53 protein-coding genes (1 of these 53 running past the window's edge) are annotated in these 57,671 nt (G+C 50.4%); 14 read left to right on the top strand and 39 right to left on the bottom strand.

Annotation, left to right across the window (positions count from 1 at the left end; all coding sequences use genetic code 11):
* The 28 genes from J3L11_RS03155 to J3L11_RS03020 all read right to left on the bottom strand — a co-directional run.
* Positions 1-871, bottom strand: the 5' portion of a protein-coding gene (locus tag J3L11_RS03155; RefSeq protein WP_207569975.1) for a TolC family protein. The gene continues 530 nt to the left of window position 1, outside the view; the window shows 871 of its 1,401 coding nt (coding positions 1-871); the start codon lies at positions 869-871; its stop codon lies beyond the left edge, outside the window.
* 85 nt (positions 872-956) lie between these two features.
* Positions 957-2,405 (bottom strand): metalloprotease TldD, encoded by a 1,449-nt coding sequence (gene tldD, locus J3L11_RS03150; protein WP_133038469.1) that lies wholly within the window; start codon positions 2,403-2,405, stop codon positions 957-959.
* Positions 2,406-2,442: 37 nt separating this feature from the next.
* Entirely contained in the window at positions 2,443-3,288 is an 846-nt protein-coding gene (locus J3L11_RS03145) for a carbon-nitrogen hydrolase family protein (protein WP_207569974.1), read from the bottom strand.
* Positions 3,212-7,495 carry a YhdP family protein gene (locus tag J3L11_RS03140; protein ID WP_347566492.1) on the bottom strand — a complete coding sequence of 1,428 codons (4,284 nt, stop codon included), beginning with the start codon at positions 7,493-7,495 and terminating at the stop codon, positions 3,212-3,214. The genes J3L11_RS03145 and J3L11_RS03140 overlap by 77 nt, the downstream gene beginning before the upstream one ends.
* Complete coding sequence (rng, locus tag J3L11_RS03135) at positions 7,447-8,913, bottom strand: ribonuclease G (protein ID WP_133038514.1); 1,467 nt, start codon at positions 8,911-8,913, stop codon at positions 7,447-7,449. Before rng ends, J3L11_RS03140 begins: the two co-directional genes overlap by 49 nt.
* Positions 8,914-9,046: 133 nt before the next feature.
* Positions 9,047-9,631, bottom strand: a complete 585-nt coding sequence (locus J3L11_RS03130) for a Maf family protein (RefSeq protein ID WP_207569973.1) — start codon at positions 9,629-9,631, stop codon at positions 9,047-9,049.
* Positions 9,631-10,119: a rod shape-determining protein MreD gene (mreD, locus tag J3L11_RS03125; RefSeq protein ID WP_133038465.1), complete on the bottom strand. Its 489-nt coding sequence runs from the start codon at positions 10,117-10,119 to the stop codon at positions 9,631-9,633. The genes J3L11_RS03130 and mreD overlap by 1 nt, the downstream gene beginning before the upstream one ends.
* The gene (mreC, locus tag J3L11_RS03120) at positions 10,116-10,997 is read right to left on the bottom strand and encodes a rod shape-determining protein MreC (RefSeq protein ID WP_207569972.1); all 882 of its coding nucleotides are present in this window, start codon (positions 10,995-10,997) and stop codon (positions 10,116-10,118) included. Before mreC ends, mreD begins: the two co-directional genes overlap by 4 nt.
* 44 nt (positions 10,998-11,041) lie before the next feature.
* Entirely contained in the window at positions 11,042-12,091 is a 1,050-nt protein-coding gene (locus J3L11_RS03115; protein ID WP_133038463.1) for a rod shape-determining protein, read from the bottom strand.
* Between the two features lie 225 nt (positions 12,092-12,316).
* Positions 12,317-15,955, bottom strand: a complete 3,639-nt coding sequence (locus J3L11_RS03110) for a DUF6701 domain-containing protein (protein ID WP_207569971.1) — start codon at positions 15,953-15,955, stop codon at positions 12,317-12,319.
* On the bottom strand, positions 15,948-16,397 hold the full coding sequence (locus J3L11_RS03105) for an MSHA biogenesis protein MshP (RefSeq protein ID WP_207569970.1): 450 nt from the start codon (positions 16,395-16,397) through the stop codon (positions 15,948-15,950). The genes J3L11_RS03110 and J3L11_RS03105 overlap by 8 nt, the downstream gene beginning before the upstream one ends.
* Positions 16,387-17,175: a prepilin-type N-terminal cleavage/methylation domain-containing protein gene (locus J3L11_RS03100; protein WP_207569969.1), complete on the bottom strand. Its 789-nt coding sequence runs from the start codon at positions 17,173-17,175 to the stop codon at positions 16,387-16,389. The genes J3L11_RS03105 and J3L11_RS03100 overlap by 11 nt, the downstream gene beginning before the upstream one ends.
* Complete coding sequence (locus J3L11_RS03095; RefSeq protein WP_207569968.1) at positions 17,175-17,711, bottom strand: type II secretion system protein; 537 nt, start codon at positions 17,709-17,711, stop codon at positions 17,175-17,177. Before J3L11_RS03095 ends, J3L11_RS03100 begins: the two co-directional genes overlap by 1 nt.
* Positions 17,659-18,192, bottom strand: coding sequence for a prepilin-type N-terminal cleavage/methylation domain-containing protein (locus J3L11_RS03090; RefSeq protein WP_207569967.1), 534 nt, complete (start codon positions 18,190-18,192; stop codon positions 17,659-17,661). Before J3L11_RS03090 ends, J3L11_RS03095 begins: the two co-directional genes overlap by 53 nt.
* 30 nt (positions 18,193-18,222) lie before the next feature.
* Entirely contained in the window at positions 18,223-18,720 is a 498-nt protein-coding gene (locus tag J3L11_RS03085; protein ID WP_133038457.1) for a prepilin-type N-terminal cleavage/methylation domain-containing protein, read from the bottom strand.
* 33 nt (positions 18,721-18,753) lie between these two features.
* Complete coding sequence (locus tag J3L11_RS03080; protein ID WP_207569966.1) at positions 18,754-19,356, bottom strand: prepilin-type N-terminal cleavage/methylation domain-containing protein; 603 nt, start codon at positions 19,354-19,356, stop codon at positions 18,754-18,756.
* Positions 19,357-19,410: 54 nt separating this feature from the next.
* Positions 19,411-19,902: an MSHA biogenesis protein MshF gene (locus J3L11_RS03075; protein WP_207569965.1), complete on the bottom strand. Its 492-nt coding sequence runs from the start codon at positions 19,900-19,902 to the stop codon at positions 19,411-19,413.
* Positions 19,902-21,122 carry a type II secretion system F family protein gene (locus tag J3L11_RS03070; RefSeq protein WP_207569964.1) on the bottom strand — a complete coding sequence of 407 codons (1,221 nt, stop codon included), beginning with the start codon at positions 21,120-21,122 and terminating at the stop codon, positions 19,902-19,904. Before J3L11_RS03070 ends, J3L11_RS03075 begins: the two co-directional genes overlap by 1 nt.
* Positions 21,122-22,879: an ATPase, T2SS/T4P/T4SS family gene (locus tag J3L11_RS03065; protein WP_347566491.1), complete on the bottom strand. Its 1,758-nt coding sequence runs from the start codon at positions 22,877-22,879 to the stop codon at positions 21,122-21,124. Before J3L11_RS03065 ends, J3L11_RS03070 begins: the two co-directional genes overlap by 1 nt.
* Positions 22,876-24,078 carry a tetratricopeptide repeat protein gene (locus J3L11_RS19635; RefSeq protein WP_207569963.1) on the bottom strand — a complete coding sequence of 401 codons (1,203 nt, stop codon included), beginning with the start codon at positions 24,076-24,078 and terminating at the stop codon, positions 22,876-22,878. Before J3L11_RS19635 ends, J3L11_RS03065 begins: the two co-directional genes overlap by 4 nt.
* Entirely contained in the window at positions 24,075-24,974 is a 900-nt protein-coding gene (locus tag J3L11_RS03055; RefSeq protein ID WP_207569962.1) for an AAA family ATPase, read from the bottom strand. The genes J3L11_RS19635 and J3L11_RS03055 overlap by 4 nt, the downstream gene beginning before the upstream one ends.
* A gap of 15 nt (positions 24,975-24,989) precedes the next feature.
* Positions 24,990-26,681: a pilus (MSHA type) biogenesis protein MshL gene (gene mshL, locus J3L11_RS03050; protein WP_207569961.1), complete on the bottom strand. Its 1,692-nt coding sequence runs from the start codon at positions 26,679-26,681 to the stop codon at positions 24,990-24,992.
* A 3-nt stretch (positions 26,682-26,684) separates the two neighbouring features.
* Complete coding sequence (locus J3L11_RS03045) at positions 26,685-27,014, bottom strand: MSHA biogenesis protein MshK (RefSeq protein WP_133038449.1); 330 nt, start codon at positions 27,012-27,014, stop codon at positions 26,685-26,687.
* Positions 26,998-27,660, bottom strand: coding sequence for an MSHA biogenesis protein MshJ (locus J3L11_RS03040; protein ID WP_133038448.1), 663 nt, complete (start codon positions 27,658-27,660; stop codon positions 26,998-27,000). Before J3L11_RS03040 ends, J3L11_RS03045 begins: the two co-directional genes overlap by 17 nt.
* A complete protein-coding gene (locus tag J3L11_RS03035; RefSeq protein WP_165900090.1) occupies positions 27,657-28,259 on the bottom strand; it encodes a PilN domain-containing protein in 603 nt (200 codons plus the stop codon). Before J3L11_RS03035 ends, J3L11_RS03040 begins: the two co-directional genes overlap by 4 nt.
* Positions 28,256-29,131 carry an MSHA biogenesis protein MshI gene (locus tag J3L11_RS03030; RefSeq protein WP_133038446.1) on the bottom strand — a complete coding sequence of 292 codons (876 nt, stop codon included), beginning with the start codon at positions 29,129-29,131 and terminating at the stop codon, positions 28,256-28,258. Before J3L11_RS03030 ends, J3L11_RS03035 begins: the two co-directional genes overlap by 4 nt.
* A 176-nt stretch (positions 29,132-29,307) precedes the next feature.
* A complete protein-coding gene (gene csrD, locus J3L11_RS03025; protein WP_207569960.1) occupies positions 29,308-31,215 on the bottom strand; it encodes an RNase E specificity factor CsrD in 1,908 nt (635 codons plus the stop codon).
* A 169-nt stretch (positions 31,216-31,384) separates the two neighbouring features.
* The gene (locus tag J3L11_RS03020) at positions 31,385-32,632 is read right to left on the bottom strand and encodes a malic enzyme-like NAD(P)-binding protein (RefSeq protein ID WP_207569959.1); all 1,248 of its coding nucleotides are present in this window, start codon (positions 32,630-32,632) and stop codon (positions 31,385-31,387) included.
* Positions 32,633-33,661: 1,029 nt separating this feature from the next.
* On the opposite strand from J3L11_RS03020, the gene J3L11_RS03015 reads away from it, so the two are divergent.
* Complete coding sequence (locus J3L11_RS03015) at positions 33,662-34,105, top strand: hypothetical protein (RefSeq protein WP_207569958.1); 444 nt, start codon at positions 33,662-33,664, stop codon at positions 34,103-34,105.
* 188 nt (positions 34,106-34,293) lie between these two features.
* Here the strand turns inward: J3L11_RS03015 and rpmE are convergent, their stop codons facing one another.
* Positions 34,294-34,506 carry a 50S ribosomal protein L31 gene (rpmE, locus tag J3L11_RS03010; protein WP_133038442.1) on the bottom strand — a complete coding sequence of 71 codons (213 nt, stop codon included), beginning with the start codon at positions 34,504-34,506 and terminating at the stop codon, positions 34,294-34,296.
* Between the two features lie 120 nt (positions 34,507-34,626).
* Positions 34,627-35,496: a hypothetical protein gene (locus J3L11_RS03005; protein WP_207569957.1), complete on the bottom strand. Its 870-nt coding sequence runs from the start codon at positions 35,494-35,496 to the stop codon at positions 34,627-34,629.
* 125 nt (positions 35,497-35,621) lie between these two features.
* Between J3L11_RS03005 and priA the strand changes: the two genes are divergently transcribed.
* The 9 genes from priA (at position 35,622) to J3L11_RS02960 (ending at position 44,859) form a co-directional block, all read left to right on the top strand.
* On the top strand, positions 35,622-37,817 hold the full coding sequence (priA, locus tag J3L11_RS03000) for a primosomal protein N' (RefSeq protein WP_207569956.1): 2,196 nt from the start codon (positions 35,622-35,624) through the stop codon (positions 37,815-37,817).
* Positions 37,818-37,959: 142 nt separating this feature from the next.
* Positions 37,960-39,705, top strand: coding sequence for an arginine--tRNA ligase (gene argS, locus J3L11_RS02995; protein ID WP_133038439.1), 1,746 nt, complete (start codon positions 37,960-37,962; stop codon positions 39,703-39,705).
* 3 nt (positions 39,706-39,708) lie between these two features.
* Positions 39,709-40,275 (top strand): SPOR domain-containing protein, encoded by a 567-nt coding sequence (locus J3L11_RS02990; RefSeq protein ID WP_133038438.1) that lies wholly within the window; start codon positions 39,709-39,711, stop codon positions 40,273-40,275.
* 178 nt (positions 40,276-40,453) lie between these two features.
* Entirely contained in the window at positions 40,454-40,978 is a 525-nt protein-coding gene (gene hslV / locus J3L11_RS02985; RefSeq protein WP_133038437.1) for an ATP-dependent protease subunit HslV, read from the top strand.
* A gap of 20 nt (positions 40,979-40,998) precedes the next feature.
* Entirely contained in the window at positions 40,999-42,324 is a 1,326-nt protein-coding gene (hslU, locus tag J3L11_RS02980) for an HslU--HslV peptidase ATPase subunit (protein WP_133038436.1), read from the top strand.
* Positions 42,325-42,560: 236 nt separating this feature from the next.
* Positions 42,561-43,508, top strand: a complete 948-nt coding sequence (locus J3L11_RS02975; RefSeq protein ID WP_133038435.1) for a CsgG/HfaB family protein — start codon at positions 42,561-42,563, stop codon at positions 43,506-43,508.
* A gap of 3 nt (positions 43,509-43,511) precedes the next feature.
* Positions 43,512-43,829 carry a hypothetical protein gene (locus tag J3L11_RS02970; protein ID WP_133038434.1) on the top strand — a complete coding sequence of 106 codons (318 nt, stop codon included), beginning with the start codon at positions 43,512-43,514 and terminating at the stop codon, positions 43,827-43,829.
* A complete protein-coding gene (locus J3L11_RS02965; RefSeq protein ID WP_133038433.1) occupies positions 43,829-44,194 on the top strand; it encodes a DUF4810 domain-containing protein in 366 nt (121 codons plus the stop codon). The genes J3L11_RS02970 and J3L11_RS02965 overlap by 1 nt, the downstream gene beginning before the upstream one ends.
* Positions 44,191-44,859 (top strand): GNA1162 family protein, encoded by a 669-nt coding sequence (locus J3L11_RS02960; RefSeq protein WP_133038432.1) that lies wholly within the window; start codon positions 44,191-44,193, stop codon positions 44,857-44,859. The genes J3L11_RS02965 and J3L11_RS02960 overlap by 4 nt, the downstream gene beginning before the upstream one ends.
* A 232-nt stretch (positions 44,860-45,091) precedes the next feature.
* On the opposite strand, the gene J3L11_RS02955 is transcribed toward J3L11_RS02960, so the two are convergent.
* Complete coding sequence (locus tag J3L11_RS02955; RefSeq protein WP_207569955.1) at positions 45,092-45,421, bottom strand: hypothetical protein; 330 nt, start codon at positions 45,419-45,421, stop codon at positions 45,092-45,094.
* Positions 45,422-45,603: 182 nt separating this feature from the next.
* On the opposite strand from J3L11_RS02955, the gene J3L11_RS02950 reads away from it, so the two are divergent.
* The gene (locus J3L11_RS02950; protein ID WP_207569954.1) at positions 45,604-46,176 is read left to right on the top strand and encodes a YbhB/YbcL family Raf kinase inhibitor-like protein; all 573 of its coding nucleotides are present in this window, start codon (positions 45,604-45,606) and stop codon (positions 46,174-46,176) included.
* Positions 46,177-46,289: 113 nt separating this feature from the next.
* Here the strand turns inward: J3L11_RS02950 and J3L11_RS02945 are convergent, their stop codons facing one another.
* Both J3L11_RS02945 and J3L11_RS02940 read right to left on the bottom strand, forming a co-directional pair.
* On the bottom strand, positions 46,290-46,844 hold the full coding sequence (locus J3L11_RS02945) for an NADPH-dependent FMN reductase (protein WP_207569953.1): 555 nt from the start codon (positions 46,842-46,844) through the stop codon (positions 46,290-46,292).
* Between the two features lie 83 nt (positions 46,845-46,927).
* Positions 46,928-49,258 (bottom strand): hypothetical protein, encoded by a 2,331-nt coding sequence (locus J3L11_RS02940; RefSeq protein WP_207569952.1) that lies wholly within the window; start codon positions 49,256-49,258, stop codon positions 46,928-46,930.
* A 264-nt stretch (positions 49,259-49,522) separates the two neighbouring features.
* On the opposite strand from J3L11_RS02940, the gene J3L11_RS02935 reads away from it, so the two are divergent.
* Positions 49,523-50,806, top strand: a complete 1,284-nt coding sequence (locus J3L11_RS02935) for an MFS transporter (RefSeq protein WP_207569951.1) — start codon at positions 49,523-49,525, stop codon at positions 50,804-50,806.
* Here the strand turns inward: J3L11_RS02935 and J3L11_RS02930 are convergent.
* Positions 50,803-51,237, bottom strand: coding sequence for a YhbP family protein (locus J3L11_RS02930; RefSeq protein ID WP_207569950.1), 435 nt, complete (start codon positions 51,235-51,237; stop codon positions 50,803-50,805). The genes J3L11_RS02935 and J3L11_RS02930 overlap by 4 nt on opposite strands.
* Before the next feature lie 85 nt (positions 51,238-51,322).
* Positions 51,323-52,453: a 5-methyltetrahydropteroyltriglutamate--homocysteine S-methyltransferase gene (locus tag J3L11_RS02925; protein WP_207569949.1), complete on the bottom strand. Its 1,131-nt coding sequence runs from the start codon at positions 52,451-52,453 to the stop codon at positions 51,323-51,325.
* Between the two features lie 204 nt (positions 52,454-52,657).
* Here J3L11_RS02925 and J3L11_RS02920 point away from each other — a divergent pair, with 204 nt between their 5' ends.
* Positions 52,658-53,305 carry a histidine phosphatase family protein gene (locus J3L11_RS02920; protein WP_207569948.1) on the top strand — a complete coding sequence of 216 codons (648 nt, stop codon included), beginning with the start codon at positions 52,658-52,660 and terminating at the stop codon, positions 53,303-53,305.
* On the opposite strand, the gene J3L11_RS02915 is transcribed toward J3L11_RS02920, so the two are convergent.
* From J3L11_RS02915 to J3L11_RS02905, 3 genes are all read right to left on the bottom strand, one after another.
* Positions 53,262-53,540: a hypothetical protein gene (locus J3L11_RS02915; RefSeq protein ID WP_207569947.1), complete on the bottom strand. Its 279-nt coding sequence runs from the start codon at positions 53,538-53,540 to the stop codon at positions 53,262-53,264. The genes J3L11_RS02920 and J3L11_RS02915 overlap by 44 nt on opposite strands.
* Before the next feature lie 11 nt (positions 53,541-53,551).
* Positions 53,552-54,505 carry a sensor domain-containing diguanylate cyclase gene (locus J3L11_RS02910; protein WP_207569946.1) on the bottom strand — a complete coding sequence of 318 codons (954 nt, stop codon included), beginning with the start codon at positions 54,503-54,505 and terminating at the stop codon, positions 53,552-53,554.
* Between the two features lie 437 nt (positions 54,506-54,942).
* Positions 54,943-55,494 (bottom strand): outer membrane beta-barrel protein, encoded by a 552-nt coding sequence (locus J3L11_RS02905; RefSeq protein ID WP_133038422.1) that lies wholly within the window; start codon positions 55,492-55,494, stop codon positions 54,943-54,945.
* A gap of 479 nt (positions 55,495-55,973) precedes the next feature.
* Here J3L11_RS02905 and J3L11_RS02900 point away from each other — a divergent pair, with 479 nt between their 5' ends.
* Positions 55,974-56,984: a transposase gene (locus J3L11_RS02900; protein ID WP_207569945.1), complete on the top strand. Its 1,011-nt coding sequence runs from the start codon at positions 55,974-55,976 to the stop codon at positions 56,982-56,984.
* 419 nt (positions 56,985-57,403) lie between these two features.
* On the opposite strand, the gene J3L11_RS02895 is transcribed toward J3L11_RS02900, so the two are convergent.
* The coding region (locus J3L11_RS02895) for a DP-EP family protein (RefSeq protein ID WP_207569944.1) at positions 57,404-57,671 on the bottom strand (268 nt) is incomplete at its 5' end.

Below are 57,671 nucleotides of genomic sequence, written 5' to 3'. Positions count from 1 at the left end.
GTCCTTTGGCTTGCTGCTCTTTGGCATTGAGCAACTTCAGCGCAGGATGTTGTTTCAGTGTCAGCTCTGTCAGTTGTGGTAGGGAAAGCGGATTCGACAACACGAACATTGGCGAGCTGATACTAGCATCAGCGTCATGCAGTAACCGCGACAGGGCAATATGCGCCATCTCATACTGACGTTTGGCGCTGCCAAGAGTAACCTCGGCATCATCCAGCGCAACCCGGGCATTCAGGCGCTCCACTTTGGCAATTTGGCCTTGCTGTTCCAGTTGCAATGCATGGTGATAGTGCTGCTGTAGAGAATCCACCAACTGCTGCTGGGTTTGCACCAGTGCCGCGGTCACACTCACGGCGTAATACCGGTCTACCAGCGTGGTAAACAGCTCACGCCGACTCAATTCCTGCTGTTGCTGCTCTTCAGCCACTTTGGCTTTTTGGATCCCCTGCGCCGCGGTGATCTGCCCACCGGTATAGATGGGCCACATCGCCTGCAAACTGGCGCTGAAAATATCCTGTTCAGTAAATGGCGTAACGAACATGGAACCGGGGATAGAGCCGAGAAGCGCCGCGTATTGTGCCGGTAATGTTGTCACATCCAGCGATGCTAGGGGATTAAGCTTGCGCAAATCCAGCTCCAACGGCTGTTCCATGCGGGTGTAGCTACCGTTGATGCTAAGGGAAGGTAGATATAAATCTCTGGCAGCGTCTCGTTCAGCCTCGGCCCGATGCAGTTGCTGATTATCAGCCGCCAGCTTATCGCTGACATTAAGCAGTCGCTGCCACGCACTGTCAAAGCTGAAATCTTCAGCAAAAACCGAAGGCAGCGCTAATGGCCACAGCAACAACCATATGAATCGCAGTCTTTTCATTCACACCTCTAGAGTAAAAACTCTAATTCCTTGTCGAATGATAACATTTACGCTTTTACCTTGCTACCAACTAACAGCACACCGATTAAGCGGTGCCACCTACCGTGAGCCGATCCAACTTCAACGTTGGCTGACCAACCCCCACAGGCACACTCTGTCCATCTTTGCCACAGACACCGACGCCCTTATCCAGTGACAGATCATTGCCCACCATGGAGATCTGTCCCATGGCTTCTGGGCCATTGCCGATAAGTGTGGCGCCTTTGATGGCTTGAGTGATTTCACCTTTTTCGATGAGGTAAGCCTCTGAAGCTGAAAACACAAACTTACCCGACGTGATATCGACCTGACCGCCGCCAAAATTGGGCGCGTAAATGCCCTTATCTACAGAGCGGATGATTGCTGTTGGATCTGACTCGCCAGCCAACATGTAGGTGTTGGTCATACGCGGCATCGGCAAATTCGCATAAGACTCACGACGACCATTACCGGTTGGTTGCTGTCCCATCAGCCGGGCATTCAGTTTGTCCTGCATGTAACCTTTCAAAATACCGTTTTCAATCAATACAGTACGGTGAGTTGGTGTGCCTTCATCATCAATCGTGAGTGAGCCGCGACGATTGGCAATGGTGCCATCATCTACTACCGTGACTAACGGTGATGCCACCTGTTGGCCGATGCGGCCGCTGAAAGCGCTGCTACCTTTACGGTTAAAATCGCCTTCTAGGCCGTGGCCCACGGCTTCATGCAGTAATACACCCGGCCAGCCTGGGCCAAGCACCACTGGCATTTCACCCGCAGGAGCATCCACGGCATTAAGATTAACCTGCGCCTGGCGTACCGCTTCGCGCGCGAATGCAAAACACACGGGCAAACCGTCATCGCCACTAAGCATTAACGCATTGTAGTCATGACGGCCACCACCACCAGAGCCACCGCGTTCACGTCGACCATTTTCTTCCAGGATCACCGAGCAGTTAAAGCGCACCAATGGCCGAATATCTGCGGCCAAAGTGCCATCGCTGGCGGCAACCAAGATCTCTTCGTAAACCCCGGACAGACTGATCACCACCTGGATAATTCGCGGGTCCAAGCTACGTACATAGGCATCTGCCTGCTTCAGTAGCTGAATCTTGGGCGCTTCTGTCATCGCCGCAATCGGGTCTTCGCTCTGGTACAACGGCTTCACACCACGCCGCTTCCAAGCGTGTACCTTACCTTTGCCGCCACTTTGCGCAATGCCGCGAGCGGCCTCCACTGAGGCATTCAGTGCTGCGGGAGTGATATCGTCAGCATAGGCAAACCCGGTTTTTTCACCAGTAATCGCCCGCACGCCCACACCACGTTCGATGTGGAAACTACCCTCTTTGATGATGCCATCTTCCAGTACCCAAGATTCATGGCGGCTGCCTTGAAAATAAAGATCCGCAAAATCGACCTGATGTCGGTGAATACGCTCAAGATAGCGGTGCAGGTCTTCCAATGTAAGGCCCTGCTGCAGCAAACTTTGTCCCACTTGGGTTAACAATGACATGTATGCTCTCTCAATGGGCCTCGGCCCGTATAACTGGTTAATGCTTGGCTGGCGGCAACAATACCGGCAGCGAAAATCGATTGTGTTGTGCCACCGGCATGTGACTGCGGATCTTGTGCAGTTCGTCCAAATCCAGTCGTGCCTGCAACCAACCTGTGCCTTCTGGTAACTGTTCCATAATCTGCCCCCAAGGGTCGACTATCATGCTTTGGCCCCAGGTTTCGCGACCGCCTTGGTTATGGCAGCCCCATTGCGCGGCGGCCAGGACGTAACACTGGGTTTCAATCGCTCGCGCCCGCAACAATACCTCCCAATGAGCCGCGCCGGTCACTTGGGTGAAAGCGGCTGGCACCAGTATGATCTGCGCGCCCGCCTGGCGCAATGCCCGGTAAAGATCAGGGAAACGCAAATCGTAGCATACCGACAGCCCGATACGACCAAATGGCGTGTCAACTACGCTGAGGTGATTGCCGGGGCAGAAAGCATCGCTTTCGCGGTAATGACGGGTATTATCACTGACATCGACGTCAAACAGATGCAGTTTGTCATAGTTACCTAACACTCGTCCTTTATCGTCAAACAGGTAAGTACGGCTATAAACCCGTCCATCGCCACTGGCTACCGGAATGGTACCTGCCGCCAGATACACCTGATGTTGTACTGCTAACGCAGATAATTGCTGCTGCAACGGCGTTTCATCACCGTTGCCAGCATAAGCCAACTGTTCACCTTCATGACCACCGAACAATAAGGCGCACTCAGGCAGCACTACCAATTGCAATTCGCCGGGAATACGCGGCAACTGCTCAAGCTGCGCGCTGATAAACGCTAAATTCTCTGCTGGCTTGCGGCTGCTCTGACACTGAAGAAGATTTACCTGCATCGGCGGGTTCCTCTGGGGGCTTTTGGGTCGGTTCGGATGTTTTAGGTGCTGTGGGATTTGCGCCGTTTTGTTTCTCAGCCTTCTCCGGTTGCGCTTTAGTGGCGGCATCCGCCGGCGACATTACAGGCGGCGTAGTAACAGATGCATCGGTAGCCGGGGGCACGACGGTAGTAGCCGTTGTCGGCCCCCGTGGTTCTGTCGCGGCGGCACCATTGCCAGCAGGCTGTTCAGACGCTGGCAAAGCACTTTTAGGAATTTCAATCTCTTTGCTCTTTCGCTCCAACTCTTCCAGCTTAGGTTCTGACATGGTACCAGTGAGGCGGAAGCGAATTTCTGAAATAACCTCAATGACCGGCTCCAGCACCTTGGTTAACGCAAAGGCGCCTATGCCCATCGTCCAAGCGCTGGTACTGAGCAAAACCACGGTCGGCACACTGGATGCCAGCTTGGGCGCAAAGCGGATGTCGTAGTTGAGGCTTTCGGTATTAAGGTCAGTATAACCGCGGACTTTCATGTTGCCGGCGATGGCATCCATTTCAGTATTGGTGGTTTTGACCATGCCGTCATCGATGTGTAAATCGCCACCAAAACTATTGAAATACAAACCTTTACCAAATACATCTGAAAAATCCAGCGACAATTTACGCAGCAGTGAATCAAGGCTGAACAGCGAGAAAATGCGTGCACCTTTATCACTGATCTGCTCCATGTGACCTTTACCTAACTCAAAGTGCACATCGCCGTTTAACGTCGGCAGATTGAAAGCTGTCGGGCCGCCGCGCCAATCAAGTGTCGCGTTAAGTTTTAGCGGTGATTCCTTAACCCCTGGGTTGCTATCAAACAACTGCGCCAATTGTTCAAAATCAGGCGAGTCTATGTTGAAACTCACCTTAGTTTGATTGGCGCCATCAGTAGACAACCAATCCCCTTGACCTTCCAGTTTGCCTTGTGGGGCAGACACCGATAAGGTCTGAATATGATAACCACGCAGCGCTGGAGCACTCTGCAACACCAAGTGACCCAACGCGATATTCTGGAAACGGAAATCATCCACATCCACCGCCAGTGGCGGCAAGTCATCCGGTTGTTGTGTCGCGGTCTTTTCGGCAATATCGGCCGCACTGCCAATTGGTTTTAGTGGGTTCAGATACAAACGAGACGCTTTGAGTTTCAGTCCTTGCCGATACCAGTCAGGGAAGATCTCCACGCTGCCAGAAAACTCTGGCGACAACCCTTCAAACTGCCACGACTGCCCGGTTGGATGAGCAGTCATCTGCAATTGGGTGAATCTTTGCCCCAATAGGCTGAGGTCGTTGATGTTGGCCTGAATGCCTTTGAGTTCCGGGAAAAAACTGCCATCGACAGTGTTTTGAACAGCGCTTTGCGGGTCACGCGGCAACTCAGCCGTGGATGGTGGCGTCTGCGGCACAGTTGTCGCAGGTTTGGCTGGCGCGGCATTGGTAAAAGCGGTAATCACCGGCAACCACTGGTCAAAATCGGCATGGTCTAAATCCAGCCGCAGTTGACCACCATCTTTCACTAATTGATCACCGCTACGGAATAACCGACCTAACAGCAAATCGTAATGCTTCAAACGATCATCGGAGTCTGCCGTAAAGCCACCCCAGAACTCTGCCTTGTCACCCGCCTTAATCCCTAAAGAAGCTTGCTGATCATCACCTAGCAGTTCTGCCTGCAACGTCAACGGCGCTCCTTTAGCTTTAGCAAACGGTGCAGGTAATGACAGCGCGGTATTGGTCAAATCGGCATCCACATTGGCCTGTAGCGTGTAGCCGCTACCATCAAAAATCAGTTGCAGGGCGCCATTCCAACTGCTGCTACCCTGATAAAAAGGTGTCAGCGGATTTTCCAATTCTGGCGGCAGACGCGATAATTGCCAGTTACCTTTAGCATGCACATTGACCGCAAATTTATCGTTCTGATCCCCGGTGGTGAAGTCGATGCTAGTGGGCTGTCCGTACAGCAAGGCATTGATCTCTTGCGCCGTCACCACCTCGTTATGAAAACTGACAGTGCCATTAACTTTATTGAGTTTTATCCCTGGCTTACGGATATACACGGGAGTATCGCGGAAATTGACCGTTCCCTGAATATCCGGTTCGACACCCGCATATAACGGAATATCCAGTTGCAACTTGCCTTCCACTGTATCCTGGATTTTTACAGTATCCAGAGTCGTGCCAACACTGTCTTTAAGGGGCGACTGCTGCATCACCGCTGCAATATCCCAGCCCTTGGCGGCAATACTAGCATCGACCAACAGGTGACTGTGCGATTCCAGACTGGGAATGATCACGTTGGCACCACTGATATCCACGTTCAGCAGTTTTCCGGTCAGCAGCTTGAGTTCCATCCGCGCATTGTCAAATAACCCGTCGAGCTTTAGCCCTTTGACCATGGGCCAGTCTGGCTGAAATGCAAACTGCGCTTCATTCATAGTGAAGCCAGCCTGGAATACACCGTTATGTGCCGCAAAAGGAAACTCATTGAGCGCCCCTCGCCACACCACCGCCGCATTTTCACTGTGGCCAGTATTCAATGCCTGTTCCAGATACTGGCTCAGATCTTCACCCATTTGCCGACGCGGGAAATAACGCCCGGCGTTATTGGCATCATGCAACTGTACTGAAGCCGCCAACGCCATGCTAGGTTCATCGTGTAAATCCAGCCGCAATGCGGTATCAAACTGTAAATCGTCGTTACTCGCTTGCAGTTCTGACACAAACAACTGCATAGTGTTGCTGTCAAAGCCTATCGAAAACGCCGATATATCAAATGCTAATGGTGCCTTAAATTCTTTCGGGATATCTACCTGGTAATGCTGAGCGGGTAAAGCGGCGCTCAAATAGCCAGCGCGCCACCCCAGACGCAAATCGACGGGCGTCATCCCCGGCAATTCCCCTGCCGCATGCCACGCCAGTCCGTGCACCGGCAACGCCGCTTGCCAGTCTTTATCGGCACCACGATAAATTTGCAACGGTCCGAACTCACCCTGCGGCTGCATTAGTAGCAATTGCTGCAACTGTTCGCGCTCAATGCCAGGAAGTATCGGTAATAGCGGGGTCAATTGCTGCAATTTAATGCTGCTCATACTGCCGAATAGTTGCTGCTGTTGTTTACGTAACTGAACTTGCAACGGTTGCCACGGCTGACCATTTGACTGCAACTGCATATCCTGGCTCTGCAACTGCCAGCCATCTGGCTGCGGTTGCCAACTGATACTTCCGCCATCAATGGCAAAACGTTGTGACTGTTTATCCAGTGACCATTGGAACCAAGAGGGACTAAAACGGATCAATCCGGAACGCAAGGAACGCTGGGCAAATTCCACCCAGCCCTCTAAGTTGAGCACCCCCTCTAACGGAATGTCGGCCAAACTCGGTTGCGCTTTGTTCTGTTCAGAAGCCCAACGCCCAATATCCAGAGATTGTGCCTGCACATAAGCCTGACCACTTATGCTATCGGGTTTATACCCATCGCCGCTGAGATCAATACGCAGAGTAAGATGCTGTTGTGCCTGCTGCGAGTCATCAAGATATAACGCCCCACTGCCCTGATGTATCTCGCCATGATTTAACCAACGCAGATTGCCGATATGGATCGGGCGATAATGAATATCGCGCGACAGCAACTGTACCGTGGCATCGCCAACAGAAAAGCGTTCCAACTGTTCCAGCAACAGTGCATACAACCAGTCCATATTACTGCCGGCGCCTTGATGACCAGTTGCCGCGGTATCGGGGGGATTTAACTGATCCAGATCCAGCGCCAGTTGCACCCCATTAAAAATGACGTTCTCTACTTGAGGTTTGGCGGTCAGCAGGGTTTCCCAGAAATCCAGTTTTACCTGTACGTTCTGCACAACCAATGTTACCGGCAAGTGTTCCTGCTTGGGCAGTACCAGTCGCTCCACCGTCAGCGATGGCCCATAGGCCTGCCAGTGTGCCGAGAGTTGCCCCACTTCGACCCGCACCCCATAGTGCTGCTCGATGTAGCTGGTCAGTTCCTGACGCACTTGGTCTAACTGCGGTAACAAGCCGCGGATCAGACTCACCAACAAAGCAAACAGCAGCAGTGATACCGCCAGCAATTGCCAACAGAAGCGGCCAATTTTAGAGGGGCTAACGCGAAAATTCACTACACCATCACCACGTCGTATTTGCTCTGCACATACATAGGCTCGCACTGAATGCGCACCCGTTTGCCGATATAGACTTCCAGTTCGGCGACTGAATGCGCTTCATCTGCCGCTAACACTTCATAGACAGCGGGCGCACAGTAAATCAAGAATTCATCGGCCTGATAAGTGCGGTTGAGGCGAATAATTTCCCGGAAAATTTCATAAGAGACCGTTTCCACCGTCTTCATGGTACCCGTACCGCGGCAAGCGGGACATTCGCCACACAGCACGTGTTCCAGACTCTCACGGGTACGTTTGCGGGTCATCTCTACTAGCCCAAGGCCGGAAAACCCGGAAATATTGGTTTTCACCCGGTCAGCACTCAGCGCGGCGGTCAGGCTGTTGAGTACCCGTTGCTTGTGCTCTTCTTTCAGCATGTCGATAAAATCAATAATGATGATACCGCCAAGGTTACGCAGCCGCAGCTGACGGGCGATGGCTTGAGTGGCCTCAAGATTGGTATTGAAGATGGTTTCTTCCAGATTACGGTGACCGACAAAGCCACCGGTATTGATATCCACCGTGGTCATAGCTTCCGTTTGGTCAATGATCAGATATCCGCCAGACTTAAGCTCAACTTTCCGCTCCAGCGCCCGTTGGATTTCATTTTCCACATCATACAGATCAAAAATGGCAGCCGGACCAGTGTAATGCTCAATCTTGGCCGCGACATCGGGCATAAATTCTTGAGCAAATTGTAGTAACTCTTCATAGGTACTTTGTGAATCGACTTGGATAGAGTCTAATTCCACACCAACAAAATCCCGCACTATTCGCACCGGCAGCGCTAAATCTTGGTATAACAAGGTCGCGCCCTGACGTTTGCGACGCTCGCTGACTTTAGCCCACACCCGCCGTAAAAACGCGGCATCCTGCGCCAATTCTTCAGCGCCGACACCTTCAGCGGCAGTACGAATGATAAAGCCACCGTCATCATCCACGAATGGTAAAGTGATTTCTTTCAGTCGTGCCCGTTCTTCCTCAGATTCAATGCGTTGAGAAACACCAACGTGGCTGGAACCCGGCATAAACACTAAATAGCGGGAAGGTAAGGTAATATCGGTAGTTAAGCGAGCGCCCTTGGTACCCAGCGGATCTTTCACCACCTGAACGATAATATCCTGCCCCTGACGTACCAGTTCGGCAATATTACGTACCACAAAATTGCCTTTTTCGGCGTCAGCCACACATTCGGTGTGGGGAAAAATGTCCGAGGCATGCAAAAAGGCAGCTTTATCCAAGCCAATATCGACAAAGGCCGCCTGCATTCCCGGCAGTACTCGGCTGATTTTTCCTTTATAGATATTGCCCACCAAACCACGCTTCATGCGACGTTCAATGTGGACTTCCTGCAGGACGCCATGTTCCACCAGCGCCACTCTGGCTTCTGTCGGTGTCACATTGATCAGCAGTTCCGATCCCAGTTTTCCGGGAACCCTGTGGTTGGCTGTGCCGCTGTGTCTCACGTTAGACCCTTTAATGAATGCCGATAGGATGATTTTATCCACAGAAGGCGGGGAAATCTGCCAGAAATTGCGATTTTATGTCAACGCAACGCTACAACAGCTGCATCTTTTGTAACAGGATTCTGGTTTCCACTAATGGCAGGCCAACAACCGCAGAGTAACTGCCATTGATACGGCTGATAAAACTGCCGCCGAGCCCCTGTATACCATAGGCACCGGCTTTATCCATTGGTTCCCCACTGGCAACATAGGCCGTTATCTGGACATCATTCATAGGGCAAAAAGTGACGTCAGTCGCCACCAACACTGATTCGCAATGATTACCGTCAGTCACCGCAACCGCGGTCATGACCTTATGACTGCGGCCACTGAGCCGCTGCAACATGGCGCTGGCAGACGCCGCATCTACAGGTTTCCCTAGGATCTCGTCATCCACGACCACTATGGTATCGGCACCGAGAGCAATGCTCTCAGGACGGTGCCAGCGACTATGCCCTGCGGCCGCTTTTTCACGCGCCAAACGATTAACATAGGTCGCGGCCGCTTCTCCATGATGCCGTGTTTCATCGATATCGGTTGCCAATATTTCAAACGAAAAACTGGGCATTCCTAGCCCCAACTGCGCCAACAGTTCACGGCGACGCGGCGAAGCTGAAGCCAACAACAACTGTTTCATTATTTGACCTTGTAACGGCGCCTTAGACGGCGCAACAACCAGTAAATCCACGGCCAGATCACTGTTCCAGAAAGCACTGGCAACAGTTGCTGAACCTGAAATTCACTACGGAAAATCACAAACTGCATCCAGTAGATAAGCAAATGGTACAACAACAGCAGAAACGCAATAATCAGTGCCTGTTGCCATATGGAAAAATTGCGTAGTTTCTGATAGTTAAGCACAATGATATAGATAACTAGCGAGAAGGTCAGTGAGCGGATCCCCAAATAGCTCCCCAGCAAAACATCCAGCACTGTGCCTAGAACCCAGGCCGTCAGAATATTGTAGCGATGGGGTAATGCCATCGCCCAGTAAATCATGATCAACAGCAGCCAATCGGGGCGAGACGCCTCGACCACTTCCGGTACCGGCATCAGTTGAAATAACAAGCCTAGGAGCATGGAGAACCACACCACCAAACCGCCACGGGTATTTTGCAGCATCATGGGGTTTCTCCCTGATTGGTGGCATCCTTGACCGCGGGAGGTGAAGAGTCAGTTGCGGGCGTTGGCTGTTGTTCCGGCCATATCAGTAACAGATAGCGGATACGATCCAGCGCCGCCATGGGTTGCGCCATGACTTTCAAATAGCTCTGACCATCATCATTGGCGATAGAGATAACCCGCGCCACCGGATAACCTTCTGGGAAGCGGTTGCCTAGGCCGGATGTTACCAGTAAGTCGCCCACTTTGATGTCCGTGCTTTTAGGCACATAGCGGACTTCAATCTCATCCACTTCACCCGTGCCATTGGCAATCAACCTGACATCGTTACGGGTAATGCGCACTGGCACCCCTTGCTCAGGATCCGACATTAACAACACTCTGGAGGTGAGTTCGCTTACCTGCACCACTTGGCCCACAATCCCCTGTGCATCCACCACCGGTTGGCCAACAAACACACCATCATGAGCACCGTGATTGATCACCACATACTGATGAAAGGGATCGGAGGCCACTTCCATCACTTCGGTGACCATCTTACGGGAATCCATATGCACAGGAGAACCCAGCAAAGCCCTGAGCCGTTCATTTTCCTGACGCAGATGTTCATAACGCTGTAACCGTTCACTCATCAGCAACTGTTGACGTAGCAGTGCCTGATTTTGCTTACGCAGCATATCGCGGGTAGCAACAGCCTCGGAACTCCAATCGAGCAGTTGTCCGGGGACGTTGGCAAGGTATTGAATGGGACTGAGTAACGACGCCAGCGACTGCCGTACCGGCTCCAGCCGATCGTTAGCCAGCATCAAAATCACCGACAGAATAACTGCCAGTGTCAGACGGAACTGATTGGATACACCACGAACGAAGATAGGTTTCATCACAAAACCAAGGCGGTGATTACACCGCCTTGACTACCTGCCTATCAGGTTTCTTCCGAGAACAGGTCACCGCCGTGCATATCGATCATCTCCAGTGCTTTTCCGCCTCCGCGGGCCACACAGGTGAGCGGATCTTCCGCCAACATCACCGGAATACCAGTTTCCTGCATCAGCAGCCGATCGAGGTCTCGCAGCAACGCACCACCGCCGGTAAGCACCATGCCACGTTCGGAGATATCGGAAGCCAATTCTGGCGGAGACTGCTCTAGCGCTACCATCACGGCACTGACAATCCCTGACAGCGGCTCTTGCAACGCCTCGAGAATTTCATTGCTGTTGAGGGTAAAGCTTCTTGGAACCCCTTCGGCCAGATTACGCCCACGGACTTCAATCTCCAGCACTTCATCGCCAGGGTATGCTGTACCTATGGTATGTTTGATACGTTCGGCGGTAGCTTCACCAATCAAGCTGCCGTAGTTACGGCGTACATAATTGATAATGGCTTCATCGAATTTGTCACCACCGATACGCACGGAAGAGGAGTACACCACGCCGTTCAGCGAAATAATCGCTACTTCAGTAGTACCACCACCGATATCTACCACCATCGACCCGGTGGCTTCAGACACTGGCAAGCCTGCACCGATTGCCGCCGCCATTGGCTCTTCAATCAGATAGACTTCGCGAGCGCCAGCCCCCATCGCCGATTCTTTAATAGCGCGGCGTTCAACCTGAGTCGCACCTACTGGTACGCAGACCAATACACGAGGGCTAGGTCTGAAGAAACTGTTGTTATGTACCTGCTTGATAAAATGCTGCAGCATTTTTTCAGTCACATAAAAGTCGGCAATCACACCGTCTTTCATCGGCCGAATAGCCTGGATATTTCCCGGCGTTCTGCCAAGCATCTGCTTTGCTTCCATCCCCACGGCAGCAACGGATTTCTGTCCGGAGCTGTTACGCTCGGCGCGGATGGCGACCACTGAGGGCTCATTCAACACTATACCTTCATTACGAACATAGATAAGTGTGTTGGCTGTACCCAAATCGATCGAAAGATCATTAGAAAAAACGCCACGCAGCTTTTTGAACATGTAACTTGCCTGTATTCTGTGGAATCAGAAGAGAAGAATTAAAAATCAGCTAACTTTATCAATGCCACCCCCATACCACAAGCCTTGCTAGAGCAACATTTGCTAATTATTGGATTTTTTTTAGTTGGGTCGACACTGACACCGGATCACAGCATTGAGTCCTGTAAAATGACGCAGATTACGCGCTGAGTTTCTGACGCCGTCAAGTCGTATATCACTTGTTAGTCAGCGCACCTCACGCCAGTTAATAATACGATCGTTGCCCCGATAACGACCAAAGTAGACGCTGGCTCGGGGATCTAGCAACTCACTGTTATTGCCGTTCCAGCCCCAATACCACTTGAGCCAGTCGTGCACCGCTAGCGGTGCCGTGACTTTGCCTTGATAACCACCATCAGCGCGCCACGGCAATTGCAATTCGCCATTGCTGAGTTTGCCGTCGCCTTCACGCTGGATACTCTGGCCGTTCGCCAACGCTGGATCAAAAACATAACCAAGCGCGGCATCAGTTACCTGAGTCTGTAGTGCGGGAGTTACCAGACTACAACTGTCGTCGCTATTCAACTGCCAACTACTGCCGTTCCAATACTGCGCCTGCACCGGCATTAACAATTGCTGGTTTTCCGGCCCATAGGTATTGGCTAACACTATGCGGCCATGACGCATGTCCAGCGTATCCAGTTTCGTTGCTGATAACGTTGGCATATCGTTGACCAACATGGGCACCACGTCAGGATCATCCACCTTTATTCCGACGGGCAGCGCAGGAAACGGCCCATCAACGTTCGTCGGCGCCAATCGCTGAAAACTGAACGTGCCGTTATTGATGATGATCTGCCCTTGATTCCAACTGCCACTAAACGCACTCATTCTGGCCGATAAATCCGTACCGCTATTTTCTGCTTGCCAAGAGGCGATACCCTTGGCGAACTCATCGCGGTAATTAGTTGTTAACTGCGAGGAGGTGTTGACGGCATTCATCACCAGTTTTGTGACATTGATAGGTTGATCCATATAGGTAAAGCTACCACACCCCTCGGTAAGGGTAGCGCTTTCCACCGTAAACGCGGCCGGATAAAATCGGCCGATGCGGGCCTGATTACCCGCAGGGATCTTAAATGCTGAACTCCCTTCATAGGGTAAGTCAGTGGAGGCATCAAAACCAAAAATCCCCACTTCACTGACGCTCTGCTCCACCAAGGTGCCGTCTGTGCCTATTTGCTGGCGGAACTGCTTGGTTCCTAATTCTCCGGGATTACCGTTTGTCGGGGCCAACAGCTCGTGCGCCATGGTGATACCATTCATAGCAAAGGAGGGCGTATCTGGGTTATCGCAGATGTCTGGATCATTGTCAGCGCTCCAGGCTTTGGCCTTCACCTGTAAATTGAAAGACTCACCGGCCTTTTTATACGCGCTGCAGCCTGCATAACTGTTAGCACTGCACTTAATTTCATCTTGGGGGGCAACGCATAAACCCACCGGAAAGCTGACAAAACTGCCAGCGCCATTCATCACCAGCCCTTGGTCATTACTACTAGTAGCGCCGATGTAACGGGCATCAAGTTCGACTTTACCAGCGTCCGCATAATTCACATCAATGCTGGCTTGTCCGTGACTGTCAAACGCCAACGCCAAGGACTTGGCCTGATTTTCGCCATTACCGATATTCGTCCAACTGGTTTGTCCCGAAGCTCTTAGCTGTACGTTATAAGGGTCTGCAATAACGTCGGAAATGTACTGACTCCAGAAACCCACCTGCCGGGTCACATTGGCAAACGCAGGCACACATTGAGCACTACCATCACTTTTGACAGCCTTAAGTAAAATACTACTTACTGGCTTTCCAGCTAACTTGTCAGGGAGCGACAGCATAAAACCGCTGTCGGCAAAATTGAGCGTACACGCCGCGCTGCTCGCGGCACCACTGCCATTACGGCATAACGTCTGACTAAAGGCTTTGGTCAATGGATCTGATCCCTGCACCCCAACCGTGACATTACCCACTTGGGTATGCGCTAGGTCAACCGAGGTGCTCCCCCCACTGAAACTCACCACATTACCCCCAATCCAGCCGCCCACACTGGTATCGGTTGGGGTTAAGGTAGCGCTCACCGCGCCAGTATACAGCGTACTACAGTCTGCATTCATACAGGCTTTGAGCGTTAACGTTTGTGGGTTACAGGTCAGCGGCGTGCCTGAATAATCAAACTCGAAATGATCGATAAGCGTGTCAACTGGTGAGGATTTCAGCGCACAGATCTGTAAGTTATCCATCTCATGAATATTGGTGACACTACCGGTAGAGCCAGTCAAAGACAGCAAAAAATTATCTGGGGCAGCACTTTGTCCTGACTGTGAATTGACGTTAAACGAATCAATCAACGTGCTGTAACCACTACCGGTATTGCGTTCAACTTTAACCACGGACCCGCCAGCAACTCGCGAGTCGATAGTAATACGATAGCGATAATTGCCATTACTGTTGCCATCGATGGCAGGAGACAGGCAGTTAGTATCCTTTTTATCAGCGCCATTGTTACAAGTACCGCGCAGGTAGCGATAACCAGAGGTGCCACTACCGGAACCGCGGATCACCACCGACTGCCGACGCGACCCCACATTGGTTGAACCGCCTTCGGCCGAGTAATTGCCGTATTCATCCAGACCAATCCCGAGCCAACCGCCCGCAAAACCGGGAATTCCCGGTTTAAAGCCATACCCCAGCGGCCCACCAAAAGCACCGGGTTGTGGTGTCACTCGCGCATCAGACACCACCACCGCCATCCCATCGGCACCACTACCACCATAGGCATAGTGATTAAATTCAATGGTGACCAGATTGTCATCGCCAGGAAATAGCCGTTGGTAGGTGGCTGAAGTTGCTTGGTTGGTAACACTTTGTGTTAAACGCAATCGGCCATTCACAATCGAGGGGGTGAAATTGCCGCTACTGCGAGCGGCAACCCAATCGTCACTTAACGCATTACCAGAGAAATTATCGGAAAAACAGTTTAACGGTGGACTGGGCCGATAATCTTGATCATTAATCTTTGACGAAGAACTCATGAACAACGATCCGGTTGTGACTCGCCCATTAACGGTAGAATTACTATGCAGCCGTAACTCTCCATCGGTATACAGATAACCATTGAACAAGCTATCGCCAGTCAACTGAAAATCGCCATAACTCACTAACAGAACAAAACCGTCAGCCGCCGCATTGACTACGCCGCTATTAAGCTGCCCACCATTAACAAACAAGCGAGCATCGCCTTTGATGACAATGTTTCCATTGTTATTGATCTGCAATGAATCAATCCAGTAGTCGCCACTGCTGAAAGTGACTGTGGCACCACCACCAATAGACAGACTATTGAGACGATATTCGTTTTGTTGCGCAGAAAAATCTAAATTACAGCGGCTATAAAGACTGATGTTACCGTATTGTGTATTGCCATAGCTGCCTAACGTTATTGCATCACCATCACGGCAATAACCTATAGAACCACCACGTTGGTTACTATATTTAAAAGCGTTATTTCCATTCAGTGGTAAACGCTCAACCGCACTACCATTAGTACTACAGTAATGACGAGCCCCCGTGGCAGTATCACAACCGTCGCTGGGCATACCAGAACCCGCATTAGAAGAGCAAAAAGCTAACGCCGCCCCACCGCTGCCGCTAATCTTACTATTGTTATATTGGGCAAACTGCGGATAAGGAATCCCCCAATGACACGACTGATTATCCCACACACCCTGAGCTACTGCCGGGAAATAAACATCGGTATCAATAGCATCAAATGCCAGTGCCGAGGTGTTTAACCATCCCCACAATAGTAAGCAACTCAGTACTCTATTCACGGGCTTCTACCTCTACACTACGGCTGACGCGCAGGCATTGCCGACCATCAGCGCCCGCATCACAGTTACCGGTTTCACATACCGCAGTGCTGCGCACAACATATTGTGTCACGCCAGCAGCGCTTTGGCTGGTGCAGTTAAGTGACACACTACAACCGTGAAAGCCAGTCGCATCTGGTGGCGTCCAAACAGAACTCGACGCACATGTCGCGACACTGCCATTGAGGGGGAATAACTGTGCCAAGGCGGCATCAGCACCACTATTGGCCGCCGCGAATGCTCGCAAACTCCACACTTCCAGATTCACATCGTCATCGGCATTGTTGCCGATTCGGGTCAAAGCCAACGCCAGTATCGACATAACCACAATCACAAAAATGGCAATCACCAAGGCACTGCCCTGTTGTCGACGTTGCGGGATGGAGTACAGACTAGGGCACATTAAACACCTGCACCTGGTGCTGATAAGTAAATGATTCGCCTAGAATACTGAATCTAGGGCGTAACTGTACAATGGCATTATTGGTCAGGCTCGGAGGTGTCAACGCTAGCGGTAACTCCGCGACAAAATCATTACTGAGATCTTCCGCCATCAACACGCCGGTCACGGCTGGCGGCAAAGGCTGTGACGCCTGATAACCATAATTGCCGTAACGGCGGATCTGACCACTGGCAAAGAAACAATAACTCACAGGTTGCCAAGCGGCATACCAGCGACGGCCAGGAGACGCTTCAGCAAAGGCAACTGAACTATCAAACACGATTTCAGTGGTATCACCTGTGGTGGAGGCGTTCTTGATATTATAACGTTTATGATTGGCAACCGTATAAACATCGGCGGTTGACAGCGGATACACCAGCAATTGCATGCCACTTTGCAGCGCAGTCTGCGGCGTGAAAACCTGCATACGATCCGCCATCGTATCTGGGGCCATCGGCAAAGCCAGATAACTACCGGAGACACTGACTGGCAAAAACTCCACACATTGCAGATTGCCACTATCGGCCAAGCGGACGCTCCCCGGCACAGCATTTTGTAATTCACGGGTGAGCCGGCTCATGACAAAACGGCTGCTGCCAATAATGCGATCTGCCGCACTGGAGTCCATAAAAATCCGGGTGCCAAAGATAATAAAACTACTGGCACCCACCACTAAGATGCCAAGAATAATAATCACCGTGACCAGTTCCACTAGCGTAAATCCTAGTTGCCGACGCATCAGTAGTTACTCCTGAGCGCATTAAACTGGATAACCTCACCCGCTGGCGTCTTTACCTTTACCGTGATCAACTTGGTGTTGGCCTTATTCCCTTTCTCGACGGTAACAAGCAGTTTATAATCGGGGTAAACAGCCGCATAAGTCTGGCTGCTGTTGAGCATCTCGGCACTTTCTTTGAGGTCGTTATAGTCATCAACATCATCATAGTCATTACGATTTTCGCCATCAGATCCGAAAACAGTAGAACAGCTTATCCCATCATTGCTACCACACGCAGGCACACCACCAAAACCACTGTTTTCATCATAGGCTTTACCCCAGATTTCATTCAGGACTGAACCTGCCAGTTCGCTGGCCCGCACCCGTTGTAATGTTGCTGCAGCGCGGTCACTCTGGGGAAATAGCACGCTAGTCAGCAGCACAATGGCTATGCTCAACACCAACATGCCGATCACTAGCTCAATCAAAGTGAAACCTTGCCGCTCAGCCCTCATGGATATAGCCCTCAGACTCAATGGCAATCCCCAGCGCTTCATCAGCTATCACCTGCAAGCAGGCGCCGTTACAGCTCAGACTTCCGGGAAAAAAGATACTACGACCATCACTATCAAACTGGATGGAAAATGTCGGATTACTGTGAAATTCAATGTGTGAATAGCGAGGGAAAGATTTTGTGTTACCGTTAGCGGGCACTGGAGTTTCATCGGTGGCGTCACTGAAAAGCAGCGTACTACAATCGCTTTGCAGATGATCGACCCGATAACCGGTGTCATTAACCAACAGCCGATAACAACGATCGGGATTGTTCACAGCAAGCATCTGCACCCGCCGTAATTCACTGATAAATTGCTGCCGCACAGCATAGGCGCTGAATGAACCAGCGCCGATAAACTTAGGCAGTACGACCACCGACAAAATTGCCAGCAGCAGGATGGTGACTACCAACTCAACTAGTGTGAAGCCCTTAAAATCAGCAGCATTTCTTGCACTGTCAAGACCATCGTCTAAAGCTGGCATTCTGATAATCTGTAATGGCAAGGCCTAAAATTAACACCCGCTGTCAGTAACAGTAATGACAGGCTGAGAAGTAGAGGTTGCTTGCTCATAAGTGATATAACAATTAGCTGGAGCACCATTTTGTTTCAACGTCAGACTAGCAGGAGTCGAGGTACTATTTTCGGTGACAATCCAGTCAGCTTTGGGATCTGTTACGGTTGAAGCATCTAGTTTAATATCCATTCCGCTTTCTAAAGCATTTTCAGTTGCCACCATGTAGCCGTAAATGGTTGAAACATTGACAGTTGATGTTCCATTACCAATATCTATATTTGTAGCCGAAGATGCAGTTTCTTGGCCCGCCAACGCTGCCTTTGAATACACGAGAGAGTTAGCACCCTGAATGGCGCCTTTTAATCCCTGCAATGCGGAGACACGGGCATCTGACTGCAGATTAATAAACTTAGGCGCAGCTACTACTGCTAAAATGCCCAGAATGATGATCACCACTACCAGTTCGATCAGTGTAAAACCTTGTTGCTTTCTCATATAAAAACATCCCTTAAGCGTTTGTAATAAATGTTAGTTGGTAAAACTCAATACCTGACCGGTACCCGGATTATAGGTAATGCCTTTGGCACCAGAGGTGTTCAAATCCGGAGTCGGACTGGGAACCCCTGTCGCTTGATCAAGCGCCAGTGACGACACTTGATAAAACACACATAAGTCCAGATTATCCACTACCGTGCCATTGATAGCGGTAGCGCTGCCACCTGAACCACTGATAACCTGCACCACATAGCGCTGCGCTTTGGCATCCTGATTCACACGCACATTCTTAGGAGCGCTTTGCAGTACGGTGTTAAAAACTTCCTGGCAACTGGTGTTAGTCATGCCGGTCGCCGAGGTATTCGTTAAACCGGTGGGGTAACCAAAACGCGTATCCAGCGCCACCGTAGTACCGTCCAATGTGACATTACTGTTATTACGACCATCCACTTCCCATTGCGAACGCACAAAAGCTACCGCGGTAGCAAGGCCTCCGGTTACGCCTTCAAGGCTAGCGTTTTCCGCATCGTCGGTCACATTGAGAAACCTGGGGATGGCAGTTGCCGCCAATAGTCCCAAAATGACAATGACGATCACCAGTTCAATCAATGAAAAACCCTGTACGTTTCGTTTCATCTAACACTCCTCTCATCAGGAAAGTCGATCTTAACCACTATATGATTATTTGCATCAATGTTCTGCTTTCGCTGTCAAAAAAATGACTTTCCCGTCACGCAACTGATAGCGGATACTTGGCCCAGAACTGCTCTGATAATCGCATACCTGAGCGTCAACCTGATAACGCACCACGATACCGACCTGCGTGGCCGAGGCTCCCGACAACTGTTGCCAGAGTTGCTGGCAACCGGATGCATCAAAGGTTGGTGGCAGCGGCCAGCCACCTTTATCCATTAGCAACGCATCTTGCTGATGACTATCCGACAGTTGCCAATCTGCCAGTAAAGTCACGGGTTTACCTTGGTTCAGCCACTGTGAGCGCACCATTGCCAACACATTCAGCACACGGTTGTACTCAACCTGCAAACTGTTGTCGGCTACCTGTTGCAAGCCATTAAAATAGCGCACGCCGATAATTCCCAGCAATAACAGCAGCAATAATAAGGCGATTAGCTGACGGTACACCGACATCAAGCTATCATCAGCACCGCGCTGCTGTGCCATTACCGGCCTCCTTTAACCACACTGAGCATATCCCACATCGGTAGGTAGATCCCGAGTGCTAGCACCAGCACAATAGCGGCAACAAAACCTATCAGAATCGGCTCCAGCTTGGCGGTGAGGTTCTTCAAATCGAAATCCACTTCACCTTCGTAAAAATCTGCGGCGTCATTGAGCAGTTGGTTTATCTGCCCGGTTTCTTCCCCCACGGCCACCATTTGCAACACCAGTGGTGTAAACAGGTGGCTGGCCTTGGATACCCGCAGCATTGACTCTCCCGCCTCAATACCTCGGCGCATATCAACAATCTTGTCGTGCATGTAGCTGTTATCAACTGCGTCGGCCACGAGGCTCAACGCCTGCGTCATGGGCACGCCAGCGCTCAGCATCATGGCAAAGCTACGGCAGTAACGCGCCAGAGTGGAACGTTCGATAATCGATCCTACAGCGGGAATATGCAGTTTCCACTGATCCCATTGTTTCTCGCCTTTCTCGGTGCGATGCCAATAGCGGATCCCCACCACAGTCAATAACAAGGCAAACAACATCAGTGGCCAGTAATGCACAAACAGGTTAGAAGTTCCGATCAGAATACGCGTGGGCAATGGCAGTTCGGCGTGAAAACGGGCAAACATATCGGCAAATTTAGGGATCACCATAATATTGAGGATCACCAAAGCCAAAGCGACGGCTATCAACACAAAAGTGGGGTAACGCATGGCTGATTTAATCCGCCGCCGCGTTTCCTGTTCCCGCTCAAGATACACCGACAATTGTATAAAGGCGTCTTCCAGCTTGCCGGTGTTTTCGCCAACATGCACCATCGATACAAACAAAGCATCAAACACATCAGGGTGATGATTCATCGCCGATGACAGGGTATGACCGGCGGTGAGTTGTTCCGACACATCCTGCAGCGCTTCTCTCATCCGCTGCGAGTGGGTGGTTTCCGACAACCCGGCAATAGCGCGTAATATCGGAATGCCACTGCGGGTCAGCGAGTACATTTGTCGGGTAAAAATCTGCAGTTCATCCAACCGAACCTTGCGCCTTAGCAGGCTGGATAAATCCAACTGTTGCCGTTGTTTTATTGCGCGCAATTGCAGTGGAATAACCGCCCTTGCCAGCAGTTGGTCGGCCGCCGCGCTCTCGGATGTCGCCTCCAATGTGCCACTGACAGCCAGTCCTTTACCATCGCGTCCGCGATATTCATAGAGCGCCATCAGCGAACCTCATCCCGAGCTTGTAGATCCTGCGACAAAGCTTGGGGACTTTCAGAGACATCCTCCACCAGCTTGGCGACTTCTTCGATAGTGGTTAAGCCCTGCTGCAGATAGTTCAACGCCGACACCAGTATTGGGGTAAACAGGGGGCTCGCTTTAGCGGCCTCAGCAAATGCCTGCGGGTTACCCATCCGCATGGCATCAATCATGGCTTCGTCCAGTTCCAGCAGTTCAAATACGCCGATACGACCGCGATAGCCAGTACCAGCACAGCTCTGGCACCCCGTGCCCACGCGAAATGTGGCTTGACTGAAGTCCTGCTGGCTAACACTCGCTAGCCAGGCGCGTTCCTGGGTAGTAGGTTGATAAGGTACGCCACAGTTTTTACACACCCGGCGTACCAGTCGCTGGGCAATAATGACCCGTAATGCGCTGGCCACTAAATAACTGGCGGCCCCCATATCCAGCAAGCGCAATGCGCTGGTAATCGCGTCGTTAGTATGTAGGGTGGACAGTACCAAGTGACCAGTCAGCGCCCCACGCAGACCGATTTCCACGGTTTCGCGGTCACGCATTTCCCCCACCATGATGATATCCGGGTCCTGACGTAATGTAGTGCGCAGTACGTTGGAGAAATCGAGGCCAATCTTATGGTTAACTTGTACCTGATTGATACGGGGCAACTGATATTCCACCGGATCTTCCACCGTGATGATCTTGCTCTCGGCTTTGTTCAGTTCGCTAAGAATACCGTACAGCGTAGTGGTTTTACCGCTACCGGTCGGGCCGGTTACCAACAACATGCCATGAGGCCGTTTGATCTGCCGCCGTACCCGGTTAAGAATGTAAGATGGCATCCCGGTTTCATTTAGCGTCAGTAGTCCAGCGGATTGATCTAACAGACGCATCACCACCGATTCACCGTGGTAAATGGGCATGGTCGACATACGCACGTCGATTTGATGGCCCTTCACTTCGATATGAAAACGGCCATCCTGCGGCAAACGTTTTTCGGAAATATCCAGCCCGGCCATTAACTTAAGACGCAACACCAGTGCCGAAGCGATATTGACTTCTTTGAGCACAGTTTCCTGCAACAAGCCATCCACTCGCTGGCGGATACGCAGCGATTTATCGCCAGGCTCGATGTGAATATCCGACGCCCTAACTTGCACCGCATCTTCAAAAATGGTCTGTAACAGCCTGACGACTGTGGTTTCATTGTCACTGTCGCCCTGGGTCAGACTAGCAAGGTCAAACTGCTCATCGGCGGCATATTCCTCTTCCAGTTGCCCGGCCATCTCGGCTATATGGCCGGTAAGGCGATAGAGGTTATCAAACGCATCAAATAGCTGTTGTTCCTTCACGACCACCAGCTCAAGTCGGCGCGGCGCCAGCAGCATTTCCAGTTCATCTAATGCCTGCAAATCAGCGGGATCGCTCATAGCGACTTGCACACTGTCGTTACTGGCACTCACCACCAACGCCCGGAAACGGCGCGCCTGCGCCTCTGTCAGCAGGTTGACCACTTCGGCAGGGATCGCCCGGCGACTGATATCGACCAAAGGGATATTCAACTGCTGCGACAAGAACTGCAGCAATTGATCCTCGGTAATGTAGGCCATATCAATCAGTGTTCGCCCGAGTTTACGCCCGGTTTTTTTCTGCTCAGCCAGTGCGTTGTGCAACTGCTGTTCTGAGATGATCTGTTCCTGAACCAACAGGTCACCAAGGCGCATTTTCAGCTTAGGCTTCACTGACGGTCTCCTATCTGGGCAATTCGGTTTTCAATATATGCTCGGGCATTCAATGACAGATTATCTCGTTGCAGTGCCTGACGGTAAGAGGCCAGCGCTGCGGGGTAGTCACCGGCAGCATCTTGCGCATGTGCCAACCCCATCCACCAGCGGCCATCATTGTCAGCAGATGCAATCAACCGCTGGTAGCTCTGTTGCACCAAGGTCCAGTTGCTGTCTTGCTGCCCCAGTTTTGCCAGGGTCAGCCATTTATCGGTGGCCAACTCTGAGCCATCAGCAATATGTTGCAAACTGGCCTGCGCCGCAGCGGACTTGCCCTGCGCCAGTTGTACTCGCCCAAGCAGCAGCCAGAACTGCTGCTGTGAGGGATAATTATTTATCCCGAGTTGCAACAAAGCCGCAGCTTCGGTTAACTGTCCCGCGCCATAGTACAGCGCTGCTAACTGCTTACGCGCCGAATGCAAGGCCGGATAGAGTTCCAGCGCTCGTTGCATTGCCGCCGCAGCCGCAGTGAGGTCGCCATTTTGCTGCGCATTCATTCCTGCCTGATATTGCCGCTGTGCCAGTTGCTCTGGCGTCAGTTTTACTTCGGAGATCTCCATTTTGCCGGAGGGCTGCGCGGTTGCCATGTTGGGCGCTGGCTCTGGTTGCGCAACGGCTTGCTTAGGTTCAATAGCGCTCTTGGCATTAAATGATGCGTTATTGTTCACATCTTTAGCCGTTGTGTGAATAGATGTCTCAGCGTTAACAGCTGGTGCGTCTGCAGCGACTGTCACTGGCGTTGATACTGGAGATGCAACCGCTAACGGCGGCGCTGATTCCTCATCAGCATGCGTCGTAAGCTTCGGTTGCGGCGTGGTGGCCTCAGGTGCAGCAGCAGTGGGCAACGATGCGGCTACTTGGTTGTCTGCGGTTTTAGGCATAGCGACAGTTGTTGAGGCCGAGGATGGCGCTGTTACTGTGTCAGTCTTTCCGACTAAAGGCGCTTGAGTTGTGCCTGCCTCATGGTTGCGGTTGAATACCGACCAGCCATAAAATCCAGCGGCAACCAACAGTGCTCCGGCCAGTAATCCTAACAACAGCAGTTGCCAGGATGCCAAGCGCCGGGCCTGGGCCTGCGTATTCTGCGGCACACCAGACAAGGCATGCGGCTGTTGGCGCTGGTCGAGATCTTTCAGCATCTGATTGACAACACTCACCAGAATACTCCTTTAAAATATGTCGCCGCGGCCACTAGGAGAAGTAATAATGAACCCGCCCACAACCAGCGCAAGCTGGCAAGCGGTGACGCATCTTCGGTATCGGCAACCGCTGCCTGCAACTGTTTATTCGTCACCGTGGCAAGTCCCGCACCATAGCTCAGCAACAATGCTTTATGGGCAAGAATGTTAATCAGTCGTGGGATGCCGCGTGACGACTTCGCCAACTTTTTCACGGCGGCGGCACTGAACAGTGGCGCACCTTGATAACCCGATACCGCCAAACGGTGTCGCAGATATGCCCCGACCTCAGCGCTGCAAAGCGGCCGCAACTGATAACTAAAGGTGATGCGCTGCCGCAGTTGGCGAAATCGCTCTTGTGCCAAGCGCTGATCCAGTTCTGGCTGTCCAAACAACACCACTTGCACCAACTTGCGCTGTTCGGTTTCCAGATTAGTAAACAATCGCAATGCTTCTAGGCTATCATCGGGTAGCGCCTGCGCTTCATCCAGCACCAGCACAATCTGCTTACCCTGAGCACTCAGCGTTAGCAACTGCTGCTGAATAAGCCCAGTCAAATGCTGCTGATCTCGCACTGACTCCAGCAAAATACCCAGCTCCTGTGCAACAGCCGCTCGCAGCTCTGCAGGTGTCAGGTAGGGGTTCGGCAACCAGGCACAGACAAACTGCTCTGACAGTTCATTAAGCAGTTTACGGCAGATAAGCGTCTTGCCAGTGCCGACTTCACCAGTGACTTTGATAAAACCTTCGCCAGTTTGTAAAGCGACCTGCAGCACTTGCAACGCCTCCACATGAGGCGGCAATCCGAAAAAAAATTCAGTGTTCGGCGTCAATGCAAACGGCATGCTGCGCATACCAAAGTGCTGCAGATACATGGCACCTCTGGCCTGTTAGTTACTCTGCGGATACCAACGATCCAGCAGCGATTGTGAGCGTTTCAATTCCTGTGTCCAAGTATCGCCTTCCACGACTGTCGGTTTCAGCAGGATAACCAACTCGGTTTTCTGCACCGCTTTAACCTTGTTAGTGAAAAGTTGTCCTAAAAGGGGCACATCGCCCAATAACGGCACTTTGGACACTTGCTCGGAAGTATCACTTTTCATCAGTCCACCAATCACCACTACATCACCGGATCTAGCGCGGATAACCGTATCAGACTCACGAATTTCGCTTTGAGCAAGCGGAACATCAATGGTATCTGCCCCTACTTGAATGGACTTTTGCTGATCCTGAACATTGGTGACAGATGGATGTACATGCAGTAGCACATTACCGACATCATCAATCTGCGGTGTCACGTCCAGCGCAATACCTGAGAAGAACGGCGTTAACTGCACGTCTGGAGTGGTTGTTGAGGTGGCGGAACTGGCAACCGTGGTAGAAGATACATTGGTGACGTAATATTCGTCGGTACCGACTTTAATCACCGCCTTTTGATTATTGGAGGCGGTAACTCGTGGGCTGGATAACACATCCACGTCCCCCTGTGTATCGAGCAAGCTGATCAGCGCGGAAAAATCGGACCCAGTTAATGCCAGAGAGGTCACGCCGCCCAACGACTGGCTGATAGTGTTGCCAATCTGCCCTGGGCTGGTATTGAAGCGTACTTGGGTATTACCGTGCGCTAAAGCGCTGCCGAGCACATTTTGCCACTGAATGCCTTGTTGGTAACCATCAGACAGACGCACTTCCAGAATCTTGGCTTCCAGAATCACTTGGCGCTGCAGATGATCTTCCGATTGTTTAAGGAAATTGTGGATCTGTCGCAATTCATCCGGATAAGCTCGCACCGTTACCAATCCCGCCTGCGGGCTGACAACGACACTGCGGCCATCACCTGATTTACCGATAATCGCTTCCAGGGTTTTCTGCAACTGCGCCCAAAAATCCGTTTTAGTTTTAGAACTGATAAACGTGCCGTTGGATGTATTGTTCTGGTTATTGTTATAACCGCCGTTGTTATTACCCGAATTGCTGCCAGAACTGTTACCGTTACTGCCAAACATATTATTGTTATTGGAATTACGGTTGTTATTATTGTTGTTGCTATCACTAATGCGGCCAGAACTGACCGAAGTCAGCGACAAGCCGACCCGTTCCATATCCAAATAATTCATCGGGAAGGTTTCGGTGCGCATCCCCGCAGGATACACCCGTAAAACTTTACCATCGCGACTGATTTCATAGCCGTAGATATCCTGCACCACTTTCAGTACTTCGCTGAGCGTCACTCCTTTCAACGATAGCGAAATCGTACCGCTGACATTAGGATGCACCGCAACACTGAGCGGTGTGCCTTCAACCAAGCTAGCAAAGAATACTTTGGCATCGACATCGTGCGCAGCCACGTTAAAACGACGTTCAGCCGCCACTGGCGCTGCAAGGCCGCCAAGCAAATTATTGCCGGTCAATTCCTGCTGGAGCTGCTGTGGCAAAGGCGCAGCAGGCGGCACAGATTTAGCGGTAGCGGGTTGTAACGAGTCCCGCAGAGCCGAGCGTGAAGCTTCTGGCGCCTGACGCGTGGTCTGGCAAGCCACCAGCGTTACAGCAAGCAAAGGCGCGATAAAAATAAGTTTGCTCATGCGTTATCTCTTCTTATTTGGCTCGGTTATTTTTTCGAACAGACGCAACCTACGGCCATCTGCCAGTACCACTTCATTGGCCCCAATATGACGGATTGCCGTACCCTGCAATCGCTCGCCAGCGCGATATAACTGATTATTAATAATGGCGTTAGCACCTGAGGGCCCTTGAATAATACTGTTTAACACCAGCGGGGCGTCAGCATCCTTACGGTTAGCATCCACGGCTACCATACCGGCAGGTGGCATAGTGGGGTCACGCAAACTGGTCGCGTAACTGGGCGCTGGCAGCATTAACAACACCAGCACAACAACATTAATGAGATGCCACACTGATAAAATCCTTATTAATGCTGACGGTGTATAACGCCAGTTTAATGCTGGCTTCGGGGAACTGCTGCACTTGGTAATCCAGACTTTGCCAATACAGTTTCTCCGGCATGTTTTCTACCGTACGGATAAATTTCAGTACTGAAAAATAGTCACCCTTAAATGTCAGGCTAATGCCATGGCTATAGAGGTTCATCTGGCCCTGGCTATCGCTCTTATCCCCCACCACTAACAGAGGCGTTGGCGCAATAGAGTGAAACTCTTGTAACTTTACCCCTGGACTCTGTCGCAGCAGTTTGGTCAGTAACGCTGGCATCCGCTCGGCGGGGATGAGATCAACGGTCTCGCTGTTCAGCTGTTGATCCAGCAGCGCAATCTGTTGCTGCAAGGTGTCAATCTGCTTGAGTAATGACTGATTAGGATCCTGCGCTAACCGTTGCTGCATCAAGGCAATCTGCTCACTATTGCCTTTGCTTAGATTTTCAGCCGATTGCAGCTGTTGCTGCTGGCGCTGATACTGCAACCATACGGACTCTAGCGGCAGGTACAGCAACACAGCGACCAGCAGCCAACAAACACCGGCCACCATTACCCGCTCACGCCGGGATAATTGGTCAAATTTCGCCGCAACATTACCGAAAGCACTCATTGTTTTTCTGCCTCCGGTGCCGCCGTGGTCAGCCGAAATGCCAGCGGTGGTTGCTCTCCGCGATTCATGGTCATAGAAGCGAACGCCTTGCCTTTAAAACTGTCGGTATTCCCCAGACGCACGACCCAATTCGGAACATTTTCCGGTTTCAGGGTATAGCCCTCAAACAATAAGCTTTCAGGTGCTAAACGGATATGGGATAACCAGACACTGCCATCCGCTACTGCCGCTAATTCCTGCAACATGTTGGTAAATCCAGAAGACTTGAACTGCTCGCGCTTGGTCAATTCATTCAGCAACAACGTTTTTAACTGCTGCTCCTGAGTCATTTGGCTCACTTTTGCCTGTAGTGTCGCCGCCGGCTGATGTTTAGCCAACGCCTGTTGTAAGCTATCTTTTTGCTGTTCCAGCGCGTTATTCTGTTGTTGCACGGTTTGCAGTCGCTGGTTGATTTGCTGCTGTTGCCACCAGATTGAAATCAAGATCCCGCCGCCCAACAACAGCAGTACCAGCGATATTATTATGGTTCTGGCAAAGCTCAACCGCAGTTTTGCGGGCAGTAATTCTGCACTAAATAGATTGACTCGGGTTTTACTCATGCGCGACCCCGTTGCCATTCGCTAAAGGCTAACTCCGCCATTTTGGCACCGACTTGGTCACAGTCCACAACCTTTACCGGCTGATTAAAATTAACGGCTACCGCTTTGGCCAAGGCGTCAGTTTCCCCTTGTACCAACAAATCAATGCTAGCGACCGGTGGTTGTCGCAGTTGGCTTTCAAAGAAATCCATCGAACGCTGGATCTCTAGGCTCAGGTTATCTGCCACCCCCAAACGCAATGCCTCAACACCGACTGTATCCAGTTCACGAAAACCACGAATACGCCGATGCATGCAAAGTTCTCCGCCCCGCACCACGGTCAGCAAGACTTCTTCCCCAGGGACATGACTGATAACCAGTCTTGCATGTGATTCATCGGCAAACAGGTTAGTTGGCATCAGCTCTTCGACAGAGATACCGGCAAAGTTCATACCCGCGGCATCGGCACTTTGTACGATAGTGGTCAACTCGGTTTTATCGGTGATCACCACTTGCAACTTGTTGCTGTTAGCGAGTGGCGACTCAAAATAATCCAGATGGATGTTCTGTGGCGGCATTGCCACCATATCTTTAACAGACCAGAGCAGCGCTTGAGGGATTTCTTCTGGTGGCACGGCGGGTTTATCGGCAATAACCAGTTGATAATATGTCGGGCAGAGGACCAACTGCATGGCTGCTGGCCCGAGTTCGGCTGCAAGCGAGTGAAACAGTGACGACCAATTTTGGCTGTGAGGGTAACAAGCGCTATACGGAGCAGTAGCAGTTCCTGAGCGGTATACCCACAACGCTTCGGTTCCCAGAAAAATCCCGGTGGGCGCAGCCGCCTGGCGAGGTTTTATAAAAGGCATTTTTAGTAGTCGTTTATTTGCCATATCAACAATCGGTTCCACATCCTGTAAAAATCGCTTTGCGGGACTTAAATTTCTGGTTCAATGCGATTTGACGGCGTCAATAAAATGTCACAGCGTTGCCATTCTACACACTAATTTTTTCATTTTATAAGGAATATTTACGTAAACCCTGCGACAGCGCAAGCCCAGCGAAATATTTAGGTCCCAGAAGCAATTTCTGGATCGGCAAACCAAGGGCCCTGCGCCGCGCAAACACCCAACACCCGCAACGTCTGCCACTCTTCAAACTGTTCAACCCCTTCAGCAATCACTTCTACATCAGTTTGATGCAAACCACCCAATAAACTGCGGATGAAGAGCTGATTTTCCGCACGCAGGTGAATCTGTTTGATCAGCGAACGATGTAACTTCAGCAAAGCGAACCGACCTTCAGTGATGTACTGGCTGCTAACCACTTGCAGCCCTACATGATCTACGCATAAACGCGCCCCCATTTTGCGGATCAGTCGTAGCTTAGGCTGCAACTCCTGTTGGCAACCGCTGGCAACCGCCTCATCTACTTCAAAGATCAGTCGCGGGGCCAAATCCCGATGTTCTAACAACAGGGTACGCAACCACCGCATAAAGTCGTTGTTCATCAGCGTATCTTCCGAGAGATTGACGCTAAAAACTGCATCTGGTTTGGCGTTGGGTAACAACTCATAGACCACTCTCTCTAGCGTCTGCCGCTCAATCTGCGGCAGCAGACCGCATTTTGCCGCCATTGGCAAAAATAGCGTTGCTCGCACTAATGAGCCATTCGGCTCTTTGGCTCGGGTAAAAATCTCCTGATGGTGCAACTTGCCGTCAGCATCAAAAACCGGTTGTGCAAACGCCACAAAGCGTCGCTGCGCTAGCGCCAGTTCCAAGAAGCTACGCCAGCGCACGGAACCGCGAGCAAATTCGGCATCAACGGCGCCTTTGTCATACATAAACCAGGAGTTAACTCCCTGAATTTGGGCGGCTCTGAGCGCCATTTCGGCTTCTTCTAGCAACTGCTGCTGGTTATCGCCGAGCTTGAAATATGCGCCGCCAAGATGACAACTGTTACTACGGTTTGCTAACTCGTGTGGCAGCAGGTTGGCACACAGCTTGATCAATTTGGCCGCTAACTGCTCCGCTTCTGCCAAACTGATCTGCGTCACCACAATGGCCAGTTGATTGTAGCTGCGACGGGCAAACACACTGTTAGCCTGATGATGTAATAACCGACTGATGTGGGCCACATTGAGGTTGAGATAATCGCCCATCTGGTCTTGACCACCGAGTGGCTCCAGCTCTTCAAACTCCAGCAACAGTATGACGCCATGCGCCATCATGCCTTGTGCGTTACTTAACGCATTAAGACGGTTGTCTAAAAACAGGCGATTACCGATGTGGGTTTCGTGATCAAGAAAAGTATTACTGCGAATAAAGTTATCAAAGCGAGCGCGCTCTTTGCGGGCATCAGCCAGTTCGTCCAGAATCTTACTCAATGCCCGATTAATAAAGCGTGGATGGCTGACACTTCGGAGGTTTCGGGCTTGCGAATAGCGACCTTTGAGGATCAATCGACAACGTTCGGCAACCGTTTCCATACCTTGCAACTGTTGCGAGAACCAAAGATATCCGAGTCGTAACAGCGTGAGGACAACCAATAGTGTTATCAGCAATAACCACCAATCACTGACCGAGAGAGAATAATGATACAGCGGCGAGCGCAGCCGCAACTCAGCATAAATGTTACGCTTATCATCCAACAACAGTCGAATGCTGCGCTGAGCGTCATCAGCATGGACCCCCAGAAATTGCTGCAGCAATTGCGTCCCTTGCCATATCCGCACTTCGGAGACATCGGCAAGCGCTAACAAAGGTGGCAACCAGTTGTCGCTCAGGGTTGTTAACTGACCGTCCCGATAATGTTGCAGCAACTGCTGCTGTATAATAGTTATCTGTTGTTGTTGCTGCTGACTGGCAATGCGCCAGTAACCCGCAAAAATAAAGACCAAACCGATAAGCAACAGCGCCAGCACTGACCACAACCAGAAGCGGGTCAGTCGGGTTGTCAGCAAACGGGGAAGATTCATGGTCTGGCGTTCCTGCCGTTGAAAATGAGACATCCAGCCACAACAGTGCAATTGATGCAAACTGTAGTGCCACTCGGTTGATTATTAAGCTGAATTAACCAAATGGCAACCACATAAGCGCTTGAAAGACAGGCCGCAAGTGCAAAATAAGCCACTGCAGCCAAAAATATCAGAGCAGATAATCAGCAGGTAATTCATTCACCTGAGCACTTCCAGACGCAATCGCGGCCTTAGCAACCGCACGAGCCACCCGCGGCAATAGCCGCGGATCCATCGGCTTTGGCAGCACATATTCCGGCCCGAAACTCAATGAACTAACATCTGGATATGCGGCCAGCACTTCTGCCGGAACAGCTTCCCGTGCCAAGCTCGCAATAGCGTGCACTGCGGCTAGTTTCATCTCATCGTTGATACGCCGCGCTCTGACATCCAACGCGCCCCGGAAGATAAAGGGAAAACACAACACATTGTTGACCTGATTAGGGTAATCGCTGCGGCCAGTGCCCATGATCAGATCTTTACGCACCGCATGTGCCAATTCCGGTTTAATCTCTGGATCTGGATTTGAACAAGCGAAGACAATTGGCCGCTCTGCCATCAGCTCAATATCCTCGGCACTCAACACATTAGCGCCGGAAACCCCCAGAAATACATCCGCCCCTTGAATCACATCACGCAAGGTGCGCTTGTCCGTATTATTGGCAAACAGTGACTTATATTCATTGAGATCGGTGCGGCGGGTATGGATAACGCCTTTACGGTCAAGCATGTAAATGTTTTCCCGCAAGGCACCACATTTGACCAACAGCGACATACACGCCACAGCGGCCGCACCTGCGCCCATACACACAAACACGGCTTGCGAGATCTGCTTGCCTTGGATCTCCAGCGCGTTAAGCATACCAGCGGCAGTCACAATAGCGGTGCCATGCTGATCATCGTGGAACACCGGAATGTTACAACGCTTAATCAGTTCCTGTTCTATTTCAAAACACTCTGGCGCTTTGATATCTTCCAGATTGATGCCACCAAAAGTGTCAGCAATGGCCTCAACCGTATTAATAAAATCTTCATTGGTACGATGTTTTACTTCAATATCAGTGGCATCAATATTGGCAAATCTTTTGAATAACAGCGCCTTGCCTTCCATTACGGGTTTGGCGGCCAGCGGTCCGAGATTTCCTAGCCCCAAGATGGCCGTGCCATTAGTAATCACCGCCACAGTGTTGCCTTTATTGGTATAACGGTAAGCATCAGCAGCATCGGCGGCGATTTCTCGCACGGGTTCAGCCACGCCAGGGCTGTAAGCTAATGCCAGATCCAAACTGGTACTGGCTGCTTTAGTCAGGGCAACGGCGGTTTTTCCGGGAACGGGGAACTGGTGGTAATCAAGTGCTTTTTGACGTAAATCGCTCATGGTGGAATCCTGATACAGGGCAAAATATTCTAATAATTATCGCGAACCGATACGGTAAGGCTGAAGCGTCGGAACGCAGGGAAATAGAGGGCTGCAAAGATACTTGAAAGCTTAGGTGAATAAAACAACTTATGAATTTTTTTTACTCTAAAAATAATCATTTATCTAAAAAACTTCAGGCCATATTTAGCCCTGAAAATGATAAGAGAAGCTGGGTTCCAAGAATGTATTAAAACAACATATAACCCACTCAAAAAATGTTTTTCAGTGGCAATATTGCCACCAGATTTAATTAAATTACTTGTGACCGATACTGACTGACATTTTGCCTCACCAGGAGGTTTGACCAGCCAGGCCACACCTGTCGAGGATATGATTTACCGTTAAGTCCACATAACAGATCTGTCGGCAACCCCATTTCGAAACCGCTATAACTAATAATTGCAAAGCAACCATCTTGACCCGTCTACGCTCATCAGTGATTGCATCGAAGGTCTAAATAAGTGTTTTCAATACCAGATCACAGAGGCCATTCCCAACGTCGACACGCATAAACCCATCCATGGTGCTCCACCACGTCATCCCTGACGCGGAGGGTCGACTTATCGGAATAACCTCTATTCTTCGGGTGAAGCGCCATTAGGAACAGCTATTGAGGGAGGGTGTTAAAGCCACAAACTGTTTGAGCAGAATGTTGGTTCGCACTGTCGTAAATGAAGCGCCAACAAGAGACCTCCGTTAAGCCTGTTGTTAATGCCACTCAGACTCACGTGAAACGCCACTGAAATATAGCGAAAGCAGCATGTACCAGCCCCATTGCGAGCTTTGCGCTAAGCTCACGGGAGTGTCTAAGTGCCTCCTCGCGGCTCGTTAAACAAACAGACAACGAGACCAAAATATTATATTCAGATCAATATATTAAGTTAAAAACCCCCAATACCATGCAGGTTTTCCAACATTTGGATTTGACAATATACTACCATAAAAGCACTATTTAGCGCTATATAGCACTTAAATTAATGCAATGTTATGCCTTTACCCACAGAACAATACCTGTCCGTACCCATTCCAGAATCTCTTTATTTGGCATTGGCCCAGCACTACCCTACAGGGGTAGCTTCCAACATTGTCAGAATTCTAAGTGAGCACTTAGCCAACAAAGATGAGCATTATCGACAGGAATACAATAATGAGGGCAGCTTTCAATGGGCACAACTCACGCTGCCGCACAAAACGCAGCTACGTACCAAATACTATGGCAAGTATCTGGTCGCCGATATCATCAATGGTAAGCTTATCTGGAACAGCAAAAGCTATCTTTCTGTGAGTGAACTCATCAATACCATGCGTGGCGGTACCCGCAATAATGCTTGGCGCTGCACTGAGATAAAGTATCCCAACGACAGCAACTGGTTGCTGGCCGACCGTCTAAGACACAGTGAAACCAAACGCTTCTTATCTGATGCGCTGTAGAGGCTTTTGCGGCAATAGCTTGGTTAACGATCGATAGATTTTGGGGCAGCCAAAGGTGACTTGAAAGCCAATGCACGTGGAGTGCAAAACGAAAAACTGGCTTATAGATACAACAAGGGCCGTAAACCTTACGGTTACAGCCCTTGAATCAGCTTGCCAAGCGCATGATCTGCGCCGTGCTGGTCGTATTATTTTTTGCCCAACATGCCGAAGCGTTTGTTGAACTTTTCAATACGTCCGCCAGTATCAACAACTTTCTGAGTACCGGTGTAGAATGGGTGACAAGCACCACATACGTCCAAGTGCAGATCTCTACCTGCAGTGGAATGAACTTTGATCACGTTACCGCAAGTGCAGGTAGCAGTGATTTCTGCATAGTCAGGATGGATACCTGGTTTCATTTGGGATTACCTCAATAAAAGGCCATGTCGCTCTTCCAACCCGAAGTCGGACACCACATGCGGTTATACATAGTTTCAGGGCGCAGAATGGTACAGTAACTGCGCACTAATGGCAATAGCTTACAATGAAGCCTCAAATTTTTCCTTCGCTAAATTCTTGTCTGTATATGACTGCCATTGCTCAGGTTGCGGGCAATGCAACTGTGCATCACTTCGCAGATTTCCAGGCTTCCCTTTCACGAAAGCTTTAGGGTTAGCCTCCATAATCGCTAAGGCAGCAGCATATACATGGGTATGCCACTGTTTTGCATAACGACTGGCCAGATGCCATAGCGTTTCCGTGCCATGATAATCCAGCAAACACTGAGTAGGGGCAGAAGCCGTCGCTGCCGGGTTATGGCTTGCGGAAGCTGGCTTTATTGGTGCTGGCACTTGGTCTGGGACAGTTGCAGCACTGGTTTTGACCGGATAAGTGCTTGCTGGAATTGGCTTAATTGGCGCAGGTGCGGCAACAACTGTCGTTGGCACTTGCTCTGGTGCCGTTACGTTAGCGGATTTGATCGGGTTACGATACATTGAAAAACGTGCAGGATCTGGAGGGTTCCCCACCGGCACTGATTTGGCGAACAAGGGTAGTTGGTTGATTTCCTGCCATTGATCGGTTTGATACAACTGCACCAACAATAAGGCGTTGGCGTCTGTCACTTCGTCCAGTCCCATCAGCAACAACATATAATTGTTAATCTGTTGCACCATCAGTTTTTCTTCGCCACTCTTTTGCCGCAAAATAAATTGCATACGATCGGGGTCTGTCGGCGCGGCAACGATATTAACCTTAATTAACGGCAGCTTGCCTAAATCAAACAACCGCTGATTAATACTGACATGGGTAACGTCAGCCTGCGCTAGAGGTATCAGCAATAATCCAAACAGGCTGCCGCTGAAATACCCCAGCCACTGGTGCCAACGCATTGCTTCTCGTCTTTCCATGCTGCCTTCCCCTGTAACTAATTCACATTGCTGATTTATTTTAGAATATTCGGCACAGGACTGGCTCTGCTGTGTCAGCCTGAGTACACTGGCCGTCATGTCACTATCACTCAGTCCCGAGCACCATGCCGCAGTTTGCTGAAGTTGCTTTGCCCGTACCGATGCGGCAGAACTTCACCTACCAGATCCCAACCAATCTTGCCTGGCCGCTGGAAGTCGGTATGCGGGTGCGCGTCCCGTTTGGTCGGCAACAACTGATTGGCTTAGTGGTCAACATCAGCGACGAATGCGCATTACCACCACAACAGTTAAAAGCCATCAATGTGGTGCTGGACAGTTCACCATTATTGTCAGAACCACTGTATAAACTCACCTTGTGGGCGGCAAGATATTATTTATGCAGCCAAGGGCAAATGCTGACCCAGGCCTTACCCGTCGCGCTGCGTAAAGGCGCCAGCGCTGCACCAGAATTTATCAGTTACTACGCGCTCACCGATAAAGGGGCGGCGGCAACGTTGGCGAGTCTCAAACGTTCGCCTGCACAGCAAAAAATATTGCAGCAACTGCAACAAGGCGAACTGACCACCGAAGAAGTACAGGTACTGGAACTCAGTAAAACCGCCATCAAGGCGTTAAAAGATAAAGGCTGGATTGGGCTTTATGAGCGGCCGTTAGTTGCCGACCGCCACTGGCGTGAACAGTTGGAACTGGGTGAGCAGCCGCTTAAACTCAACAAACAACAGGCGGTAGCGGTAGCCGCGCTGACCGCACAAACTGGCTATCAATGTTCGCTGCTAGAAGGCATTACCGGTTCTGGTAAAACCGAAGTTTATCTGTCGTTACTAGAAACGGTACTAAAACAGGGCAAACAGGCGCTTATCCTGGTGCCGGAAATCGGCCTGACACCGCAAACCATCAATCGTTTTAAACGCCGCTTTAAAGTCACCATTGCGGTGATCCATTCCGGGCTGACCGATAAGCAGCGGTTAGACGCCTGGCGACAGGCACGCTGTGGTGAAGCGGCGATTATCATCGGCACCCGTTCCGCCTTGTTCACCCCCATGATGTGGCCGGGCGTGATCATTCTCGATGAAGAACATGACGCCAGTTTCAAACAGCAGGAAGGCGTGGGTTATCACGCACGCGATCTGGCGGTGATGCGCGGCCATCTAGAAGATATTCCAGTGGTACTCGGCAGCGCCACGCCGTCACTGGAAACGCTGCACAACGCCCTTAATGGTCGTTATGCCCATCTGCAATTAGGAGAACGTGCTGGCGGCGCGCTAAAAGTGCGGCAAGGGATCATCGATATCCGCAATCTGCCGCTGCGTGCCGGGATGTCGCAACCACTGCTGAACGAAATGCGCTTACACCTGCAAGCGGGCAATCAGGTGTTATTGTTTCTCAACCGTCGCGGTTTTGCACCGGCGCTTATCTGCCACGAATGCGGTTACCTGCATGAGTGTGACCGCTGCGATGCCTTTTTTACCGTGCATCAAGCGCTTGGTGAGATCCGCTGCCACCACTGCGGCAACCAGTACGCGATTCCGCGCCAATGCCATCACTGCGGCAGTACCATGTTGCAGGGGCAAGGCATTGGCACTGAACAGTTGGAAGCCATGCTGACCAAAGAATTCCCCGACTATCCAGTGGTGCGAATTGACCGCGATACCACCAGCCGTAAAGGTTCGCTGGAAAAACAGTTGGCGGCCATCCACCGCGGGGAATATAAGATTCTGGTGGGCACCCAGATGCTCGCCAAAGGGCACCATTTCCCCGACGTCACCTTGGTCGGATTACTGGATGTGGATGGTGCGCTGTTCAGTGCCGACTTCCGTGCCCCGGAACGTTTTGGCCAACTTTATACTCAGGTCGCCGGCCGCGCGGGGCGAGCGAGTAAACCCGGCACGGTATTGCTGCAAACCCATCAGAGCGACAATCCGCTACTCAAAGATCTGCTGCACCGCGGTTATGGCGAATTTGCTCGCAGCCAACTTGCCGAACGGCAGCAGGCATTGTTGCCACCGGCATGGCATATGATCCTGATAAAAGCCGAGGCGCATCAGGCCAGCGACGCCGACACGTTCCTAGCAGAGTTTGCCGCGTTATTACCGCAGGATAATGCGTTTGAGGTAATTGGCCCGATGCCAGCTCCACTGGATCGCAAAGCCGGGAAATTCCGGCGGCAACTGCTGGTTCAAGCCGCCGACCGCAAGCGTTTGCAACAAGTATTTGAACAGCTATTGCCGCAAGCGGAAGCGCTAACCAGCGGCAAACGCTGCCGCTGGAGTTTGGATCGCGACCCGCAAGATCTGCTGTAATCACGCCATGATCCAGCGCGACTAACAGAAAACCGCACCACAAAAATGGCCGCAAGCATAGCAATCTTCCTGCCATAACGGCTAGAATGTGCGGTTATTCGTTATCAACCCTATTTTTGTAGTCAGTGTCAATAGAACGCCAATGAAATCACATATCCAATCTTTGCTTGAACAGACAGTAGCCCAATTAAAACAGCAGGGGCTTATCCCTGAAGATACTGATCCCAGAATTCAGGTAGACCGCACCAAGGATAAAAGCCACGGCGATCTGGCCACTAATTTGGCAATGATGCTGACCAAAGCTGCTGGGAAACCGCCACGGGAACTGGCGCAGTTACTCATCGACAACCTGCCAGCCTCCAGCCATGTGGCTAAAGTGGAAATCGCTGGCCCTGGATTTATCAACTTTTTCATCGACGACAATGCACTGGCCAAACAGCTGCAAAAAGCATTAGCAGATGCGCACTTAGGCGTTGCATTACCGGCGGCACAGACGGTGGTGGTTGATTATTCCTCGCCAAACCTTGCCAAAGAGATGCACGTGGGCCATCTGCGCTCCACCATCATCGGCGATGCGGTGGTACGGGCACTGGAATTTCTTGGTCATCACGTGATCCGTCAGAACCACGTGGGCGACTGGGGCACTCAGTTCGGCATGTTACTGGCCTATATGGAAGAATTGCGGGCGGCCAATGGCGCTACATCGGAAGTAGAATTATCCGATTTGGAAAGTTTTTATCGGGCCGCGAAAGTGCGCTTTGATGAATCAGAAGCATTCGCCACCCGTGCCCGTCATCTAGTGGTGGAGCTGCAGTCCGGCGACGAGTATTGCAACAAACTGTGGCGTGAATTCAATGAAATTTCACTGAGCCACTGTCACAAGGTTTATCAACGCTTGGGCGTCAGCCTGACTCGTAAAGATGTACACGGCGAAAGCGCTTATAACGACGACCTACCGCAAGTGGTAAAAGATCTGGAGGCTCAAGGGCTACTGACCGAAAGTCATGGTGCCAAAGTAGTGTTTCAGGAAGCGTTCCGCACCAAAGAAGGCGAACCATTACCGGTGATTATCCAGAAAGCTGACGGCGGTTATCTGTATGCCACCACCGATCTGGCGGCCATGCGTTATCGCTCATCGGTACTGCACGCCGACCGGGTGCTGTATTTTGTGGATCTGCGCCAAGCGCTGCATTTCCAGCAGGTTTTCAGTCTGGCCCGTACCGCAGGTTTTGTGCGGCCAGAGATGTCGCTGGAACACATGGGCTTCGGCACCATGAACGGCGAAGATGGCCGGCCATTCAAAACCCGTACTGGCGGGGTGGTGAAACTCATCGACCTGCTGGATGAAGCACATGATCGTGCGCTAGAACTGGTGCGCAGTAAGAATCCAGAGATGGATGCCGCGACGCTGGAAAAAATTGCGGCAGTGGTTGGGGTGGCCTCGGTAAAATATGCCGATCTGTCGAAAAATCGCGCCAGTGATTACATTTTCAGTTTCGACCAGATGTTAAGTTTTGAAGGCAATACCGCACCTTATCTCCTATACGCCTATACCCGTGTCGCCGGTATTTTCAAAAAGGCAGAAGATATTGATCTGTCTACTGCAACCATTACGCTAGAGCATGACAAAGAGAAAGAGCTAGGCAATAAGCTGGCACAATTTAGCGAAGTACTATTGCGGATGGTGGATAAGGGCCAGCCACATCTGTTGTGTGCGTACCTGTATGAACTGGCAGGCGCGTTCTCCAGCTTCTACGAAGCCTGCCCAGTGCTGGCTGCTGATACAGCAAGCCAGCGCGATAGCCGTCTGTTACTGGCGAAGCTAACCGCTAAAACCTTGAAGCAGGGGTTGTCATTGTTAGGTATTGATACTCTGGAGCAGATGTAACCGATGCGCAGCGATTACGCTAACAGCAAACCGCGCCGACAACAGCGCGGTAACCTCAAAAAACCTCAGCCACCTAAACGGCCGCCGTTGCTGCTGTTTTTGATGGTATTGGTGGTAGTCGCTGGTTTTGGTTATTTTTTGTGGACGCTGAAGAACGGCAGTCCGGCACCAGTAACCCAAGAGCCGGTAAAGGTTGTCATTCCAGAAAAGACATCGCCCAAGAAAGATCCTAATGCACTGCCCCCAAAACCTAAAGAAGAGTGGACGTATCAGCAGGAGTTAGAGAACAAACAGGTTGAAGTGGATTTACCGGAAAAGAGCAACCAACCGACCCGCCCCTACCAGATGCAGTGCGGTTCTTTCCGTAAAGAATCACAGGCACAGGAAATGAAAGCGGTTATCGCCTTCCAGGGGCTAGAAGCGCAAGTGCGGAAAATCGACGGCAACAGCGGCGTCTGGTACAAGGTGGTGCTAGGGCCCTATCAGAGTAAACGCAAAGCGGAAACCGACCGCCATGAGTTGCAACGCGCTGGCCTAAACGGCTGTATGATCTGGTTCTGGGAAAGTTAACAGCCCACAAGCACATACAAAACCGCAAGTCATTGGCCTGCGGTTTTTTTCTTACTAAGCCTGATGGCATACGCTTAAAAACTGCGGTTCCTATGCTTGATATTCATTGCTCCACCCCCATATTAACCTCTATCGCACCCTGACGGCACCGCCCGTCAGCCAGCCAAGAGGATTTATCGTGACAACAATCGTATCAGTGCGCCGTGACAACCAAGTGGTAATGGCCGGTGATGGCCAAGTTTCTCTGGGGAATACCGTCATGAAAGGTAACGCCCGCAAAGTCCGCCGTCTTTACCACGACAAAGTGATCGCTGGATTCGCCGGAGGCACTGCCGATGCGTTCACCTTGTTCGAACGTTTTGAAGCCAAACTGGAAATGCATCAAGGACACTTGATGAAAGCCGCCGTGGAACTGGCCAAAGACTGGCGTACTGACCGCATGTTACGCAAGCTGGAAGCACTGCTGGCGGTAGCGGATGCTGAATGTTCATTAATCATCACCGGTAATGGCGACGTACTGCAGCCGGAAAACGACCTGATTGCCATAGGTTCCGGTGGTAACTACGCCCAGGCAGCCGCTATCGCCATGCTGGAAAATACCGAACTTACGGCACGCGACATTTGCGAAAAAGCCTTAACCATCGCTGGCAATATCTGCGTGTTTACTAACCAGTTCAAGACCATTGAAGAGCTGAATTACTGAATTCTGCGTGAGGAAGTACCATGTCGGAAATGACACCCCGCGAAATCGTCCACGAACTGGACGCTCATATCATCGGCCAGCAAAAAGCCAAGCGCTCAGTAGCGGTTGCCTTACGTAACCGTTGGCGGCGGATGCAATTGGATAGCGCACTGCGCCAGGAAGTGACCCCGAAAAATATCCTGATGATTGGCCCGACCGGTGTTGGTAAGACCGAAATCGCCCGCCGTCTGGCAAAGCTCGCCAATGCGCCGTTTATCAAGGTAGAAGCCACCAAATTCACTGAAGTGGGTTATGTCGGCAAAGAAGTGGATCAGATCATCCGCGATCTGACTGATGCGGCCGTCAAGATGACCCGCGAACAGCAGATGCTGAAATGCCGTACCCGTGCCGAAGAAGCTGCCGAGGAACGAGTGTTGGATGCACTATTACCTAAGCCTAAAAACGACTGGGACAGCGAAAAAGAAGATAGCTCGCACACCCGGCAGATCTTCCGCAAAAAACTGCGCGAAGGTCAGTTGGACGATAAAGAGATAGAAATCGATGTCGCCGGTCCACAAATTGGCGTGGAAATCATGTCACCTCCCGGCATGGAAGAGATGACCAACCAGTTGCAGAGCCTGTTCCAGAATATGGGTCAAGGCCAGACCAAACGCCGCAAGCTGAAGATCAAAGAGGCAATGAAACAGCTAACCGAAGAGGAAGCCGCCAAGCTGGTGAATCAGGAAGATCTTAAAGATCAAGCGATTGAACTGGTCGAGCAGCACGGCATCGTGTTCTTAGATGAAATCGACAAGATCTGTAAACGTGGTGAAACCTCTGGTCCCGATGTCTCCCGCGAGGGGGTACAACGTGACCTGTTGCCATTGGTAGAAGGCTGTACCGTTAATACCAAACACGGCATGGTGCGCACCGATCACATTCTGTTTATCGCTTCCGGTGCCTTCCAGATGTCTAAACCGTCGGATTTGATCCCAGAGCTCCAGGGGCGTCTGCCCATTCGTGTGGAACTGGATGCGTTGACCGCTAGCGATTTCAAACGCATTCTGACGGAGCCACACGCATCGCTGACCGAACAGTATGTGGCACTGATGGCAACAGAAGGAGTGACAGTAGAATTTACGGAGTCAGGCATCGACCGCATCGCCGACGCCGCCTTCCAGGTGAATGAAACCACCGAAAATATCGGTGCAAGACGGCTGCACACCATCATGGAGAAACTGATGGAAGATATCTCCTATGAAGCCGCCGACAAATCCGGCGCCCATTACGTGATTGATGCCGAGTACGTCAACGCCCATCTGGAAACCTTGGTACACGACGAAGACCTCAGCCGCTTTATTCTTTAAAAACAGCCTATTATTGCCTTTTACTGCCGCCTTAAAGGCGGCAGTTTGCTGTCTAGCATTATGATTTTGCTATCTACGTCTATCTTTGCGTCAGTTGTGACAAAAAAATGCTGCACCCTGTTCTGCCACTTGTTAATATCGCTTACCGCAAGTCAACATTTGTAACCCACAATGGCACGGAAGCTGCTCATTTGTACCCAATGTCAATGCCCGTGCCGATTCCAGAGAAAGGCACTATGAAAAAACTCGTTACGTTAGTAATGGCATTCAGTCTGCTGACCGCTTGTACTTCTGCGACAAGAGAATCAGTAAACACACTGCCAGTAGCCACGCCAAAAATTAGCCCAACACTCCAAGCGCCAGAACAACTCGGTCTAAAACGTGTCGTGGCCATTGCGCGTTTCACTGATGAAACTAAACGTGGAAGTTTCCTCCTTGATAAAGATGGTGATCGGATTGGTAAGCAAGCTGCCGATATTCTTGCCGCTCGTCTTACTGAGACGCACAAATTCATCATGTTGGAAAGAAACGACCTGAATAAAGTGTTATCAGAAAACAAGTTGGCCGGTAAAACTATGCCGTCAGTGGGAGCTGATTTTTTGATTATCGGCTCAGTTTCTGAATTCGGTCGCTCCACCACCAGTGAAGTCGGCATTTTCAGCCGTAATAAAATTCAAAAAGCCAATGCGACTGTTAACGTACGTTTGATTAACACGCGTACAGGGGAAATTGTCTATTCAGAGGAAGCCTCGGGGGAAGCTGTTGTTGAAGCCAACCACGTATTCAATGTTGGTGAACGTGCCAGTTATGATTCATCGCTAGACGATAAAGCCGTCTCTGCGGCCATTTCCAAACTTGTCAGTAATATCACCGAAAATCTACTCGATAGCCCATGGCGCGCTTACTTGATCGGTCAGCAAGGTTCGCTATGGATGATGACTGGAGGACAATCACAAGGGCTGAAAACAGACGAGCTTTTTGACGTTTTTAAAGAAGGCGAAACAGTTAAGAATCCCCAGACTGGACTATTGATAACGTTGCCAGGTGAAAAAATCGCCACGATTAAAGTTAAAAGTTTTATCGGCAAAGGCAGTAATGAATTGTCTCTATGTGAACTGGTGTCAGGAACGATCAATCCTAAACAGCTCACAGGTCTTGTGGTTCAAGAACAGAAAAAGGCATAACCCATGAAAAAAATATTTCTCATAGCCATCACGCTTTTTCTAAGCGCTTGTAGTTCCCATTATGAAACCACAACTCAGGTAGATGACAAAGCTTATCTCCAATTAACTGGCAGTCTGGCAGGAGCACAGTTGGTTTTAGATCAACAGCCAGCGATAAATTTAGATGGGGTTGCTAGTTACAAGGAGAAAGATGAAACGGTAATTAAGTTTGTGGTGGCAACTGGCAACCATTTAGTTGAAATCCATAAGAACGGTGAAACGTTAGTTAAGCGCAATATTTTTGTGACTAACGGTAATACTTTTGAAATACGGATCCCCTGATGAGAAAACATAACACAATACTCGTAGCATTAGCGTTGATAGTACTTGGCGGTTGTGCGGCCAATAATAACAGTATTTATTATTGGGGTAATTACTCACAGACTGCATATGAATATCAAAAATCGCCCAGCGAAAGCAGCCGTCAAGCACATGTGCAATCACTCACAGCTATCGTTGAAAATGCGGTAGCGCAACATAAGAAAATTCCACCAGGCATTTGTGCAGAATTAGGTATGCTACAAGCTCAGAATTCACCGAAACTAGCACTACAGTATTTTAATCAAGAAAAAAGCTTGTTCCCTGAGTCAGCACCGCTTATGGACAAGCTGATAAACGATCTACACAAGGATGCTCGTTCATTATGAGAAACATAATTCTATTACTATTAATCACCACAGCATCCTTGCTGACAGGCTGTGCGACCCCCAACTATGTTACTAAGCAGGCCGCATATCCCCTGATGTACCAACAACATCCACTGTCAATATTAGTGGTGCCAGCAATTAATCATTCAACCGCTGCCGATGCACCGGAACTGTATTCAACAACCATAGCGACCCCGCTGGCAGAGGCTGGATACTATGTACTGCCGCTACCAATTACTAATATGCTGCTTCAACAGCAAGGGGTGGTTGACGGCGAGCAATTAGAGAAGGTTGATGCCACCAAGTTCCATGGATTGTTTGGTGCTGACGCGATATTATTTGTCACTATTAATCAATGGGATACAAATTACTATGTTACTGGTGGTAACGTTACTGTAGGTGCGTCGTTCCGTTTAGTATCAACTAGTAGCAATGAGGAACTTTGGCATTACAGTAATACCATCGTTTATAACACTTCCGGCAATAGCGGTAACTTAATTGCTGATCTTATTTCAACGGCGATCAGCACCGCCATAACTGACTATGTTCCAATTGCCAGAACCGTTAATGGGATGGTGGTCAATACACTTCCCGCTGGCAAATACAGTCCGCTCTATGACAAAGATGGTACAGTCAAAATTCTTGAACAGAAACAAGTGAACTAAGCGCAATATCTTCCTTGGGGCGATTGTCTTAGTGCAATACTGGACAGTCACCCCTGCGACTATGATTGAAGGATGAACCTGAAGTACCGCATCATGAAACATGATTAATTGTTTGTTTTATTTAGTTTTCTCCACGAATATCAGTGAAGTTTTAACTACGGTAAAATCTCGCCATCATCAATACTGAGATGCCACACAAGAAGACTTGCAGAAACGGCCATGCTGCCACAAATTAATCACGTTGCTGCATCCGCAGGGTTTTCAGCCAGAAGAGTTCCTGGCAATGATTAGTAAACGCTTTGCGCTGAGGGGTGATAGTGATATCTGCAGGGGCGCTGACAACCGTGTAGGTACTCCAGCATTCGGCACACAGTTGCTCATCTTCGACATCATCTTTTTCATACTGATGTTGCACCACCACACCATCGGCAAAGTGATACTGGGTATCAATGGCCGTCACCGTTACACCATCATCTTGATACGACAAATCCCGCTGCTGTTGCCCTACAATCACCGCGCTGCGCTGGTGAATAGCATCGATGTAGTGAGCCAGAGACGTCATTCTGTTACCTTTCTATATTTGATTCAGCAAGATAGTCTTGCTGTCTGAGCAAATTTAGCAGACGATGATACACCAATCATTAAGTTTGGGGCGTGACCGATGCCTGCACTTAGCAGGTAAGCTTTTAATCGCCGTTACCGCCCACAATGGTTAGGATTCAATTATTGCTATCTGGAGTACCTATGAAAACCATCGCATGTATCTGTGCCAGCCTATCACTGCTGACCAGCTCACTCTTTGCCGTCCATGCCGACGAGTTTACTCTGAGCAGTCCTGATATTAGCCCCAACGCCATCATTCCCGCCCGTTTTGAGGCCAATACCTTTGGTTGCCATGGTGACAACCAATCGCCAGAACTGCGTTGGAGTGGCGCCCCGTCAGCGACCCAAAGTTATGCACTGACAGTTTACGACCCAGATGCGCCTACTGGTTCTGGTTGGTGGCACTGGATGGTTATTAATATTCCCGCGACCACAACGCATCTGCCTGCCAATGCCGGGGCTTTGGGCGATAAAGGCTTACCACCGGGAGCCAGCCAGGTTCGCATCGACTATGGCGTCAAAGCCTGGGGTGGCACTTGTCCACCGGTGGGCGATAAACCTCACCGCTATATTTTTACCCTTTATGCGTTGAAAACCGCCAAACTGGAAGTCCCGGCTGAGGCTACCGCTGCTGTAGGTGGTTTTATGATTAACGCCAATGCAATTGCCAAAGCCAGCTTCACCGGTTACTACGGCCGTGCGGCGCAGCAGTGACACTCAACATTGACGGCATCAGTAAGCCTTTGCTGATGCTGTCAGCTAACTACCACGCGCAACACACCGCCGCGTATATATCGCCAATTCTGCTTCGATAATGCGTAGTAAAATCAATGCGCGGCAAAATCGGCGAACGCCTGTAATTGTTTACCTAAAAACTCGCGCGTCGCGGCATCGGTGAGTTTGCCTTCACTGATTTTCCCCATCGCCTGCCCTATCATGGCTTCTGGCTTGTTCATCACCTTAGCATCAAAAAATACCAGAATTTGCCGCAGGTGATACTGCATCCGCGCGCCACCAATCACGCCAGGAGAGGCACTTTCAATCATCACTGGCTTGCCATCTAGTGGTTGAGGTGTTACCCGCGATAACCAGTCGAGGGCATTTTTCAACACCCCAGGGACAGAGTAATTATATTCAGGAGAGACAATAATCAGCCCATCGGCTTCAGCAATCATAGACGCCATCTGTAGCACTGCCTCGGGAAAACCCTGAGCTTCCTGCACATCGGCGTTATACAGCGGAAAATCACCAATAGAACCCAAAGGCGCAATTTCTACATTGGTAGGGGCCAGTTGCGGCAATGCCCGAGCAACGGTGGCATTCAGAGAATCCTTACGCAGACTACCAACCAGCGTGACAAACTTTAAGGGTTTTTCACTCATAAACCTGACTCCATGTTAGCGGCTCGACTTAATCGCATCATACGCTGGAGCCAGGGGCACTGTCACACGGTTCTGTTAAACGCTTATGCGAGCAACGCTTGCAGCGAAACGTTGCCTCGCAACCCTTTAAGATTAAAACGGTCACCCGCAGGCCCCTGCGGCAATAACACCTGGTCGCCCACCTGCAATTTTTGCCAGCGTTTTCCTTGCGGTAATCGCAGCGTCAACCACAACGCCTGCGGTTGTCTTTCTGGCAGTGCCAGTTTGCCATCAAGCCGCTGTAACTGCGGATCATATTGCAAACTCAGGCCAGTTTTACCCCAAGGTGTGGGCACCGGTTCACAACTCACTGGCTTGCCACTGAACAACCAGGCATGGGGCAGCGCTTTGGCCAGATGCAGTCCCTGATCATCATCAAATACCAACGCCCAACGCAGCAATAATGGTATTGTCAGCTGTGCGGGCATACAAAATAATGGCATACCCCCAGTGATATCAGTCACCTCGCCCGCTGTCCAGCTGCCAGGCGTATGGGCATGATAACGATGGGCGTACATAAACAGCAGATACTCATCCACTCGCCCGAGTGACAACAACTGCCGCGCATAACCGTATGAGATAAAGCCCAGCAAATTACGTTCGTGCTCGTTGGCGGCGGTGATATTCGCTACCACCCCGATGCTGGTGGCACCATAGGCGCGCATACAGTTAATCACCAAATGCGACAGCTCAGTTGGCAACACATCCGCGTGCAGCAACTCTGCATAGGCGCGATGCGGCCAGCCCTGTTCGCTAGGGTTTTGCTGCGCCAGCGCCTGACGAAACGTCAATTTGGCCCCAGGAAGTGGGCCGATGTAGGGGGGCTTCATGTCGTGGCGAATGTTGGCACGAATGCTCTGCTCCAGCCGCCCATGCAGTTGTTTAGCGCGCTGTTGCCAATGTTGCGCCAGTGAACGTTCACCGCCTATTTTGCCCCAAACGGCAGCAATATCATTTAGTCCCCGCACCGTCATGGCAGTGTTGGCAAAATAGGGTTTCCACCAGATAGTGGGATCTTCAAACAGGCAAGCATCGGATTCATTCCAGCCGTGGATCAGCCCATAGCCCGGATCGTCCTGTGGCAGTTGCAAACTGACATCATGCAGTTCCAGCAAAATACTGGCAGTGGCCGCAATTTTGTGGCGATGCTTCTGCAGCAGGGCTTTATCCGCGGTGTAACGGTAGTAGCGAGCCAGCAGCGATAAGGTCAAACCAAACTGGGCGGTTTCGGGGCCGCGCATGTTGATCATGCCGTCATCGGCGACAAAATCGCTAAAATAGCCATCCAGCACCGCAGCAGCTTGCGCAAAACGGCCCCACTCCAGATTGGCATACAGCGAACTGGTGAAAGTATCCTGAAAGCCGTCGTACTCCTGCCCATAATAATCGCGATCCACTGCGCCGTACTTTGGATAGACGCCGTCAGGACGCACAATCTGTTCGCGGGCAAAGGCAAACTGCACCATATCGCCCCAACTTTGATCGGGTAAGGTGACGCTGGCGCAATCGTGCAACAATTGCTGCCAATAGCCGCTAAAACGCAGCAATGCCCGGTAAAAATCGGCTGCCGCCGGTGGCTGTCGTCTAGGCGGATAAGCTGGATAGCTGTAACCATAATGCACCTCGCTGACTTTGCCATCTTCAATCAATGCGGAACGATGCCAAGTCTGGGTGATAAAACGGTCGGTGGCATCCACATCGGCAAATACCAGCAGGTCATAGTAGCGGTTGTGGCTGATTGGGATCACTTTATGGACTGCCGGTAACCAGCCCCCCAACAACCCCTCATAACGTTTAGCCGCCAGCGCATCATCACCACAGCCCTTCAGCACCTGCCGCGGATGATATGTGCGGGTGCGGCCGTTGGGATAAACCATCATGGTATCGTCACATTGGCGAGTCCCAATAAAACTGTTCCAAGGCAAACGACCACCATAATCTTCAGCATTGAGCTTGGACGCCAATGGTGGCGCCACGCTGCGCACTTGCAGCTCGTCCGGCTCACCCTTTGCGAGCAGTTTATCTGCCAGTAAATCCGCATCTGCCATCGCGACTTCTGCCAATGACATGCCTAAATAGTATGGCTGGTCGGTGGCGAATGTCGCCTCCAGGCGTTTGCTCAGCATTAACACTTGTTGACCATGACACATCGCCAATGACCCGTCAGGTTGCCGCAGATCTTCATATACCGACCAACTCAGCCCCAGTTCCTCAAATTCACCTATAGGGGTAAAACCCTCAAGTTGCGATGGCGTCAGTGGTTGTAGTCGCGGACTGGCGGCCAGCCCCGGTTGAGAAGTCGCCGCCTGCAGCCTGCCCACAGCCACGGCGGCGGTGGTTAATGCCACAGATTGTAAAAAGTGCCTTCTGTCCATCTGCTCTCCCCGAATGATTGGTTGTATGCGTCAGTTACTATCTAACGGGTAATACCCGCACAGGTGCTTTATTTAGTAAGCGTTAACATAATAATTTTATATCGTATACCATATAAAATTAACCAATTGCAACATCAAATCCCTCCCAGCTGTTTGGTTGGCCCCCATTGGGGTTGTGTGGTGTGGTAATTGGGGAAAAGCCCAGATTCCGTTATTATGCGCTTTTTGCCAGTCACTGCTGGCAGTCTTAGCATTGGACAAGGCATGTCAGAACAGCTGCAAACCATTCCATTTTCTCTGCGCGATTACCGCATTGTGGCGCTATCAGTGCTCGGTGGTGCGTTGGAAGTCTATGACTTTATTATCTTTGTGTTTTTATCGGTGACCATCGCTGATGTATTTTTTCCGCCCTCAGTTCCAGAGTGGTTAAGGCTGGTACAAAGTCTGGTGATCTTCTCAGTCGGTTATCTGGCGCGGCCACTGGGTGGTATTGTGATTGCGCATTTCGCCGATAAATTTGGCCGCAAACACATGTTCAATTTCACGGTATTGTTTATGGCAATGCCCTGTTTGCTGATTGGTGTATTACCCGGCTATGCCGAAATTGGCGTCTGGGCTCCATTACTGTTGTTGCTGGCACGGATTGTTCAAGGGGCAGCGTTGGGCGGTGAAGTCCCCAACGCTTGGGTATTTGTGGCCGAGCACTCGCCCAAGCCGCATCGCGGCTATGCCTTGGGACTACTGCAAGCCGGGCTGACGTTGGGCTACATGCTGGCGGCATTAACCGCTACATTAATCACCCGCAATGTGTCCGATGCCGAGTTACAACAATGGGCCTGGCGTATCCCATTTATCATTGGCGGTATCTTTGGCTTTATTTCGGTGTGGCTAAGGCAATGGCTCAGCGAAACACCGGTATTTATGGCGTTACAAAAGGAACAACAATTAGTGCAAAAACTGCCGCTGTCTGCGGTATTTCGTCAGCACAAATATGCAGCGCTCCCGGCAGCGTTGCTGACCGCCATGTTAGTGTCGGCGGTGGTGATGACGGTCGTCGTTACGCCCATTGCACTGCAAAAGTTTTATGGCATGGATGCAGCCACCACCTTTGAAATCAGCTGTATCGCCATTTTGTTCCTGAATGTGGGCTGTGTAATTGCCGGGAAATTGGCAGATCTGTTCGGGCGCTGGCAAACTGTCGCGCTCTATAGCGTGTTGCTGGCTGTTGGCACCTCGGTGCTGACACTGGTGCTGGATGCTCCGCCAAAAACCTTATTGTTGGGATACGCGATTGCCGGACTCTGTAGCGGTATTATCAGCGCGGTGCCTGCAATCGTGGTGCAGCTATTCCCGCCTGCGGTTAAAGTCACCGGAATTTCGCTGGTGTATAACCTGACCTATTCTGTCTGCTCCAGCATTATGCCATTGGCACTGCTGGCATTATTGCATGCACATCGCTGGGGCATGGCAGTGTTTGCCTGGGGCATGATGTTGCTGGGTCTGGCAACGGCTTATCTGTTTCGCCATGTCAGACGTTATAGCGATTAAGTCGGTTGCCGTTGCCATTGGTGTTTTTTGCCGAACCCCAAACGGTTATCCACCATTTTTACCGTCTGCAACTGCAACTGCCACAGCGGTGCGGACTTGAGTTTAGCGATAGGGAAACGCTGACAGTAACGCGCTTTGATTGCCGCTATATCAGCTGCAGCGACTTTAGCGGCAATGGCGGTAAACTGAATGCCCTGAATGTACAGCACCGCTTCTGTTTGTTCGGCAATGGTGCCTGCAACCTGCGCATTAGCCAGCATGGCTTGCGTATGGCGGCTGTCGTCGGCGGTCATCAGATAGCAACACATGGTTGCAGCATCAAACACATAAAAACAGCTGGCACACCACAGGCCTTGCTGATCCTGAGTACAAAGCGTTAGCACATGTTGCTGTTGCAAATATTGGGTGATGGCTGCGGCCGCGGCGGTCATTATGACTCCGATATCAATGAAGATACGCCATCATAAAACATAACCGCCACAGTCCCCAACTCCCCACACACCGCTACGGCGGGCGTTAAGCATCGCCCCAGACTTCGTTCGCAATGTCTACCACCAGTGCCAGCTTACGGCGCTGCTCGTCAAAGGCGATGTTATTGCCATGCACCGTTGACGAGAAACCACACTGTGGCGACAGCGATAACTGTTCTAACGGTGCATAACGGGCGGCTTCATCGATACGGCGCTTGATGGCATCTTTTGACTCCATCTGCCCAAATTTACTGGTGATCAGCCCCAATACCACATGTTTACCTTTGGGCAGATAACGCAGTGGCCGAAAATCACCCGAGCGCTCGTCGTCATATTCGAGGAAAAACGCATCCAGCTCCATTTTGGCTAACAGTGCTTCCGCCACCGGCTCATAGTTACCTGCTGCCGCGTAAGTGCTGCGGAAATTACCACGGCACAAGTGAATGCCCAAGGTCATGCCTTGAGGTTTATAAGCCACTACCCGGTTAATAAAATCGGCGTAGCGATACGGCAGTTCATTAGGGTCATCACCGCGACTACGCGCCGCTTCACGCATTTTTTCGTCACACAGATAAGCCAGATTGGTATCGTCCATCTGCACATAACGGCAACCCGCATCCGCCAATGACTGCAACTCGGCGCCATAGGCTTTGGCTACGTCTTCATAGAATTCAGGTTCCAATTGGGGATACGCCTGCTGGCTGATCCCGGCCCGACCACCACGAAAATGCAGCATGGTCGGTGATGGCAAAGTCACTTTGGGCACCAGCGCGCTACCTAATGCTTGCGTCTGCTGCTGTAGATACACAAAATCTGCCAATTGGATATTCTTCACATGGCGCACTTTGTCCATCACTTTGATAACCGGCGGCGCTAATTCCAAGCTGCCGTCGTCACGGGTAATGGTGCGCGGTTCTTCACTGACAACGCCCCCTAACTGCCGCAGAAAATCCACATGGAAATAGGTACGCCGAAATTCACCATCGGTAATCACTTTCAGCCCCACATCCCGTTGCATGCCAATCACCTCGGCAATGGCGCGGTCTTCCACTTGTCGCAGTTGCGCCGCATCAATGCCGCCGCTGGCAAACGCCGCTCTGGCTTGTAACAGATAACCCGGGCGTAAAAAACTGCCAACATGCTCGGCGCGAAAAGGCAACGGGACAACTGAACTCATGGTTCCTCCGACGAGGGTAGAAATACTAGACCAGCACATGCTAGCACTGGCGCTACAACTCAGGGCAGTCATAGCGTTGCAGATATCGGCTTAGTTGAATAAGTTTCAGCAACTGCCGTATTGATCATGAAAAACTTTCAGCAGCGCGGATGATAGTAATGGTGGCCACGAAAGCCTTGACCTGAGCACAACGGCGGCGGCACTATGCAGCTTTTAATCAAGATATACGCGCTAATGCCTGCCAAACTTTATCTCCTGCGTCATGGTCAGACCCGTTTTAATGCCGAGCGTCGTCTGCAAGGACAATGTAATTCACCACTCACCGCCCTAGGCGAACGTCAGGCCTATGCCATGGGCGTTACCCTCAAACAGCACATCCGTGATGTCCAGCAGTGGCAAGTTGTCAGCAGCCCCCTAGGGCGGGCGCTGCAAACAGCGGAACGGGTTTGTGCCGGTCTTGGCATCAGCAGTGAACATATCCGCACCGATGCACGCATACAGGAAGTCGGATTAGGGCAATGGGAACAGTGTCATATCGACGAAATTCTGGCATCACAGCCACAACTGCAACAACAACCAGACTGGTATTTAAAGGCACCACAAGGGGAAGAGTTTACGGCCATCCGTTTGCGTCTCAACCATTGGCTGGCAGAACTGCACGCCAATGACAGACTGATAGTCATCAGCCACGGCTTGACCGGCATGATACTGCGGGCATTGTTGTTACAGTTGCCTTATGAAGAGATCTGGCAACTGGAACGGCCACAGGATGCGTTTTACTATTATCGGCACGGCGACCTAAAAAAACTCAACGTCGCGCCTGACCTGCTTGAATTAGCCGTGCATCAATAGCACTCAGCAGCCGCGCAATAAACTCGTTATCCTCGGTGTTGTGGCAACCGCTATGTGCGTGGCACAAACATAAATCGCCTAGCAACACCTTACTGAGATCGTTGTGGCAACACGCCTGCCATAACTGTGCGGCAGCGGCTTCTGGCGAATGCTCATATCGGCGTCGTTGCAACCACAAAAACGCAGCTACTCGGTACTGGGGTGATGAACGACTAAAGATAAAATGCCAATCCATAATCGTTGCGTTCAGTTAGACAAGTTAACCCGATCGCGGCCATCTTTCTTCGCCCGGTACAGTGCGGTATCGGCGGCAAACAGTAGCGCTTCTGGGGTACGGAACTGACCATTGACCTCAGCGGCAATCCCCTGACTCACGGTGATCCCCGATTTGCCCGCCAATTCCCCACAATTAATCTGCGAAATCCGCTCACGCAAGCCTTCGGCAATAGTTTTAGCCTGCACTCCATTCATACCCGGCAGGATCAGCGCAAACTCTTCACCGCCATAACGCGCGGCCAGACAATCTTCATCCGGCAAGGCCTGTTGCAGCGCATAGGCCACCTGCTGCAAACAACGGTCACCCTGAATATGACCAAAACGGTCGTTAAACAGTTTGAAGTGATCCACATCCACAATCACTATCGAAATTGGGTCGCGCGTTGTGGTGCATTGTTCCCAGAGTTTCTGCAAGGTCTCAAAAAAGGCCCGGCGGTTTGCCAGCCCGGTTAACGCATCGGTAGATGCCAGTTGATGCAACCGTTGGATTTCGGCTTTTTGCGCTCTCAAATCTTGAAAAGTCGCCAGCAAACAAGGTTGCTTTACCGGCATAAACGACAGTGACATATTCACGGGTACTGCGGTTTCGTTGATATCGATCATCATTTCTGAGGCACTGTGCACCAATGCTTGCGGATCGCCGTACTGCTCAAAGCAGTTACGATAAAAAGCTGACCACGGTGAGGCCAGAAACGAGTGTAATTGCTTACTTACTAGCATCTCGGTGGTGGATGCAAATAACGATAGCGCCGCCTTATTGGCATAAACCACTGTGCCTTGTAAGTCCAACTGCAACGTGGGTTGCTGTAGCCGCTCCAATAACAGTTGCAGCATGTCTACTTCATTAGCAGCTTGTGCAATTCCCGCGGGTATCACCTCGTCAACGATAGTGATAGACGGTTTTGAGTTTGATTGTGAAGACATCGTCGTTCTCCCTGTTATTCATGCCTGGCAACAGACACAGTTTTCAGGGTTAGGCTACAAACTCCGCTCGGCAATTACCTTCTGCCAACCTTACCGTGTAACATGCTGATATAAATAGCTTTATTTTTTATGATTAAAGCGACTACAGACAGCATTTGCCATTAAGTAAGCATAATTTTTGACATCCCATACTTGCCACATATCAAAAATCATTAGGCTGGTTTGCCCATATATAGATGCAACACGGTCGTGATTATGGGTGAAGTTAACCAAAGCGGAAGTACAAGATTTTTGATAGCGCTAATGCAAGGGGAAGAATACAGCCAATATTGACGGCGGATGATGAATGAGGTGCCACAGCTGTTTGTCAGTTAAACCATGTGAACACAGGCCATAATGTGCCAGTAGCACGTCGGGCCTGTGTCCGCCAAGCTCAACTAGAACTTATAACCAAAACCAATGGTCACTGAGCTGATATCGTAAGGATCATCAGCAAAGAAATGGTTGTACGCAAGTGTAGTGAAATAGCGGCCATAATCGGCTTTTAGCCCAATACTGGCAACGGGTTTATATTCGTTATCTGACGCTGAGCCCGATAGGGAGAAGCCATCGCCAACATAGTTCACCTCGACTTTGGCATGTAGATAGCTGTAACCTGCTTTTACAAAACCCTGCACCGTTGGCGTAAAGGGGTAACTGGCTTTCATCGCTACGTCTATGGCATAGACGTCAATATCAATACCTTCGTTACTGCTGGGCCAATAGTGGAAATCTGACTCCACTGCCCATATGGCATTTAATGGAATACCCGCGGTAACACCATACACGGCTTTGTTATCATCGAGGCCGTCTGTCAGGTTTGTGCCATAACCGACGTTAGCCGCCAGATAAAACTGACTATCAACTTTCTGAGATGACTCATCTGCCACCGCCGCAAATGAAAGCAAACCCGCGATTGGAATAAATAAAGCAATCTTGCTGTACTGCATGAAATTTCCTTATATCAATAACTATCCATCTAGATAGACTGCAAATACTAGCAGCCCCCGTGAAGATGTTAAACAATGTTGAGCTTAGCTATTGATAAAAATCGCAAAATCAGCAATGAGTTCTCTGTAAATCGTCACGTCACAACCAGTGCCAACAGTGTACAGATTGGGTATTTGAGTAGAGAAACGCCAAGATGAGGCTATGCACAGCGGATTATACAAGCGGAGTTATTACCACTTTTTACAGCAACGGTTGGGTGGTGGTTTGATTATAAAAAATATTTGTCTTAGAAATCCAAGGCGACTAATCGCCGCCTTGAGATTTAGCTTATCTGGGCCTATTCACATTAAAATTGTTGGTAAAATTGTTGGGACAGCCACCAAAATTGTTGGGACAGCCACCAATTTGCAGTGTTGACAGGTATCAACTACGCTGAGTCATTCACATGGAGTGAAGTTACTACAACAAGGAGTGTGTTATGACCGTTGCCCGCCGTCGTTTGATTGATGTTGCATCAACCCCTTATTACCATGTCATAAACCGTTGTGTCCGCCGTGCATTTCTCTGTGGTGAAGATGCGGTAACTGGCCGCAGTTATGAACATCGTCGCGAGTGGATAGCCACCAAAATCCGCCAGCTTTCCGCTATTTTTTGCATCGACATTTGTGCCTATGCGGTGATGAATAATCACTATCATCTGGTGCTAAAAATTGATGCAGAACGCCAGCAGGTATTAAGTTCTTTGGAAGTCATCGAACGTTGGACACAGTTATTCCATCCACCCATGCTGGTAGCTCGCTTTCTCAAAGGTGACAAGCTCGATAAAACACTTCTATTACAGTTGGATGCGTTGATTGAGGAGTGGCGTAAACGCCTCGCTGACATCAGTTGGTTTATGCGCTGCCTAAACGAAGAAATAGCCCGCAAAGCCAATAAAGAAGACAACTGCACCGGCGTATTTTGGGAAGGCCGCTTTAAGTCGCAAGCGCTACTTGATGAGCAAGCACTGTTAACTTGCATGATGTATGTTGATTTAAACCCTATCCGCGCGGGGATTGCCGATAGCATTACAGACTCAGATTTCACTTCTATTCAAACGCGGATTAAAGAGCAGCAGCAAAAAGTCCAGCCAGATAACCCCACATCACCGCACAAAACCACCCCATTAAAACCACTATTAGATTTTGACGGTGCTACTCACACTGCCACACAATCAGGCATTCCGTTTCACTTTGCTGATTACTTGGAACTGATTGATTGGACCGGGCGCGCTGTCCGCACCGACAAACGCGGCGCTATTGCCGAAACAGCACCCAAGCTATTACAACAATTGGGAATAGCGTCAGACGCTTGGATGCGCAGTGCTACCGAATTCAGCAAACAATACGCTCGCGCTTGTGGCAGTTGGGCGGCGATGTGTGAATTCAAAACCCGCCAAGGTGGCAAATGGTGTCGCGGTAAACAATACAGCAGTGAGCTATATCAGTAACACAAACAGATAAACCAGCTGTTCATCAGTAACCAGTGAAATTAGCGCGGCGTTTCACCCACTTCGTCTACCCAAAATTATGCGATTACACCGATTATATCGTCGTCATACTAACTAAACGACACTAAACGGCTTCATTTCTCACCTAAAAGCGATTTAACAACAAAAGATCGAACTAAAAAATAGCCTACAAAAATGATGCCTGTCCTCATATTATCCTATAAATAGTCCACAAAAATGATGCCTGTCCTCATATTATCTCTCCTCATATTATCTCTTCTCCTCATATTATCCTATAAATAGTCCACAAAAATGATGCCTGTCCTCATATTATCATGCCTGTCCTCATATTATCTCTTCCTCATATTATCGTCTAAAATAGTCGAGACAAAATATATCTGTCTCGACTATTGCTTTATTTATACCTCTTTATTAATAACCTGAGGGTCAGGGCTCATAATCACCAAGTTATTTTTATCAGCTTTTAATAAAAGATGAAAGCCAGTTACACCATTATCTTTACAAAGATCTTCTAAAACTAAGGAGTCACCATTTTCACTAACAAAGCTATTTTCAATGACACCATCAAATGGTGTTTTAAAACCAGCACCAATAAATCTTAATCCCTTAGGAGCTAAATCAAGATTAATAAGTTTATAAATGATAATTGTTGGCTTTGTCACAGTT

It is taken from the genome of Shewanella sp. 4t3-1-2LB (assembly GCF_017368415.1).
GTDB classification, from domain to species: domain Bacteria; phylum Pseudomonadota; class Gammaproteobacteria; order Enterobacterales; family Shewanellaceae; genus Shewanella; species Shewanella fodinae.
This window is presented reverse-complemented; position numbering and strand designations above follow the sequence as displayed.

Coding starts and splice junctions, on each gene's coding strand:
- mreD (WP_133038465.1), bottom strand. CDS start 10,119: ATGATGCTGCAAAATACCCGTGGCGGTTTGGTGGTGTGGTTCTCCATG.
- J3L11_RS02925 (WP_207569949.1), bottom strand. CDS start 52,453: ATGAGTTCAGTTGTCCCGTTGCCTTTTCGCGCCGAGCATGTTGGCAGT.
- J3L11_RS02905 (WP_133038422.1), bottom strand. CDS start 55,494: ATGCAGTACAGCAAGATTGCTTTATTTATTCCAATCGCGGGTTTGCTT.
- J3L11_RS02930 (WP_207569950.1), bottom strand. CDS start 51,237: ATGACCGCCGCGGCCGCAGCCATCACCCAATATTTGCAACAGCAACAT.
- J3L11_RS03040 (WP_133038448.1), bottom strand. CDS start 27,660: ATGAGTGCTTTCGGTAATGTTGCGGCGAAATTTGACCAATTATCCCGG.
- J3L11_RS03080 (WP_207569966.1), bottom strand. CDS start 19,356: ATGAAACGAAACGTACAGGGTTTTTCATTGATTGAACTGGTGATCGTC.
- J3L11_RS02950 (WP_207569954.1), top strand. CDS start 45,604: ATGAAAACCATCGCATGTATCTGTGCCAGCCTATCACTGCTGACCAGC.
- J3L11_RS03005 (WP_207569957.1), bottom strand. CDS start 35,496: ATGGAAAGACGAGAAGCAATGCGTTGGCACCAGTGGCTGGGGTATTTC.
- J3L11_RS03105 (WP_207569970.1), bottom strand. CDS start 16,397: ATGTGCCCTAGTCTGTACTCCATCCCGCAACGTCGACAACAGGGCAGT.
- mshL (WP_207569961.1), bottom strand. CDS start 26,681: ATGAGCAAACTTATTTTTATCGCGCCTTTGCTTGCTGTAACGCTGGTG.
- tldD (WP_133038469.1), bottom strand. CDS start 2,405: ATGTCATTGTTAACCCAAGTGGGACAAAGTTTGCTGCAGCAGGGCCTT.
- J3L11_RS02975 (WP_133038435.1), top strand. CDS start 42,561: ATGAAAAAACTCGTTACGTTAGTAATGGCATTCAGTCTGCTGACCGCT.
- J3L11_RS02915 (WP_207569947.1), bottom strand. CDS start 53,540: ATGGATTGGCATTTTATCTTTAGTCGTTCATCACCCCAGTACCGAGTA.
- J3L11_RS02970 (WP_133038434.1), top strand. CDS start 43,512: ATGAAAAAAATATTTCTCATAGCCATCACGCTTTTTCTAAGCGCTTGT.
- J3L11_RS03015 (WP_207569958.1), top strand. CDS start 33,662: ATGCCTTTACCCACAGAACAATACCTGTCCGTACCCATTCCAGAATCT.
- J3L11_RS03075 (WP_207569965.1), bottom strand. CDS start 19,902: ATGGCACAGCAGCGCGGTGCTGATGATAGCTTGATGTCGGTGTACCGT.
- priA (WP_207569956.1), top strand. CDS start 35,622: ATGCCGCAGTTTGCTGAAGTTGCTTTGCCCGTACCGATGCGGCAGAAC.
- J3L11_RS02935 (WP_207569951.1), top strand. CDS start 49,523: ATGTCAGAACAGCTGCAAACCATTCCATTTTCTCTGCGCGATTACCGC.
- J3L11_RS03090 (WP_207569967.1), bottom strand. CDS start 18,192: ATGCCAGCTTTAGACGATGGTCTTGACAGTGCAAGAAATGCTGCTGAT.
- J3L11_RS03070 (WP_207569964.1), bottom strand. CDS start 21,122: ATGGCGCTCTATGAATATCGCGGACGCGATGGTAAAGGACTGGCTGTC.
- J3L11_RS02990 (WP_133038438.1), top strand. CDS start 39,709: ATGCGCAGCGATTACGCTAACAGCAAACCGCGCCGACAACAGCGCGGT.
- J3L11_RS03030 (WP_133038446.1), bottom strand. CDS start 29,131: ATGGCAAATAAACGACTACTAAAAATGCCTTTTATAAAACCTCGCCAG.
- csrD (WP_207569960.1), bottom strand. CDS start 31,215: ATGAATCTTCCCCGTTTGCTGACAACCCGACTGACCCGCTTCTGGTTG.
- J3L11_RS03095 (WP_207569968.1), bottom strand. CDS start 17,711: ATGAAGCGCTGGGGATTGCCATTGAGTCTGAGGGCTATATCCATGAGG.
- J3L11_RS03145 (WP_207569974.1), bottom strand. CDS start 3,288: ATGCAGGTAAATCTTCTTCAGTGTCAGAGCAGCCGCAAGCCAGCAGAG.
- J3L11_RS03130 (WP_207569973.1), bottom strand. CDS start 9,631: ATGAAACAGTTGTTGTTGGCTTCAGCTTCGCCGCGTCGCCGTGAACTG.
- J3L11_RS02940 (WP_207569952.1), bottom strand. CDS start 49,258: ATGGACAGAAGGCACTTTTTACAATCTGTGGCATTAACCACCGCCGCC.
- J3L11_RS03055 (WP_207569962.1), bottom strand. CDS start 24,974: ATGTATCTGCAGCACTTTGGTATGCGCAGCATGCCGTTTGCATTGACG.
- J3L11_RS03100 (WP_207569969.1), bottom strand. CDS start 17,175: ATGCGTCGGCAACTAGGATTTACGCTAGTGGAACTGGTCACGGTGATT.
- J3L11_RS02945 (WP_207569953.1), bottom strand. CDS start 46,844: ATGAGTGAAAAACCCTTAAAGTTTGTCACGCTGGTTGGTAGTCTGCGT.
- hslU (WP_133038436.1), top strand. CDS start 40,999: ATGTCGGAAATGACACCCCGCGAAATCGTCCACGAACTGGACGCTCAT.
- J3L11_RS02965 (WP_133038433.1), top strand. CDS start 43,829: ATGAGAAAACATAACACAATACTCGTAGCATTAGCGTTGATAGTACTT.
- J3L11_RS03035 (WP_165900090.1), bottom strand. CDS start 28,259: ATGAGTAAAACCCGAGTCAATCTATTTAGTGCAGAATTACTGCCCGCA.
- J3L11_RS02955 (WP_207569955.1), bottom strand. CDS start 45,421: ATGACGTCTCTGGCTCACTACATCGATGCTATTCACCAGCGCAGCGCG.
- J3L11_RS02960 (WP_133038432.1), top strand. CDS start 44,191: ATGAGAAACATAATTCTATTACTATTAATCACCACAGCATCCTTGCTG.
- J3L11_RS02910 (WP_207569946.1), bottom strand. CDS start 54,505: ATGTCTTCACAATCAAACTCAAAACCGTCTATCACTATCGTTGACGAG.
- J3L11_RS03115 (WP_133038463.1), bottom strand. CDS start 12,091: ATGTTCAAAAAGCTGCGTGGCGTTTTTTCTAATGATCTTTCGATCGAT.
- J3L11_RS03020 (WP_207569959.1), bottom strand. CDS start 32,632: ATGAGCGATTTACGTCAAAAAGCACTTGATTACCACCAGTTCCCCGTT.
- J3L11_RS03085 (WP_133038457.1), bottom strand. CDS start 18,720: ATGAGAAAGCAACAAGGTTTTACACTGATCGAACTGGTAGTGGTGATC.
- mreC (WP_207569972.1), bottom strand. CDS start 10,997: ATGAAACCTATCTTCGTTCGTGGTGTATCCAATCAGTTCCGTCTGACA.
- J3L11_RS02920 (WP_207569948.1), top strand. CDS start 52,658: ATGCAGCTTTTAATCAAGATATACGCGCTAATGCCTGCCAAACTTTAT.
- rpmE (WP_133038442.1), bottom strand. CDS start 34,506: ATGAAACCAGGTATCCATCCTGACTATGCAGAAATCACTGCTACCTGC.
- J3L11_RS02900 (WP_207569945.1), top strand. CDS start 55,974: ATGACCGTTGCCCGCCGTCGTTTGATTGATGTTGCATCAACCCCTTAT.
- argS (WP_133038439.1), top strand. CDS start 37,960: ATGAAATCACATATCCAATCTTTGCTTGAACAGACAGTAGCCCAATTA.